This is a genomic window from Butyricimonas sp. RTP31003st1_G1_RTP31003_210430 (assembly GCF_040920905.1).
In the GTDB taxonomy this organism is placed as follows: domain Bacteria; phylum Bacteroidota; class Bacteroidia; order Bacteroidales; family Marinifilaceae; genus Butyricimonas; species Butyricimonas paravirosa.
The window spans coordinates 36,724-85,301 of the sequence record NZ_JBCOSQ010000015.1 but is presented as its reverse complement, the minus strand read 5'-3'; the positions used below and the strand labels follow the sequence as shown (position 1 = coordinate 85,301).

Here is a 48,578-nt window from a genome sequence, read left to right as displayed (position 1 = left end):
CCACTCGGGGGACACAACGACTTTCCGCCTCCATGTCCGCAACGTTGTTCCTACCTTACATTAAAAGAGGATTTCGGGCATCGGTTACCGGGTTCGTGGATTGGGGGGTGTTGGCCCGGGATGAGAAGAATTTGTTGAATAGTCAATCGTACTGGGGAATCGGTTTTAGTCTGAATCTACGAAATGATAACTTGATTCTCAAGAATGTAAGTATTCGTTTTGCTTTTTACCCCAAAGGACCACCCGATATTCATAGTATAGAGGTGAACGTGTCGAGTCGTCGGAAAAGTGGATTTTATGATTACCGTGTTTATAAACCTGATGCGATTAAATACGAGTAGATCAAAGCTTTTGATATACATTTTTTAACTAGATTCGTTTTAAATAGCGATCGAAAATTGCTTGAAAATCCCTATCTTTGTGGCAAATTAATTTTGATGGGGATGAAGAAAGTTTTTTTATTTTCTATTTTCTTACTTTGTGGCTTATTTTTTTCTCAAATACTTCCTTCGGCGTTAGGAAGTGTGTATGGAACGTTGGCATCGATAAGTAAATGGCTGATGTTTATTTGTCTTGCTTTTATCATGATTAATGTAGGGAGGGAATTCGAGCTGGATAAGGCAAAATGGCGTTCGTACACGACGGATTATTTTATTGCCATGGCGACGGCTGCCGTACCTTGGCTCTTGATAGCTTGTTATTATATCTTTTTTCTGGATACGGGATTGTCGTGGGAGAATAATTTGCTGATCAGCCGGTTTGCGGCTCCCACTTCAGCGGGAATTCTTTTTACGATGCTTGCTGCTGCCGGGCTGAAAAAGGAGTGGATCTACAAGAAAACGCAGGTGCTGGCTATATTTGATGACTTGGACACTATTTTATTGATGATCCCGTTGCAAATATTGATGATCGGTTTCAAGTGGCAATTGTTTGTTATTATTCTGGTGGTTTGTATCCTTTTGATTTTCGGATGGAAACGGTTGAGTTCGCTGAACCTGCCACAATCTTGGAGAGCTATTCTGCTTTATTCCGTGTGTATCGTGGCGACATTCGAGAGCGTGTACCTGATCTCGAAAGCTTTTATGGGACAGGATGGGGCAATTCATATTGAGGTACTGTTACCGGCATTTGTGCTGGGAATGGTGATGAAAACCGTGCATAATCATTCGAGAGAGGAAGAAAGAGCCTCTAGTTTTATCTCGTACCTGTTTATGTTTTTGGTTGGGTTGAGTACGCCTATCTTTATCGGTTTGGAGACCGGGGGAGACGGGATGCCCGGATGGGGGATGCTGATTTTCCATGTAATTGTGGTAACGATTCTTTCGAATCTTGGGAAGATGTTCCCGCTATTCTTCTATCGTGACCGGAAGATTCAAGAGCGTTTGGCCCTTTCGATCGGTATGTTCACGAGGGGGGAAGTAGGTGCAGGAATTATCGTGATAGCCATGGGGTACCAGTTAGGAGGTCCTGCGTTGATTATCTCCATTTTAAGTTTAGTATTTAATCTCGTTTTAACGGGTTTCTTCGTGGTCGCTGTGAAACGTATATCCCAGAGTGTGTACGGGGTGAAAGAATAAAGGGTTTATGATCTTCTGAATTTATTTACGAGTGCATAGATTCTCCACCAGAGGTAAGCGATGATTAACACGGATAGAGAATAGATAATCCAATCGTCCATTTTAAGGAATCGTTTGAACATGAGTGGAACAGCTTGGACGGTATTCCACGGGTTCAGCCCGTGCCAGGAGTAACGTATTTCAGCCGGGGCAGCAATCATTGATATAATACTGAAAGCGATAGCCAGTATGATAAGGGCAAGGAGCAGGGATGTCTTGTTTATTGTTTTCATGGTGAATTATTTTTTATCTTTCTTCTTGAATAGGTCCCCGATTTTCCGGAAGAAACCTTTTTTCTTGGGAGTATCGGTATCTTTTTCTGTATCTTGTTTCTTTACTTTTTCCAGTTTTTGGTTGGTCAATCTTTCCAACAGACTTATATTATCCTTGAACGTGGGGACTGCTAGTTCTTTTTGTGTATCCGAGGGTGGAACCGGGAAGGACAGACCGGACCAATAGGCGTAAGTGTTACTTTGCAGACATTCTTGCATGAACAACCCGAAGATTGGAAGTGCCATGTTGGCACCTTGTCCAAGTGCGGTAGAGTTGAAATGTACACGAGAATTATTGGCCCCGACTCTTACGCCCACGACGATACGAGGATTATAACCAATAAACCAGCCATCGGCTTGATTTTGGGTTGTCCCGGTTTTTCCGGCTAGGGGGATGTTCAACCCGTAGTTGTTGATCAGTCTTTTCCCTGTTCCTTCTTGAATAACGGCGGAAAGCATGGAGGACATGGTATGAGCCTGTTCTGCCGGAATCACCCGTTCTCTGCGTGGTGGTTCAGCCTCGTAAAGAATACGTCCGTCTCGGTCTTTTATAGAAAGCAGATAATAGGGTGTTGTCGATACGCCATTGTTTGCATAGCACAAGTAGGGGAGAATCATTTCCCGAAGAGGAATATTGGCAGCTCCTAGGGCAATGGAGGGAACTGCGGGCAGGTCACTTTGTATTCCTAGCCGATGAGCGTGTTCTATCGTGGCGTCGATTCCTGTTTGTAGGAGAACTTGGACGGCAATCGTGTTGATGGATTGACTTAGGGCTCCTTTCAGCGTGTAATAACCACCGTATTGATTGTTTGAATTTCGGGGCGTCCAGTTGTCGTATTCCGGATAACTTTTTTGTTCATTATTATAATAGGCATCGACACGGGCTCCATGTTCAATGGCAGCACTGTAAACGACCGGCTTGAACACGGAACCGACCTGGCGGGGGGCCAGCACTTGGTCATATTGGAAATACTTGAAATCAAGTCCCCCGATCCATACTTTTATTTTTCCGGATTGGGGTTCTACTGCTATCATACCGGGTTGAAGAATCTTTAGATAGTGTTTAATGGAATCAATGGAAGACATTTGCATTTCGGTTTCTCCCTGGTATGCACTATAAATAGTCATGGGCTTTTTCTCATTCATGGCGGCGAGGATGGCTTTCTCGGCAAGTCCTTGGCGTTTTAGATTTTTATATACCTCGCTTTCCCGAATGGCATTATCAAGGAGATTCTTCTCTTTGTCCCATGGTTCTTGTTTTCCCAGATGCGTGTAGAAAGCGTGTTGCAACGACTTCATGTGTTGTTGCATGGCTTTTTCCGCGTAACGTTGCATCTCCGCATCGATTGTGGTGACGAGTTTCAGCCCGTCTTTGTATAAATCGTAATTGGTGCTGTTTGCCTCGTTGAATTCGGCAATGAGCTTGACTGCATCTTGGCGGATTTGTTCACGTAAGTAGGGAGCTAGGCCGGAATAGTGGTTTAACGGTTTGAAACGGAGTCGTAACTTTTCTTTTTTCAATTCTTCTCCTTCTTCTTCGGTCAGATAATCGTACTTAACCATTTGGGCAATCACCGTGTTACGTCGTTGTAACGTGCGATCGGGATGTACCCGGGGATTGTAGTAAGAAGGTCCCTTCAAAAGTCCGATCAGTGTGGCAGCCTCCGGAACGGAGAGACGTGTTGCCGTCGTAGAAAAATACTTTTGGGCGGCACTTTCAATACCGAACGTGCCTTCGCCAAAAGATACTGTGTTTAAATATAGGGTGAGAATTTCGTCTTTCGTGTATAGTTTTTCAAGACGATGTGCCGTGATGATCTCTTTGATCTTGATCACCGGAATCATGAAACGGCTGCTATACTGGCGAGGATAGAGATTTTTGGCCAATTGCTGGCTGATCGTACTTCCCCCGCCCGAACTCTTATCGCCTAATAGTAATGTCTTGAACAATACCCTTAGCATACTGACTTTATCGAACCCGTGATGTTCGTAAAAGCGCACGTCTTCAGTGGCGATCAAGGCGTTTATGGCATTGCGGGATATACTGCCGAACATGACGTTTGTACGGTTTTCCACGTAATATTTTCCGAGTAACTCTCCATCTTCACTATACAGGGAAGATGCCTCGTTGTTACGAATTTCCCTTAGGTCCCGGTAATCCGGAATTTTCCCCCACATCCCGTAGTACACGCAACATACGAATAACCCAACGAGAATGGCGCCTAGTAAGGCACTCAATAGTATTGTCTTGAAAACACGGGCAAAGATACTTTGTTTTTTCTTCGTGGCTTTTTTTCGTGTTGTGGTCTTTTTCTTGTTCATATTATTGATTCCGGAAATGCTTGCGAATGTACGAAATTGCAATGTAATTTTCAAGAATAGAGATAAGGTCTTATAACTACTTTCGTTTGTTTATATCCAATATTGTCGAATTTAGAACGAATTGGATGGTATATTTAATTTATTTTATATATTTGTAACTGCAAGGTGATAATTACATTCATAATGTAAAAAGAGTAAGTAAATTATTTCGATAAATGAATAAAACCATGACAAAAGAAGAGTATGTAGCTTCTATAAGAGAGCTGGAAGAAATTATAGCCAAATATCGGGAGCAGGAAAAGCAACTGAAAGAGCAGTATATTGACGAGAACAAGCAATTTGAGGTGAATGAGAAGGTGAAAATTACAACTCCCGCTTTTCGGCGGGCTATCCCGGACGAGAATGGTCGAAGATACATGGACGAGGAATGTAAATACGGATTTGTAGAAGACTATGAGGTTGATAACCATGGAAATATTAAGTATGTTTTGGCCAGAATGAATGCAACGGGTAAGAAATCGCAACATCGTACCTATTACACAGATCTGGACGTGCTTGAAAAGGTGAAAGAGTAATTATGGGGGAAGCAAATTAACATGAATAACTTTAGCATGAAGTTTCTAAAGTACTGGAATTCACAATAATGCAAAAATGATGTTATTCCAAACATAAAATTAGAAAATATTCTGACTTTTCTATTTTAAAGTTTGGATTAAAGTATACCTTTGTGGCTGAGTTCATAAAAATGAAACAATTAATACATCAAAAGGAATAAAATAAAGTTATTGTCATGCTGAATATTGCATTGTTTGGCCCTCCAGGAGCCGGAAAAGGTACTCAGGCGAAAAAGATCGTTGAAAAATACAATCTAGCGCATCTGTCAACAGGGGAGATGATTCGTAAAGAGATTGCCGAAGGTTCGGATTTTGGTAAAATGGCTGCCGGGATTATTAATAAAGGCGAGTTATTATCTGACGAGTTTGTGGTTGCGTTAATCGAAAACAGCATCGAACATCACAAGAACGTGGATGGTTTCCTGTTTGACGGGTTTCCCAGAACGGTGAGACAAGCTGAAATTCTTGATGAGATGCTGGCTAAGACGGGACACCCGTTAAGTGCATTGGTGAGTATCGATGTGCCTCACGACGAGTTAATGCGCCGGATGCTGGAACGTGCTAAAATCGAGGGACGTGCCGATGATAACGAGGAAGTGATTGAAAATCGTTTCCGCGAGTACCGGGCAAAGACGTTACCTGTTGCCGATCACTATAAGATTCAGAAAAAGCATTTTTCTGTGAATGGTCATGGTTCGGTAGACGACGTGTTCGAGTCCATAACAAAGATTCTCGAAGAGGTACGGTAAAACGGATCAAGAAGAAGAGATTGAAAGGATGTTTGCGAGAACATCCTTTTTATTTTAAACTCTAAACTTTTTTAAACTTTCTTCGAGTAGCGCCATTGTAAAATTAGGAATAGTAGTCCGGGAACAAAAATGATGACGGCTGTTGCTTGTAATGCGATAGAGAGGGAATACAGGTCATGCAGCCAGCCCACTAACGGGGCCATGGCCGCAAACATAAGCCGGATAACGAAGTTACGGATAGAAAGTACGGTTGCCCGCATTTCGGAGAAAGTAATTTGGTTTATATACCCTTTTAATATAGGAGTGGCGAATCCTCTCACAATGTAGAAAAAGAACAGGCATATCAAACCAACGTAAGATATGTTGAAGGCTACCGCGATATATCCACCCACGATAAAGAATAGTATAAAAGCGTACATTCGCAGACTTCCCAGCCGTTGATCCAGTTTATCGGAATAGAGAGCAGAAATGCCGACGGTGAGATTCAGTATTGTCCAGATGATCCCGAACCAAGAAGTGGGGGTATCCAGTTCTATCAACAAGGGTTGAACGAACCAGGCCATGGTCAGCGTGGCGGCACCGATCACGCCGGAAAACATGATGTTATAGCACAGTTCCTTGTTCGTGAAAAGGGAGTATTGTATGATTTTCATGATATTGGCAAACGAATTCTTGATTCTGGTTTTGGCTGCGTGTTCGGTCAGGGCAATGGCAGCCGGAATTCCGATAAAAGCGATACCGCTCTGCACGTAGAAAGGGAATCGGAGGGAATAAACTGCTAGCAGCCCGCTGAAAATCCCGGCGAATGCTTCCGAGAAATTCCCTACCATGGTAACCCGTCCCTCGTATTTTAAATAGGCGTCTTCCTTTTTATAATATAGCATCGTATCATAAAGTAGGGCAGAGTCGGCACCGGACACTAGGCTCTGTCCGAATCCGAGCAAAATTTCCGAGAGGAAAAATGCCGTGAAAGTGTCAGAAATTGAATAGTTGGTGAATCCCAAGAAACAGAATATACAACCAGCAATCAAGCAATTCCTTCGTCCCCATACGTCGGCTAGGTAGCCTGTTGGTATTTCCAAGGACACCATGGCGATGGAATAGACGCTCTTCAGAATAAATATATCTGCCAGATCCAGGCCACATTCCTTGTAAAACAGCACGATGATAGGCATCACTAGGGTAAACCATTTGGAAACCTTGATCAAGTAAAGTGCTATTATATTTTTTTTAAACGACACGTGATTTCTGTTTTTCTATTCGAAAGACAAAAGTAATTTAAAATTAAGAATAAACGAAGTGATTAGAATCTAAAATCAAAAAGCTCCTTTTTGTTTCAGTTTTCATCAAAAAGCGTTATTTTTGTTTCCAAATTTAAAACATAAATCACTAATCAAGTAAAAAATAAGTTTGCCATGGCAATACAGAAAATTGATGACATCTACGAATTACTGAAGGGAAATACCCAAAAAAAGCGTTTGGTTGTAGCTTACGCTAACGACAGTCACTCTATCGAGGCTGTGAATAAAGCCGTTGAAATGGGTATTGTTGAAGCCACCTTATGTGGTGATGAAAATGAGATTAGGAAAGTGTGTGCCGAGCATGGTTTTGATATTTCCCGATTCAAGATTGTAAATGAACCGGTGGACACGAAAGCAGCCGCTAAAGCCGTTCAAATGGTACGTGATAAGGAAGCTGACTTCATCATGAAAGGATTGGTAAGTACTGATAAATATATGCGCGCCATCTTGAACAAGGATTGCGGTTTGTTGCCCCCGAAGGCCACGTTGTCTCACGTTGTTGTGATGGAGTGTCCGAATTACCACAAATTGTTGGTGTTCAGTGATGCTGCTATTATTCCGGCTCCGGATTTCAGCCAGAAAATGGCAATCGTGAAGTATGTAACCCAGATTGCTAACGCTCTTGGTGTTCAGCGTCCGAAAGTTGCCATGATTTCAGCCACGGAACAAGTACTTCCGAAAGTGGAGTCTACCACGGATGCTGCTATTCTTGCCAAAATGGGAGAGAGAGGTCAGTTAGGTAATATTGACATCGACGGACCGTTAGCTCTTGACGTGGCTATTGATAAGGAGGCTGCAGAGATCAAGAAAATCAAGTCTCCGGTTGCGGGAGATGCGGATTGTTTGGTATTCCCGAGCATCGAGGCCGGTAACGTGTTCTATAAAACAAACACGAAGTTGGCAAACGCTCGCCAAGGGGCTATCTTGGTAGGTGCCACCGCCCCGAGTGTGTTGTCTTCCAGAGGTGACAGCGTGGATGCAAAATTGAATTCTATTGCATTGGCGGCTCTTTTTGCAAAGTAAGATAAGTTAGATACAAGTGAAAAGCCGAAGTTGTTGTTATTAACACTTCGGCTTTTCTGAATTATTTAAACAACTAAGAACACAGGCTTATTCATTTTCTTCCGTGATGACGATTTTAATAATCTCGTCTCCTTGGCGGATGGCATCAATCACTTCCAATCCCTCGTAAACTTGGCCGAAACACGTGTGGCGTCTATCCAAATGAGCCGTGTTTCTGCGGTTGTGACAAATAAAGAATTGAGATCCCCCGGTATCCCGTCCGGCGTGAGCCATGGATAGGACCCCCCGGTCATGATACTGGTTATCCCCGTTTAACTCACATTTGATGGTGTAACCTGGTCCTCCGGTTCCGTCACCTCTAGGGCAACCGCCTTGGATCACGAAATCCGGGATGACCCGATGAAACGTTAATCCGTCATAAAAGCCTTCTCTGGCTAGTTTTACAAAATTGGCAACGGTATTCGGCGCGTCTTTTTCGAAGAAAAGAACCTTCATAACACCTTTTTCTGTGTGTATTTCTGCTCTGTACATTACGAAATTGGTTTTGAATTATTGCAAACAAATGTAGGGTATAATCCTAATGAATGCAAGCTGTCCAAGTTTATTTAACGCATTTTCTGTTATTTGCATATAGTTAAAAAAAGAGGTGTTTTCGGGAATTTAACAACCTGAAAGATCAAAAATATCAGTATGTATTTAAAAACTTCGTCGTATATTCGCGTACGATTAAAAATAGAGAGTATGACGTGTTGTAATAGCAGACGAAAACCGGAATGGTTGAAGATTAAATTACCGAAAGGACAGAGTTCCACGGAGGTTTTAAATATAGTCAGAAAACATAATCTACATACGATATGTACCAGTGGTATGTGTCCCAATCAAGGCGAATGCTGGGGAAACAGAACTGCAACGTTTATGATCGGCGGGGATGTATGTACCCGTTCGTGTAAGTTTTGTAACGTGAAAACGGGGCGTCCGGCTCCATTGGACCCGGCAGAACCGGAGAATATAGCTAACTCCGTGAAGTTGCTCGGTTTGAAACATGCCGTGATCACTTCCGTGGACCGGGATGATCTGGCTGATTTGGGAGCAGCTCACTGGGTGAAAGTGATCGAGGCGGTGAAACGAGAGAATCCCGAAACGACAATGGAAGTGCTGATTCCGGATTTTCAGGGAAGACAAGAACTCGTGCAACAGGTGATTGATGCTCGTCCGGAAGTGATTTCTCATAACTTGGAGACGGTGAGAGAATTGTCGGATGGCGTACGTAGCCGGGCAAAATATGATATTTCTTTACAAGTGATCCGTCAGGTTTCGGAATCGGGTATCGTTTCCAAATCCGGTATTATGCTGGGATTAGGGGAGACTCGTGAACAAATTCTTCAGACGATGGATGATTTGCTGGCAGTCGGGTGTAAAGTAATGACTATCGGTCAGTACTTGCAACCGTCCGAGGCGAATCTCGAAGTAAAAGAGTACGTGACACCGGAGACCTTCAAGGAATACGAGCGTATCGGGTTGGAAAAAGGGTTCCGTTACGTGGAGAGCGGTCCGTTGGTTCGCTCTAGTTACCATGCGGAAAAGCATGTGAGATAAGTTATGAAACGTATACGATTAATTGATCTAGGAGTGGCAAGCTATATGCCCGTGTGGCAACAACAGGAAGAGTTGCACAAGGGGATTATTGCTGCGAAGTTAAAGGGTGAGGACACGGAGAATTGTATGATTTTCGTGGAACATAATCACGTGTACACGTTAGGGAAGAGCGGGAACGAGGCGAACATGCTGATTAGTGCCATTCAGTTGCAGGCGGCTCATGCTGAATTCGTGAAGGTAAATCGGGGTGGGGATATTACATATCATGGTCCCGGACAATTGGTCGTGTACCCGATTATTGATATGGCTAATTTTGGCGTGGGGGTGAAGGAGTACGTGGATTTGTTAGAAGAGGTGGTTATTCGTACCGTGGGAGAGTTCGGGATTACCGGGGAACGGTTGGAAGGAGCCACGGGGGTATGGTTGGATGCACACACTTCTAGGGCACGCAAGATATGTGCGATCGGGATTAAATGTTCCCGTTACGTGACGATGCACGGTTTCGCGTTGAACGTGAATACGGATTTGAATTATTTCAATTATATCAACCCCTGCGGGTTCGTGGATAAGGGGGTGACTTCTATCTCGAAAGAGGTGGGGGCAGAGGTTCCCGTGGCGGAAGTGAAAGCGGTTGTGAAGAAGTATTTCGAGGAACTCTTCGGGATGGATTTTTACATGTTTTAATACAATTTGGCGGGAAATGTTATACACTTCCCGCCGTGTATCTATTCTTGTTTATTTTAATTTTGTAGCCGGAGTTAACGAGAGATTGGGGCGAGTTAAGCGGGAAATAGGGGCCGAGAATAGAATGACAGACAGATCCCCTACGTTGCAAACCCGTTTGGGAAGTGGCTATGCTGTGGGGGAGGGGCAAATGGATTTTAATGTAATGTGCTTATTTCTCCCGTTATTCTTTTTTGACACGTGATACTCTGTTGAATGTATGTAAGTTAGAAATAACTTGAATGTTAAGGAGCATTTTATACCTGCTTTTTATTTGAAGTTTGTCGATAATTTCATTATATTCGTAGTATGAATTAACAAATAAACAAAAATTGACAGAGCGGAATGAAGAATAATATTGAGGTCGAAATATGTACTTTTTCTTTGGAATCATGCTTGAATGCCCAGTTGGCAGGGGCATCCCGGGTGGAATTGTGTTCCGGGATGTATGACGGGGGAACAACCCCGTCCGCGGCTATGATTCGTATGGCCCGGGAAAAGTTATCTATACAACTTTACGTGATGATTCGCCCGAGGGGAGGTGATTTTCTTTATTCCGATTTAGAGTTCGAGGTGATGAAGGAGGACATTCGGTTTGCCAAAGAGTGCCGGGCGGATGGTGTCGTGTTGGGTATCTTGAATGCAGACGGTTCGGTTGACGTACAACGTACGCGGGAGCTGGTCGAATTGGCGGCTCCTTTAAAGGTAACGTTTCATAGGGCGATAGATATGACTCGAAACATGGAAGAGGCTTTGGAGGGGATCATTCAGGCCGGATGTTACCGGGTTTTAACATCGGGAGGACGCAACACTGTAAGCGAGGGAATGGAGCAAATTAAAGCCTTGGTGGAGCAGGCGAAAGGGCGTGTGCAAATTATGGCCGGAAGTGGTGTAAATGCTGCGAATGCCAACACGTTAATAGAATTAGGGGTGGATGCTATTCACTTGAGCGGGAAAAGTAGTCGGGACAGTGAAATGGAATTCCGTAACCCGAACGTGTTCATGGGCGGGGTTTCGGGACTACCGGAATACGAGCAATATTACAGTGATGTTGAGAAAATAAAAGCAGTTTTAGACAACGTGAAATTTAGAATATAAAATTCAGAGAGTGCCGTTCATTCTATGTTTTACATTCTAGATTCTAAATTCAATATATGCGAACATTTGTAGAGAAGATATTAAATGCCGAACGTGGGAGTATCGTGGTCCGTGAACCGGATTATGTGATGAGTCATGATAATTCGGCGCGGGTTAGGTTTTTGTTTGAACGAATTCATGGTACCCGAGTATACAATCCTTCCCAGTTGGTGATCGTGCTGGATGGAAAGGTGTCGGGGTTAGTCAACGAATTATCCTTGGAATATAATTCGATACGGGATTTCGTGGAAGAGCAGGGAATAGAGCATTTTTATGACTGTGACCGTGGAATCAGCCACCAGATTATCTCAGAATTGGTACGTCCGGGTATGTTGGTTGCGGGGAGCGATTCTCATACAGCCACGGCGGGAGCGTTCAACACGTTAGCTGTGGGAATTAATAAAACAGAGACGGCCGTGTTATGGAAAACGGGCAAAATGTGGTTTCAGGTGCCTGAAACGATGAAGATCGTATTGAAAAATCGTTTGTCAGAAGGAGTGTTTGCTAAAGATTTAGCTTTATGGATAAAGGGAATATTGAGCGAGTTGGACGTGAACGGGCAGGCAATTGAGTATCACGGGGAAGGGGTTTCCTCTTTGTCCATTGATGATCGAATGACAATAGCCAATATTTCCACGGAAATGGGAGTGGTCAGTTCTGCTTTTCCTCCGGATGACCGGTTGGCAGACTATTTTAACGAGCCGGCAGTACGGGGTGTTTGGGCGGACGAGGAGGCTGTTTATTCTCGGTTTATAGAGATTGATCTGGCCAACGTCTTTCCGATGGTATATGACACGAGAAACAATGTTCTTCAGGGAGTGGAGGAACTTGTCGGGTTGAAAATACAGCAAGGACTTATCGGTGCTTGTGCTTCAGGACGGTTGGAGGATTTACGGTTAGTTTCCATGATCTTGGAAGGAAAGCGTATTGCCAACGGGTTCCAATTGTTCGTGGTTCCGGCTTCTAGGAGTATATATTTACAGGCTGTTGAAGAGGGTATTATTGATAAGATTGCACAGTCCGGAGCCATCGTTCTTGGCTCCAGTTGTGGGCCTTGCTTGGGAGTGGGACACGTGGCGTCTGCCGGAAATAGCCGTTTTATCTCTACTGCCAATAGTCGGTATATCGGAAGTTCGAATCATTCCGGTGTTGAGAAATATATTGCCTCTCCGGCAACCGTGGCTATGACTGCGTTGCGAGGAGAACTGACATCAATAATACACTTCGAGGGCGCACGGTATAAATATAAAGCTCCCCGGATAGAACCAGTCGTATTGGAAGGGTACGATTATCGTAAGAGTAACGGGGTGTGGAATTACGGGGATATAGATAATATCTCAAGTAACCAGATATTTGCGGAAAAATTGATGTATCGCTTGACCCTTGAACAGGTGGAGGAGATTAAACCTTACTTGTTTGGAGGATTGGATCCGAATTTCGCTTGCGATGTGAAACCAGGAGATATCATTATCGCCGGGGAGAACTTCGGGTGTGGTCAACTGGTGAAACATGCAGCGACGGGATTGGTAGCAGTGGGGGTAAAACTGGTGATTGTAAAATCTGTGAACTGGGATTTTTACCGTATGGCTATTAATCACGGGTTACGGATTCTTGTTGATTGGGCCGTGGTGGATGCTTACACATCAGGGGAACAACTGACAATAGATGATGAAAATCATTTATTATATTTGAACAAGAGAGCGTATAAGCTCCCTTATGTTGATGCGGAGTTTCAAGAAATCCTCGAAAAAGGAGGATTAGTAAATACCTTTTCTTAAATAAGAAAAGGTTATTGATATTCATGTGTGTGTTGTTTTTTTCTGTTCCGGGGTGCCGGAACGGGGAAGAGGGCAATCCTTTCGAGGGTTGCCCTTATTCATTTTTGGGCGTAAAGCCTAAAACAGCGGGATATGGTAAATTAACCCGATGGATAAAGTTGATGTAGAGTAGTTCTCGGCTCCTAGTGTTTTGGCCTTATCCGTGAATCGATAAGAACGTCCGATGTACGATGCGAAGAAGTGGAGGTTTTCCGTGGTTGGATAGTATTCGATACCACCGAAATACCCGTAAGCCGTCCGGTATTTGCCTTTCTCCAGTTGATTGGTATGCTTGTAAACAGAGGCATTTTCGTACATTCCTTTCACGAAAATATTCCATTTGGGCTGGAAACGATAGTTTAATTTGGTGACCCAGGATTCATAACGGGCATTTTTGATGCAATCGGCATCTCCTTGAAGGCGGTAGAGGGTTGAAATAATACCCCGGTTATCCAGTTCTTCATCGGAAAGGTAGAAATCGAGGTATATGTTGAATTTTCCCAGATCTAATTCGTTACCGATGGCATAAAAATGATTGTTATATCCTTTTGCCAGACTGAGCAAGGAATATGACCAACGGGTTCTAAATTTGTCGCTGAAGAAATTACCGTTCCAGTTGGCCGTGTAAGCGAGGGGCGCACGACTTTCTTCCACGTCTTCCGGGAGTTGCCCGTAAATATCATCCATGGAAGCCGTCCGGCTGTTCACGACTTGCAAGGCTATTTCTTGGGTAGGGGTAACTTGATAAGAGAACGTGATTCCGGTCATGAAATCGAAGAGCATATAATCGATCATGTCGCTGTATTGGTAGATTTCAATCGGATCCAGATCATACTCGAAACCTCCGTATGCTGCTGCCTGTTTCCCGATGGAGGTGACGAACTGATCAGTCAGGCGTACGGAGATCATGGCATAATCGATAGAGGAGGGAAGGTTATCCAGTGCGTGGGGCGTGTTACTGCTGTTCAGGCGTTGACGCCAACGGTAAGAAAGCCAGTCATTGATGTCCCCCCGGGCTTCTAATCGAAGCTGGTTCATTTTGAAAGCTGCTTGCTCGAATGTCCCGTCTGTAAATGCACCGTTGAATGTGGCTTGCATGTGCAGTTTCAGATTAAAAATATTATTCTTTTTTTCGATGTTCGACACTCTTTCAAAAAGAGAGCGTCCGTTTGTCGTGTCATTTAGATGGGATAACAGGCCCTGGGCTGACAAGCCCTGTAATGATAGTGCTAATAGCGTGATTAGTAATAGTTTTTTTCTTTTCATTGTTATCGGATTAAAAAAAACTAAAAGCTGGAGATCGTTCGAAAACAGCCTTCCAGCTTTTAGTGGTTACTTACTGATTGTATCTTATTTCAAGGTACCTTCTTCTGCTTGTTTGATCATGTTCGCACTTGCCGTGATATATACTTCGACACGACGGTTTTTAGCACGTCCTTCTGCTGTACTATTGTCGGCTACCGGTTGATCGAATGCTAGGCCTTCCGTGGTGATTCTGTTGCGGGCAATCCCGTTTCCAACGAGGAAGTTTGCAACAGCCTCCGCACGTTCTTTGGATATTCTTTCATTTACGGCACGGGTTCCGGTGTTATCCGTGTGGCCGTAGATCGTGATGTCTGTTTCCGGAGAGTTCTTTAACGACGTGGCAAATTTCGTCAAAGCATCTCTGGAAGATGAACTTAATTGGCTAGAGTTCGTGGCGAACAATATACCGTTATCAAAAGTCACTTTAATGGCTTGTAGGTCATTAGCATCTGTAACAGTTTCAACCTGAGCCCCTTCAATGGCTTCTAACTCTTTTTTCTGTTTATCCATCTTTCTACCGATCAAAGCTCCGGTTCCTGCTCCAACGGCTCCACCCACGGCTGCCCCGATGGCAGCTCCCTTACCTTTACCAACCAAGGCTCCGATGCCGGCTCCAAGTGCGGCTCCACCACCGGCCCCGATAGCAGCGCCTTTGCCCGTGTTACTCATGGATGCACATCCTGAAAAAATAATGCTTCCGCTTAATACTAAAATAGTGAGTAGATTAGTTTTTTTCATAGTAATAGTTTTGTTTCTAAATTTAGATTGTAAATCTTTGCTCTAATATGCTACAAAAATAACACTCGTTAAAACAATTTCAAAATAAAATGAGATAAATCAAAAGAGGGAATATATTTGAATATTCCCTCTCGTAATTGTATCATTTCTTGTTTGTTAGAACATCGGTAATTGGTATATAAACCCGACTTCCAATCTTTGCGTGTTGTATCCTTTTTGAGCGGCACGATCAGTAAATTTGTAAGAACGTCCCACGAAAGTACAGAAGAAATGCAGGTTGCTGTCTTCTAACGGGTAGTATTCGATACCGGCCAAGTAACCGTAAGAAGTACGATAGTTTCCTTTTTCGATGTCACCACGTGTTTTTGACACAGAGGCCGTTTCATACATTCCCTTCACGAAAGCATTCCATTTCGGTTGGAAACGGTAGTTTACTTTTGTCACCACGGATAGGTATTCTGCATCAAGTGCATTGTGACCGTCAAGAAGAGCGGCATCTTTGTTTTCTAGCATACCGGTAATGATACCTTTTCGGTCGATTTGTTCGTCAGAATACATGAAGTCTACAAACATATTTACTTTTTTAGAGAACGTGAAATCGTTACCTAAAGCATAATAATACATTTGTTTATCTTTTGTTTCGGACATCACGGATGCTGACCAACGAGTTTTATAGATTCCATCGAACAAGTTACCATTCCAGTTTAACGTGTACAAGAGTGGGGCACGGCTTTTTTCAAATCCGGGACCGTATGTTTCATCCTGAGAACCGTTACGGCTATCCAAAATTTGGAATTGGAGTTGATGGTTGTCACAAATCTGGTAAGCGATGTTCAAACCGGTCATGAAGTTACTCATGTTCTCGATCATATCGCTATATTCGTAGATTTCGATCGGATTCAAGTCGAATTCGATACCACCATAAGCGGCGCATTGTTTTCCGGCAAAGAATGAAAACTGGTCATTTAATTTTACACCAATACCTGCGATGTCAATGGAAGTAGGCATGTTGTCGATATTGTTACCACCGTTGTTCCCACGGTTCAGACGTTGTCTCCAGCGATAGGACAACCAAGGGGTGATGTTACCTTTTGCTTCAATACGGAATTGACGCATCTTGAATGCAGCCTCGCTTAGTCCGCTTTGGTCATAGTTGAAACTGGCATCAAAAGAACCTTGCATGTTCAAATAGAAGTTGAACCAGTCCATTTTTTTCTCTATTTGGGTTACTCGTTCGAAAAGAGTCTTTTCGTTCGTGGCATTTTGTGCGAAAGCACCAGCTGCGCAACCCATAACAAGTATTAATAAAGCTAATTTTTTCATGTTCTGTGTTTTGATAAAAATATAATTTCCTAATTTCTAGTTATTATAACTAGAATTACAAATAGAATAAAGCACCGAGTCCTTTAAAACAGGACTTGGTGCTTTTATGAATTAATATTCGTTGAAATATTGTTGGATCTGTTTCCAATCGTTAGTCTTAGTCAAAGCTAACATCAAGAGGATTCTTGATTTTTGCGGGTTCAATTCTTGAGAAGCGATGAATTTGTATTGATTGTCATCTACTTCAGCGTCAAGCGTGGTCGGTCCTGTCGGCACACGGGTTGAACGTACGATAAGAATTCCCTTGTTACGTGCGTTGATTAATTCCGGGAACACGTTTTTGTGGATGTTTCCGTTACCTAATCCGGCGTGGATAATTCCCTTGTAACCGCTATTAGCCATCATTTTAACAACGTCACCTTCCATGTTTGAATAGCTGTACACGATGCCCACTTTCGGAAGAGAGTTCAGGTTCGTTACATCAAATATGGATTGACTGGTGTGTTTTTTTAACGGAGATTGATTGTAGAATACTTTGCCGTTGTAAACATAGCCAAGGGCTCCTGAATTCGGTGCTTGGAATGTTTGAACATCAATCGTATTCATTTTTAAAACACTGTGAGCTCCGAGAATAATACCATTCATGGAAACTAAAACTCCTTTACCCATGGATTCTTTTGCTCCTGCAACAACCACGGCATTGTATAAGTTTAACGGGCCGTCAGCGCTAAGAGCGGTAGAGGGACGCATGGCACCTACAAGTACAACCGGTTTGTTACTTTTCACGACAAGATTCAAGAAATAGGCGGTTTCTTCCATCGTGTCGGTTCCGTGGGTGATCACGATTCCGTCAATGTCTTTTCTTGCCAATAATTTGTTGATTGTTTTGGCAAGTGTCAACCACACGTCATCCGTCATATCCTGTGAACCGATCTTAACGATTTGCTCTCCGGTTACATTGGCTATTTTCTGAATTTCGGGTACAGCCGATAAAAGTGTACCGATGGCAACCTGTCCGGCTGTGTAATTGGTTCCGGTTGAAGAAGCTCCGGTTCCGGCGATCGTACCTCCTGTTGCCAGAATATGGATGTTAGGCAACTTTTGTGCGAACGTGGTCGCAACAGAGAATAGCACTAGGGCTACCAGCAAACTTAAATTCTTAAACATTTTCATAACCTGTAATTTAAAATTTACTTATAATTAGAGTATTTAAAAAATCTGTATAAAGAGCAGTCCAAGTCCAACGGCCACGATGGTTGCGACAAGTCCGGGCATCATGAACGAGTGGTTCAGCACGTATTTGCCGATTCGTGTTGTACCCGTTCGGTCGAAGTTAATGGCGGCTACCACGGTGGGGTAGTTCGGGATAAAGAAATACCCGTTGACGGCTGGGAACATGGCGATCAGCATGTAAGGCGATATTCCCAAGGCTATACCGAGAGGCATGAGCGCCCGGACGGTAGCGGCTTGGCTGTACAACAAGATAGACATCACGAACAGGGCTATACCGAACAACCAAGGCATTTGTCTAACGACTTCTTCGATAGAAGATTTTAATTCTGCCATGTTGCCTTGCAAGAAAGTATCTCCCATCCAAGCGATTCCGAAGATGGCTACTACCGCTTGCATACCGGCCCCGAAGACGGAACCTTGTGCGGCTTTTAACCCGTCTGTACGAGTTATTAATAATATGATAGCTGCCGCGGATAACATTAATATTTCAATGATAGATGGCATATCTAATAATACTTGTTCGCCATTGATCATGAATGAAGGACGCATGGTATCAAACGAACCGAATAGCACGATGAATACCGTGGCGATAATGAAAACAAAAACAGACAGACTTGCTCTTCTCTGGTTGGCAACGTCTTTCAGTTCGTATTTCTTGTCATTGAACACGCCTTCTTTCAAACGTTTTTGATATTCCGGGTCATCAACGAGTTCTTTCCCGACTTTCATGGAGAAGAAGGCACCGACGAGTACACCGATTAGCGTGGCGGGAATCGTGATCTTCAAAATGTCAAACAAACTAATGTCAAAACCGGCTAGTAAGCCCAGTAATGCTACCGTGGCAGCAGAAATTGGACTGGCGGTAATGGCTTGTTGGGAAGCGATCACGGCAATTCCTAGGGGACGTTCCGGGCGAATTTGGGTTTCCGTGGCAACTTCAGCGATTACCGGAAGTACGGAATAGGCAACGTGGCCGGTACCGGCGATAAACGTGAATGCGTAAGTTACTAACGGGCTTAGAATTGTGACGTGTGCCGGATTCTTTCTTAATAAGCGTTCGGCCACCTTGACCATAAGGTCCAATCCTCCGGCAGCCTGCATACATGCTGCCGCAGAAATAACCGCCACGATCATAAGCATAACATCAATAGGCGGGGCCGTGGGTTGCAGTCCGAACACGAATGTCAGAATTCCCAATCCAATACCTCCCATGACACCCAGTCCGATACCACCTAGACGCGCTCCGATGATGATTGCTGTTAAAACGAAAGCTAGTTGTAAAATCATCTCATCTATTTATTTAAAGTTTTATTTTTCAATCATTATCAAGTCTTACACGATATATCCTACGGTAATCACGAAATGAATGTTTCACTTTTCGCAAAATAAATGAAACTTGTTGTTATTAATTTAAAATCTGTATAAATGCGGATAACCGTTCATCTCCTCTTTATTTAAACTTTTATATGTAATACAAAATTTAAGCCAAAAGTGTTACTTTTGCTCTAAAATTTAACATTTATGCAAGATTTATACCTGTTTAATCCGGATAATGAAATTTCAATAGCCAATGGAACAAATGGTTACACGCCAAAGGCGAATATTTCCATTATGGCCGATGATCTGGCGTTTTTATCTGCATATTTGGCCGGAAAAGGGGATTATGTGTTGGTGACGAAGATGCCGGACTTCGACTTTATGAAAAGTCGAGAAGAAGTTTTTGGTCTGGATTGTAAACCGGTGATCTGGGAAAAAGCTCAATTACTTTCTTTTAACGAGATAAAGCCTTGGGGATGGAGTCCCCGGGTTCACAATTTATTGAAAGAGTTGAAAAGTCGTTGTAACGAGCAGTTCAGGGAGAGTGTCATGTCAACGTGGAGTGATAAACGGAGGGATTTATATAGCAGGCGAATGGCTGCCACTTGTTTGGCTGAGATGGTACGGGCTATTCCCTGTATAGGGGAGGATATTATTCCTCGTGAATGTAACACGTTGGCAGGAATCAGGTCGTTGTCGGAAAAGGAAGATATCGTGGTGAAAGCTCCTTGGTCCTCTTCCGGTAAAGGAATTCTTTTTATCCCGAAAGGACAGATGACGTGTAAAGAAGAGGAAGTTTTATCCGGTATCTTGCGTAAACAAGGGTACGTGATGGTGGAAAAAAGATTGAATCGGGTGCTGGATTTTGCCATGGAGTTTGAAATGGACCGTTTATTTCACCTGAATTTTCTTGGGTATTCTGTTTTCCAAACAAGTCGACGGGGGGAATACGAGGGGAACAAGGTGGCATCGAATTCTAGTTTGGAAGGGATGATTGCAAAATATACGGGAACGGGGTTCCTACATGAAATCCGTGAACAGTTGGAAAAGGTGGTGACGACGGTGTTTCACGGGAAATACGTGGGATACTTGGGGGTGGATATGATGATATACGAGGACGAGTCGGGAGAATTCGGTGTGCAACCTTGTGTCGAGATAAATCTGCGTTATAACATGGGAATCGTTTCAATCGCTTTGCAGCGTTATTTACAAGAGAGTGTTGAGGGTGTTTTTAATATTCACTTTTCTCCCAAGCCGGGAGAAATCATGCAATCGGTAGAGAAGAATAGAGATATGTATCCCTTGCTGATGGAGGCGGGACAAATCGTGTCCGGATATATAAATTTAACACCGGTATCTCGTGAATCACGCTTTGTGGCCGAATTGTATATAGGTAATAAATAAAAAGTTTGTAAACTTTATGAACTTTTATAGGGAAAATAAAGAAAATTTTATTCTCTTTGTTGTTGATAAAAAGGGTCAGGCACTAAATTTATAGATAAGCATATGCATACGAAAATGAAAGGTGAAGGTATCAAGGGGCTTTTTATTGAGCAAATTGTTCCGGTCATGGAAAGGCATGGCTATCATTTCATGAAGGCTAAGAATGTATTTGTTTATGAAGATCGTGAATGGAAGAACGAGTGTATTCTTCGATTCACGAATTGGGAGAATGATCAGTTGTCTTTGCGCACGGAGTACTTTGTAACTTGTAAGAAAGTCAGCCAATTATATAAGGAGGCTATATCGGAAAAGGATTGTATGCCTATTTGTGGCGTGTTGGATGTCGGGTGGGCTTACAAGTATTTGGGAATACCTTTGGATGATAAGCCTTGGTTTCAGATGAAAATAGCAAAACTTCATTCACTTGTGCAGAAATGGATCGTGGAATTCGAGAGCGTGGGGCTTTCTTTTTTCAAGGAAATGAACGATTATGAGAAGGTTGAGAAAGCCTTGGATATTTTTAATGTTTCCGGTTGGGCTCCTTTGGCCGTGTGGACCGGGGAACGTATTTTGCATGGAATCTGTTTATATTATTTGAATACATACGACAAGCGAGGAACGCTGGGGTTGTTCGATTTGTACCGGGGGAAAATCAATGAAATGGAATATTCCCCGATCCGGGAACAGTTTGAGCGTTTAGAACGATATATGAAATGTTTGCCTGACAGGCAGCCAATACCCAGAAGAAATGAAGATAAGGAAAGCCAATCTAAATGATGTCAACTTGTTGATCTCTCTTCGGTTGGATTTTCTCCGGATGAACGGGGCGAATCTTACGGTGGAGGAACAAATAGCTATCGTTGCACAGATGCGGAAGTATTTCCAAAAGCATATCCCTTTGGGTGATTTTATCGCCTGTTTGGCCGAGAAAAATGGGCAGGTGGCGAGTGCTGCATACGTGGTTATCGAGGAGAGACCGGCAAATGGTTCCTTTATAACGGGGATTGTAGGGAATTTAATAAACGTGCTGACTTATCCCGAATATCGTCATGCCGGGCTTGCGACTCGGGTGATCGGGGTGTTGATCGAGGAATGTCGTCAATTAGGAGTTTCCGCGATAGATTTGAACGCGACTGAAATGGGACGCGGGGTGTACGAACGATTGGGATTTAAGGTGATGCGTGATGTTGCGATGAGATTGAAGTTGTGAGTTGAACTTGTTGTGGATGAAATGTTTAATAATTCATGTTATGAAAAAATGGAATAACATTATTTTTTTAGTTTTATCCATGCTTGTCGTGGGATGTAGTGACAATGATGAGAATCCGGTTGGTTTCTATACATCATCCGGTGGAGATCGTATCGAGGGTTTTTCGGCTTCCGTGGGAGAGAGTTGGTTGAGAGCAGGTGGTGGCAGCGGTGTTTACAAGATTTCTTCGAGTGACGAGAGTATTGTGAAGGCTGAATTGTCTCAGGAGGTTATCACGTTGAAGGCTTATAAGGTTGGGCAGGCAAAAATCACGATCGTGGATAGCCGGGAAGAGTCTGCCACAATTGAGATTACAGTGTGTCCTCTAATCAGAACGATCGAGGTGATGGAAACTCGTGCCTTTATCCGTTATTCTGATGGTAGAGATACATCGGATGTTGAAGAGAAGGTAAAGAAAGAAATTATCGAGAACATGGATATTGCCAAAGGGTGGCAGTTTAAGATGGTGTACGATCATTGGAATGGAACGTATGAGAGAGAGGGAAAGGTAACTGTTTATCAGGATGCGTCTCAAGAGGAGGGGATCGAAGGTACTTATTCGATGGGAAACGTGGAAAACAAAATCGCCTACACGTTTAAGTATGGGGATCGGGAGCATATCCTTCAGTTTCCTGAGATTTTGGAATCCGGTATAGCGAGAGATACAGGTCCCCAGCAAATGACTTGGATTGAGAATTATTCAGCAGAATATAAAGAAAAATATCCGGATGCGAATTTTAAGGAAGTCGTGTGTATTTTGCAGGTTTCGATATGGCGAAGATAGTTTTCAAGAGTAAGGATATTTGAAATTCCGGCATTATAGATGACGATTCAATTGATGTGTTAACGAGGGGAAAATATATCTTAATACTTTCGATATTATAGCTGATTTTTAATATATTTGTTGAATAATTTAGAGTTGTGTTGATGACATTGCTATATGAAGTCGTTATTCAGAGTCGTATATTTTCGAAAGTTTCTTAACGTGGTACTTTTGCCTAGGTTTACTATGGTTTGCAAAAGGGAAAGTAGGGGAATATTAGCTATTTCAATGTATGGCGGAAACGTGCTTTGTGACAAGGATGGAAGGAATCTGTGTGTGAAATTAATTCATGATAAGAATAATAATAGTGAGATAATATTGGGAGCGAGAGCTTTTAGGTATAATATAGAATAAAAATAAGTGATATGAGAAATCGGACGATAAGTATTGTCTGTATGCTGTTATGTTTGTTGGGAATAAGCCGGGTTTCGTTTGCCCAACAGGAAGATAATTTGTTACGGCGGGAGTATCAGGTGGCGATGGAGGAACACGTGCAAAATATGATTGCAGCATTATCCATGTACAGTTCGGATATTTATTATGAGAATGAGAACGTGTTGAGGACAAGGCGGGTGAAGTTGATTCGGGTGTTCTTCCGGTCGGAGCAAGCCAAGATGTACGATTTCTTGAAGATCGGGGTGGAAACGCAGGATAATTATCTGGATGTAATGGAGTTTCTAAGGACAATTCCGGTAGTCTTGCCCCGGGTGACGTTTAACATGAGCGTGGAGGAGATTTCCCCGTACGTGCGTTTGGCGAGTGGAGAGTTTAAACTACCGGTAAAGGTTGCCATCACGTTTGTTGACTTGAACACGAATCAAGAGAGAACAATGCCGTCAAGGGTGTATAACGTGTACTACTGGCAGTCAGAAAATGGTAACTTTGCTGTATCCTCGATGGATTTGTTGCGGGAACAGCAACAGACGGTGGTCAGGAACGAGGGCAATGCAAGCGAGTGGATTGCGCAAGGAGATAAATATTACAATGCCAAGAATTACACTTCGGCTTTGACCTATTATAAGCAGGCTGCGGAAGCCGGGAATGCTAGGGCTGCGACAATGGTCGGATGGATATACAAAAAAGGACTTGGGGTGACGGAGAATGCGGTAGAGGCGGTGAAATGGTATCGAATGGCAGCAAATGGCGGTAACGCTTCCGGGCAGGTGAATCTGGGTGATGCGTATTATACGGGAGAAGGAGTGACGAAGGATTATAACGAGGCATTCAAATGGTTCATGCAGGCAGCCCAGCAAGGGAATAGTACCGGGCAGAGTTGGCTTGCTATCATGTACCGGTATGGTTTCGGTGTGACGAAGGATGAAACCGAGGCTGTTAAATGGTATCGAAAAGCTGCGGATCAGGGAAGTGATTTTGGCCAGTATTATTTGGCAGAAATGTATGAAAACGGATACGGGGTTGAAAAAAATATGACGGAGGCTAGGAGATGGTATCAGAAATCGGCAGATCAAGGGTATCAAAAAGCCAAAGATAAGTTGGCCAGTCTGGAGGTTGGTGTATCGGCTTCTGCCAGTGAAATTGGAGATTGGAAGAGTAAGGCTTACAAGTATTATAATGATAAACAGTATCGAGAGGCGATGACGTGGTTCCGAAAAGCTGCCGACGCTGGTGATGCGGGAGCGCAGTACTTTATGGGGGTGATGTATTTTTGTGGGTTGGATGTTGCGAAGGATCATAAGGAAGCCGTGAAATGGTATAAACAGTCGGCTCTTGGTGGTGATATGCACGGGCAATATTCTTTCGGTGAGATGCGTGAGAATGGTTGGGGGATAGAGAAGAATATGGCGGAGGCCAAAACGTGGTATCAGAAATCGGCTGATCAAGGATATGATCGGGCTATTGAGAAACTAAAGGAATTGTCGGGGACGACGACAAGTTCTACTTCCGGCAAGACGTACAAGGAATACGAGAAAATGGCGGATGAGTATTACGATAAAAAGAATTACACGGAGGCATTGAAATATTATAAATTGTCAGCTCCAGGTAACGATGGGGGGGTACTCAATCGTTTGGGGTATATGTATTCGGCGGGTGTTGGTGTTGATGCAAACGCATCGGAAGCGGTGAAATGGTTCCGCAAGTCGGCAGAGCAGGGATATATGATCGGGCAATATAATATGGGATTGATGTACGAGCTGGGAAGAGGTATTGGGAAGGACGTGAATGAGGCGATCCGTTGGTATCGTAAGGCTGCGGATCAAGGGTATCAAAATGCTAAGGATAAGCTGGCAACCCTTTCAGACACGGGAACAACTTTATCCAAGACGGAGATTAAATATTACGTGGATAAGGCGGATAAATATTACAAAGAGAAGAATTTTCAAGAAGCACTGAAGAATTACTTGATAGCCGCAAATGCCGGGGATGATTACGCCCAAAACTGGGTGGGATGGATGTATAAGAATGCAGAAGGGGTAGAGCAAAATTACATGGAATCATACAAGTGGAATATGAAATCGGCTGAGAGTGGAAATGGTTATGCCATGAATAGCTTGGGTATTTTGTTCGAGAACGGGCAAGGGGTGGAGGTAAATCTTCCGAAAGCGGTGGAATGGTACCGGAAAGCTGCAAATGCCGGGAATGTACATGGACAGTATAATTTGGGACGTATGTATGAAAATGGTCGAGGGGTAACGAAGAATATTATTTTGGCTAAACAGTGGTATGAAAAAGCGGCGGCACAGAATAATAGTGATGCGCAGAGTAGTTTGGGAACGATCTATTATAATGGAGAGGGCGTTACCAAGGATTACGTTAAAGCTATGGAGTGGTATCGGAAAGCGGCTGATCAAGGTAATATGTACGGGGAGTTTAACATTGGCTTGTTGTATGAATTCGGTTACGGGGTGACCAAGAATCTGGATGAAGCTGCCAAGTGGTATCGTCGGGCGGCGAATCGGGGGATGGAACGGGCGAAGACCAAATTACAGGAGTTAGGACGATAAGTACAGAATAAAAAAATTAGAATATATGGCTAGATTGAAGTGGGAATACAAGGATAAGGTGATTCGATTTTCAGCAAGTCACGAGGGGCAGGAGAGTGAATTTTATATTGATCCCCGGTTGGTGACTTATTTGACCGAAGGAAAGAAAATCTATGACTTCCAAGTGTATGTTCAAAAGGGACAGATTGATCCTTACGTGTTTGTCGGGAAGTTCAACGATATGATTGTGGAAGAAGGAGTTCCGGAAGGATATGAATTTACCGAATCAGACCAGATAACAGATCATTGCTTTTGTATCTGTCGGGCGTTGAATTTACCGGACCCTTGGTTAAGTGGAGACGGGTGGCGTAGTGAACCTTGCTATTTTGTTGCTAGGAAATTGAACGTGGAGGTTCCTCCTGTTCCCCCGGTATCACCCGTGCCTCCGAAGAATGAGGATGTTCCCCCGGTGAAAGATGATAAGCCAGAGCCTCCCAAGGCACCTGTGGAGGAGCCGAAAAAAGAGCAGGATGAAAAGCCCGAACCGCCCAAGGAACCGGAAGTAAAACCGGAAGAAAAAGATATGGTGATATGCAAACGTTGTCAGACGAGACAGCGTATCACGAATCAGTATTGTAAACATTGCGGGGAGTCGTTCGTTCCCTTGGAGCGTTGTGGAAAATGTGGACGAGAAGTGCCGAAAAATGCTATTTATTGTCCATTTTGCGGTAAAAAGCGATAATAATGATATAAAATATAAAGTTCATGATAACACTTATTCCAAATTCCGGTGTACAGTTTATCACGAAGGAAGTGAATCTTTCTGATGATAAATTGAATAAGTTCAGACCTTTTGAGTATTACGAGGAGAAAGATGAAGAGGAGGAGGACGAAGATGTTTTTCTGTTCAAACTTCCCTACTATTTATCAAGGATTTCCAGTTATATAGAGAAGGCTCCAAGCGAGTCGGGAAATACGGTTATCAATGCCGAGGCTATCAATGTAGAGACGTGGGAGGTCATGGACGAGGAGAAGATTCTGGATCGGGTGATTCACCGTATTCCGGAAGAAGAGATTATTTCTATCCCGGCCCGGAAGGCATTGGAATGCTTTGAGAATAAGTGGTTACCTGTTCCGTATTTATTAAAGACGGCTGCCGGGGATAAATTTCATGACGGGCCGACAGCTTGGGCCCGGATGTGGTTCACGAAGATCGGAACGCTGGATCATGGAAAGACGGGGGCCACGCATCACGTGGTGTTTGCTTTTGACACGACGGAAGCGGAGAGGCAACATCGCTTCATGAGCTTGAAAGCACAGAATGCCCGTACAAACCAGTTTTTTGCAGTCCCTAGGGCTGAAAGTGATTTGTACCAGTATTGGTATGGAAATGAGTGGATTGACAATTGGTTACGGCAAATTGTCCCCTTGTCCGGTTCCGAGCGGGAAAAGGTGTTCACGCATGTGGGATATTATTTCCAACTGTTAAAAGTACTGTTGGGGTCAAATGTATTTGAAGAAATAGAGATTCCCGGGCAGAAGGGAACGCAGGATATAGATGTAGATTTAGTGTTGGATATTGGAAATTCCCGAACTTGTGGGGTGATCTTTGAAACAGATCACGAGACCCCTTTCCAGTTCACGAACGCAGTACCTGTGGCAATACGGGATTTGGGGCAGCCGAATCGGTTGTATCGGGAACCCTTTGAAATGCGGGTCGCTTTTCACGAGCAAGTGTTCGGTAACCGGATAGCCCGAATGGAGGCCGGGGACCAGAATATATTTAATTGGCCCAGCTTGGTTCGGGTGGGCAAAGAAGCGTTGCGTTATTCCGTGATCTTCGGGCAGAAATCCAATTCCTATATGTCAAGTCCGAAACGTTACTTGTGGGATTCCCGGAAACGTCCGGTGAGCTGGATGGTCGTTCCGGCCAATAAAGAGGCGGATTCGGCATCGGCCTTATTCGGTGTGGCCCATCATTTGACGGCTGACGGCGTGTTGTTGGAACGTGCTAGAGAAGATTTGGAGAAAAAGGGAGAAGGGCTGTTGCCTATCGCGGCGATGGAGGCGAACTATTCGAAGAGTTCGTTGATGACTTTCGCCATGTTCGAGATTTTATTACAGACACTTTCTTATATAAATAGTCATGAGTTTCGAGGAAATTCCCGCTTGAAACCGATGTACAAAGATTTTGCCCGGAAGTTAAAACGGGTTGTATTCACTTGTCCCACGGCCATGTTGGAGGAGGAGAAGAAAATATTGCGGGAACATGCCGAAGATGCCGTTCGTCTGTTAAAAGATTATTTCCCGTCTTCATTGGTTGACGAGGTAGAGATTATCCCGTCGGCGAAAGATATTGGCGCGGATAAGACCAAACGTAAAAATTGGGGATATGATGAGGCTACTTGTAATCAGCTGGCTTTCGTGTATGGCGAGATCATGCACCGTTTTCGGGGAGATGCGGGCCTCTTCTTCAAGTATTCACAGGTTTGGCAGGATTATCTGAAAGAGAAGAATGCGGTACGGATTGCCAGTATTGATATTGGTGGTGGTACTACGGACGTGATGGTTTGCGAGTATTCCAGAGATCCGGATGCGCATATTGTGGTGCTTTCTCCTGATCCGCTTTTCTGGGAAGGGTTTAACTTGGCAGGAGATGACATCGTGAAGAGTATCGTGGAAAGGGTGGTGCTGCCCCCGATTGCGGAATATGCCCGGGAACAGGGATGCACGTCCACTTTCGAATGTATGAATTTTCTGTTCGGTCCTCACTTGGGTACACAAAACGGAACAATGCAGCAATTACAGTTGATGTTCTCCACGCAGGTGGCTTACCCGATAGCCTTGGGTATTCTGGATCACGTGCGGGAAAACAGGAATGCTTGTTTCTACACCTTCAATGATTTCTACACGGATAATAAGCATGCAAACCCGGTGAATCAAGTGATTCAATACGTGAATGACGAGTTTAGAAATCATGGGGCTACTTCATTTAACTTATTGAATGTAAAGTGGAATATTGATAATCGTTTTATAAATCAGGTGATCGGGCAGGTAATTGAAAAGTTATTAGGGGATGTGTGTAAGAAGTTGAAAGCGTACGAATGTGATTACGTGTTACTTTCCGGTTGCCCGACGACCTTACCGGTTGTGAAAGATTTGTTCTATAAGTATTTGCCTGTGCCGCCGGAACGGGTTATCCCCATGGGTAACTATCGAATTGGAGAATGGTATCCGTTCTCTAATAATGCCGGGCAGATTAAAGACCCGAAGACTTGCGTGGCCGTGGGGGCGGCAATTGCTTTAATGAGCGGGGAGTTGATGCGCTTGGATAATTTCCGGCTGGACATCGGCAAGTTAAAAGAGAAATTCGAGTCAACGGCTAAATATATCGGTATTTATGACAAGATAAAGTCTCACTTGGCATCTATTTGCTTTGATGAGAACGAAAATAATAAACAATTACGTTTCGATGGTCCCATGTTGCTCGGGTTTAAGCAATTCGAGGCGACGGAGTGGGTTGCCTCTCCCATGTATTTACTGGATTTTGCATCGTCGGAAAAGGCCCAGATGATCAAGGATAAGTTACCTTTATCTGTGAATATCGAGCGTTCGGAACGGAATCGGGAAGCGTTAAAGATCCGGGGGACTATTTACGATCGGGACGGGCATGCCGTGTCACCGGAGTATCTGATTTTGCGGTTACAGACCTTGGCAGATGAGCAGGGGTATTGGTTGGATTCAGGGATCTTCTCGATTAATGATAACGTGGACGACTTATGAATGTGACAAGAGAAAAATCCGCTTTGTTGTCCTGGGAAACGCAAGGGGACGATGCCGAGCGTCTGGCAGCTTGGTTAACGACGTTTCTGGGGGAGGACGTGTTCCGACGTCTGGAAGAGAATGAAAACTTGCACGTGTCCATGTTGGAGGAAAAGAAAGATGTCACGGGGTGGTTAACAGCAGGTTTAAAAACAATTCTGAAGTCGGAGGACTTGGAGTTGTTGGTGCAGCGTGTGGAACAGGAAATACAAGAATTGCAGAAAAGATTGATCGTTGCCGAGGAAATTCAGGTTTCCAATCAGGATATAACGGCTGATTGTGAACGACAGAAAAGGGAGATAGAGGCTTTGGAGGTGAAGTTGGAGCCTTTGCAAAGAGAGGTGAACAGCTTGAAAAAGAAAGTGGCTGCATCCGTGGGAATTGATGTTATGGTGGATGCCGTTTTCTCCGGAGAAGCCGTGGAGATTCAGACCATAAATCAGCTGTTGAAAGAGGATATAAAGAATCCTTCCGAGGCTTTGTCTGCCTTTTGCGTGGCGCTGGCAAAGACTTGGGGAATTTTAGCGCGAGCTTTGCAGAAAGAGGGTGAGGAGGAAGAGAAAATGGAAATTTTGCATACCGCCTTGACTCGTGTGTTAGAGGCCTTGACGGGACTTTATATTCCCCAGCGGCGAGCCGTGTTGGAGCAGCTGGCTAAATTGTGTAATTCGAGAGTTTCGGATTACCTGTTTATTTCACCGGAAGAGAGTAAAGAAATTGATTTAAGGATTCACAACGCCGCATCTATCGGGGGGAACCAGATACTGGAAGGGCGAACGTTTGCCGTGGTAAACCATTCTTCCTACCAGACAGTGAAATACGCGGAAATCGAGGTTTGTTAACAATATAGAAAGATATAGGATATGAAAGATATAGTTGCTAAATGCCAGATCGTTGGACGAGGAATAAGTTCTGCCCTCCGGTGGATGGAAGAGTTCGCATCCGAAGAAAAGCAGCGAGCCTCCCTTGCTAAACTGAAAAAGTTAAACCGAGAGATTAAGAAGTTGGAACGGGCAACACATTTAAAGCCGGCCGTGGCTTTGTTCGGTCCCAGTCAGGCGGGTAAGTCTTTTATGGTGGGGCTGTTGGCAAAGAGTTCCAGCGATGAAGTGATGTACGTGGCGGACGATGCGACCGGGAAAATGTATGATTTTACAGATCAGATCAATCCTCCCGGAGGAAAAGAATCTACCGGATTGGTTACTCGATTCACTGTAGAGCGACACGCGGGACAACCGGCAGATAAGCCGATTATGGTGAAATTATTCAGCCAGGTGGATTTGGTGAAGATTATCGCCGTGGGCTTTCATAAAAATATTATAGAACCCGCGACTTGCCCGAGAGAGCAATTGCTGGGAGAGGTGGAAAAGGTGTTGGCTGATTTGAGGGGAGAGATGCGGGAGACGCCTTATCCGGAGATTGACGAGGATCAGATCATGGGTATCAAGGAGTATTTATCCATGAAGTTAGGGGATAAATATATTATTCGCACGTTGGACGAGATGTCTTTCTGGGAAAGGGCGGCCGAGATATTGCCATACGTGTCTTGGGACAAACGGTATGAATTGTTGCAGTTCATATGGGGTAAGCATGACTTCTTCAATGATTTGTTTATTTTGTTGAGCCGGGGATTGAGTACGTTGAATTTTGCCAATATGGCTTATGTTGGTTTTGACGCTTTGGTTCCGCGAGAAGTTTCTATCATTGACGTGAGTCGTTACTCCGAGATCAAGGAGAGTGAAGAGGAATGGTGCCGGAAGAATGCCCGGACGGGAGTGAGAACCAAATCGCTGGAAGTTTCTGCCGGTGGTAAGTTGGCGAATATAGACCGGACGATATTGAGCGCGCTTATTTCCGAATTGGTGCTGACATTACCCACGAACGTGTTGGAAGATCATAGTCGTGATTTTCTGAAAAATGCAGATATATTGGATTTTCCGGGAGAACGCTCGGCTGATATGTTCAAAGAGAGAGATTTCGTCGTGAAGGGATTTGAGGATCAGTTGAAAGTGTTTTTACGGGGACGGGTGTCCTACCTGTTTGATTATTATAGTTTAAACTTTGGTATCAGTTCCTTGTGCTTGGTTCTGGGAGATGGTAATCATGAGGTGGCACAGTTGCCGCATTTGATTCTGGAGTGGATTCATGGAATACATGGGGAAAGTCCGGAGGCTCGTGCCCGTAAAGAGAGCGATACGAAAATGTTGACCGGACAGGATTACGCGAATCCGTTGTTTGTTATCCTTTCTAAGTTCAACACAGCATTTGATAAGGGAAATGCCATGAAAAAAGAGGGGTATTACAGTATATGGAATGGCCGTTTTGATGATAATTTCAGTCAGGCCTACACGAAGCAGATGACAGACGTGTGGACCAAAAAATGGACGGATAAGGATTCATTCAAGAATGTTTTCATTTTGAGAAACCCGATGTTCTCTAAAGCTTATTTTAAGAACCGGGGAGGGGAAACCCACGTGTGGGAAGAGGGATTGAAGGAAGAGTTTGAAGTTATGATGAGCTATATGAGGGAGTCCTTCGTGACCGACGAGAATGTACGTTCTTTGGTGGATAAGCCGGAGGCTTGTTGGGATGATATGATTCAGCCGAATCATAGTGGTATTGATTATATGATGCCCTACTTGACCCCGGTAACAGATCCCCGTATCAAGAAAAAACAAATAGAGGATGCCGTGGAACAGGTACGTAAGATCGTGCTGAATGAATTGGAGCAGTATTACGTGGGGGGAAATATTGAAGTGGAGTTGAGTAAGGCGAAAAAGAATGCTTTACAGACTAATCTACTGATTGGCAAGATGATCTCCGAGCAGCGGACAGGGAAATTTATTACCGCTTTGTCTTGTCCGGATTATGTGGCGAGAAGAGTGTACCAGGAGTTCGTGAACGGGCAGTTTGCGGTGCAGAAAGAGGTGAGTCAAGTAAACGTATCGGATAACCAAGTATTGGTAGATTTACTGGATAGCTACGGTATTCAAGTTGTCCCCGGGAAAACTCGTTACGAGGAAATTATTTCACAGTTAAAGACGGTTACGGATATTGATGATGAAAAGATGTTGCTGGAGGTGATCGGGGAGGCTGGCATTGATGAGGCTGATTTACATGCTTTGGCTTTCTACGATCGGACAAAAGAGAATGATCCGGTGTACCAGTTTGTAAATCGTTTGGTAGGAGAGTGGTTGAGGCATATCGATAGTATGGACAGTTCTCGTTTGAAGGAGGAGTTTTGTATTGTGAACCCGGTGGCCTTTGTACAGGTTGTGGGGGTGCTGAAAGATAATTATGAACGGGTAGGGTTGAAAGAGCGTTTAGTGGATGCTCTTCGGAGCCAAGTGGAGAGTTATGATGTATCTCGGAATCAGAATTTCGAGTTGGTAACTCGTATCGCCTCTTCCGTTATAAATCAATTCGTGTTCTCTTTGGGATGGATATGGGTACCTGTATCTGAACGTCCGGTTCAGAAATCATCCGGTACACCGATATTTACCCCGGGGGAGGAAGGAATGGATATTGCCCAGAGCTGGCGAACCGGTTTAGTGGAATCGTTCGTGGCCAATGTTTACTTCAAGAGTAAAGTAGATAATAAATCGAATTTGAAGTCGATGTCTAAACTAGGTGAGATTATTCATTCGATACAGGAAGATTAAGGGTATGAAAAGTCGTGAGTTGTTTAAGATAAAATTAGAGAATTATCGTCCTCTACTGTGGTATGGTGATACGGTTTTCGGCCGATACGCGTCAATTAAGAATTTGCTAGGTTCTCAATTCGGGCGAGAGTTTGCAAACGTGCTGGCAGAACCTTCCGTGATGGATGGTGAAAATGGAGTTCGATACGGGGTTTGGTATGCTGAGAACGTGGAGGAATACCGATCTTTTGATAAACTCGGGCCGGAGGAACAAGAGCAGGCAGCCAATCAACTCTCCGGGATGCTGGAAAAAGTGACAGCATTCGCGGATCAGTTATTGCAAAGCGGGGAGACTTCCCACAAGCAGATGGGTGAGATTCTGCATCTGGCATTCCGGGTCCCGGGATATGAATCTATTTATTGGGGTAACGGGCAAGTGATCTTGGTTTTATGGGGATTTGTTTCTGATGAGTTAAGCAAGAAAAGTTTTAGCTTGCGGGATGCATTGAGTCGATTCCGTCCCCAAGTGACACCCCCGGAACCTCCGACGAAGGTGACGCCTCCGCCTGTGCCGGAAACCGGAACTACTGGTATCACGGGAGACGTGAAAGAACCTGTTGTTACTCCACCGCCTATTCCCGAAAAGAATAAGGAGATAAACAAAAACGTGGAGGAACATGAAAAGGATATAAAGATAACGGATGAAACAACCACGGTTACGAAGGATGTAAAAGTAAAGAAAGCGTCTCGCTGGAGACTTTGGTGGGGAAAATGGTGGAAACGTTTATTGTGGATTTTACTAGCCTTATTACTCCTGTTATTATTGTTTTTCCTGTTGAATAACTCTCGTTGCGGAGGTTCAACAGGCCGGGATGAGACCACTCATATTTTAACGAATCCGGTACCGGGACGTGACCAAGATCGTTCGGGCGACCGAGATCGGCAGAATCCGGTGCCGCCTGTCCGAAGGGAACAGATTCCGGAGACGCCCCTCCCTATTAATAGAGACGATGTACGTCCCATGCCGGGAGATACATTGCAGCGTCCTATTGTGGGTAATCGCCTGAATGTTATTATTAACCGGGACAATACGATAGAAGAGTTCTTGGAAGATTTCAATGCAAGGTATGCGGATCAAGCTCAAGTCGTGTATTGCGACACGCTGGCTAACTTGTTGCAAGTACAATTCGCCACGGATGACATTGTTGTCTGGAAAGAAAGACTGCAAAAGTTGACGGGAGTCCGGATGGTTTTCACGGAAGGCGTCTTTGGTGCGGAAGTGATACCGGATGAGCCGGGTTTTAAGGATGCGGATGAGTCTTATTATTTTAAACTCATCCGGGCTTTTCAAGGATGGGATGTGACGATGGGAAGGGAGGATGTTGTTGTCGCGGTCATTGACAACGCTTTCGATTTGGAACACGAAGAGTTGAAAGGTCAATGTGTCAATCCTTGGAATATCATGACTAATTCGCCGGATGTGAACACGTATGGGGGAACGCAGCGTCATGGGACCCACGTGGCCTCGTTGGTTGTTGGAGCCATAAATGGCGTGGGGGTTTCCGGAATAGCCCCGGGATGTAAAGTGATGCCGATACAGGTGGGAGTTGAGGACGGGAGTATGCCGACGTCAGCCATCATCAAAGGTTTCTTGTACGCCTTAAAACAAGGGGTACAGGTTATAAGTATTTCCATCGGGAGTAATCCTCGGGAGGGAACGGATCAACTGCCGTGGGATGTACAGGAACAGATCGGGCAAACTACTTTCGTTGAAGAGGGAATGTTCTGGAATGAATTATATGTCTATGCAGAGGAATGTGGCGTGTTGGTGGTGGAATGTGCGGGAAATGAAAACATATTGACCGTCGTTGACCCGATGAAACGTTCCGATAAAGTTTTATATGTAGGAGCAGTCGGAGTAAATGCCGAGCCAGCTTGGTTCTCGAATTTTGGGAAATATGTATCCATTTGTGCCCCGGGTATGAGTATCTATAATGCCATCCCGGATAATAAGTATGACTTTTTACAAGGAACGAGTATGTCAACTCCCATTGTTGCCGGAGCGGCAGCTTTGCTGTTTTCACTTGGGGATGATGTCAAGTTTACGGACGTTAAGGAGGCTTTAGTGAAGACAGCCATACCTTTGCCGGGGAACGGGGTGCGTAAACAAATCGGAAACTTGTTGCAAGTAGATAAAGCGATGGCCTATCTTCAGAAGAATAATCCCTTGCTCGCGGATCCATGTACTCGTAAAATAGACAGTTTAGAACGGGAGATCGAGCGTTTGAAAAAACAATTAAATCAACACTGATGTTACTACTGAGGACAACCGGATTGGAGCATGTTGTTCCTATTGTTAGGGACAATCTGGAATTGATTGCTTTGTATCGTCAAATAAAGAGTAACCTGGGAAGAAATGAGGAATATCGTATTTTCGCGGAACCCAGTATTGACCGTTTTAAGAAACAAATTAGCTGGTACACGGAATACGAGGAAGAGTTTTCTCCTTTGCGGGTTGTTTTTGTGTCCTGTTCTCCACAAGTTCAGGACGAAATAAAATCCGCTCTAAAAGAGAAGATTGATGCCGTGTTGGCCCATTTTAATCCAGATCATGGGGTGAAGAATCCCGATTATGTGGCATTTTATCAATTGCTGTTGCAATGTATCGAGATCCCTTCGCTGGAAGATTGCGTGTACATGAGTCGCTTGGCGGACGGTACGTTACATTTCGTGCTAACGGAATGGGGGTTCTTGAGCAACACGTCAAATGCAGAAATGGGGATTATCCAGAAGATAAGACCCTTGAGAAATGTCATGATCGATTGCATTTATACGGATGGAACTCCGGCAAGCCAAGTTTTACTGCATTTCAAGCAAGGAGAACGTACTTGGAAAGCGATGACTGACGGGAATGGAAAATGTAATTTTTCTTTGCCTGTCGGGACTTCTTTCGAGGCTTATGACGTGCGGGAAGAAGGGAAACAACGTTTCTTGAAAGGGTTTAACGTGTTGGATCATGCGAAATACCAGTTGGTTTTGGAGGCAGAGGATAAGCCAATGCCACCTCCGGTACCCCCGGTTCCGCCCAAACAAGGAACCCCGCCTCCGGTACCCCCGTTGGGTGTGAAACAACCAGCAGAGGCCCCGCTTCCGCATAACCGGAAGACGGTGCATATAATTAATCATTTGAACGAGGTGCTGACAGGAGTTCCCGTGCATGTTTGGGGAGAAGGAATCAATCTCCGGACAACAACGGATGAGAATGGTAATTTCTATCTGCATGATGTCTGGGGAACTAAAAAAGTGAAAATGAAGATCGGTGATGCTCCCGGGAAATTAAAGATCGTGCCGGATGCAGACTATTATCAAATGACAGTTTATCCCAAGAAAAAGAGACCTTGGTGGCTTTGGTTGTTGGGTATATTGTTATTACTTCTGTTATTATGGCTGTTGCGAGATTGCAGTTGTTCGTGTCAGCGACCGGCAGACGTCCCTGTTTTACCGGATTCTACTGTTACGCACCGGGAGACTGTTCCGGCTCCACCGGATTCATTGGCGGAACCTCCCCGAGATACCGTGTTGCGGGGTGAAAGAGGTTCTTTGAGAATAAATTTGCAGTGGGGTAGCACGGATGATTTGGATTTGCTCGTGATTAATCCCTGTTCGGATACGATCTATTACAAGCGTAAACGACAGGTTTGTGGCGGTTGTACAGGAACTTTGGATGTAGATGCAAATGCAAAACCGGAAATGGCTATCGCGAATCCTCAGGAAAATATATTCTTTGACGAGTTGCCCCGGGGAGAAATTCAAGTGGGGGTGCAGATGTATAATAAACGGGTATCGAACACTTGTCCGTTTAGAATAACAATTCAAGCTCATAATTTTGAGCAAGTGATAGATACTGTACTTGTTTTTGATAGATTAAGGGAAAATATGATTATTTTTACCAAGAAATTTGATTGATGTATATAGATAAATGTGTAGTGTTATGAAATGTTCTCGATGTGGTCATGATAATGATTCTGATGCGTTATATTGCGTGGAATGCGGTTTGGTGTTGAATGGAGCCCACTCGTGCAAGGCTTGTCATAATTGGTTGAATCCGGGATATAAATATTGCATCTATTGTGGGAAGAAACAAGGGGCTAAAGTGGCAAAAGTAGCCGGAATATCTACCTTAGTCGTTGTTCTGTTGGCGGTGGCTTTTGCCGTGTGGTATTTCTATCCTATTAATACCCCGGAAACTCCCGTTGCCAATAATGACCAGATCATAGAGCTTATCCAGAAAAATTTAGGCGAGGTGTCTGCCGGACATGTAGATTTATCGCAACCACCCACCCAATTGAACACAGTTTTAAGTGACTTTGCCGCACCTGATTCTGTCTGCGTGGAGGACCGGTTTATCGGTCAGCGTTCTACTCCCAAGGAGTTTTTGAATCATTTATGGTTAACGGGGGAAGTATATCAGGTCATTTCCGTGACCAAGAATGATGCGAAGAAAATAACCGAATTAGTGGTAACAAAATGATATGACTATGATAAAGAGAGTTTTACTATTCACGTGCGTCTGTACGCTGGCCGTTTTGAGTACTTCTGCCCAGACTTTCAGGAATAAGTTATTCCCATCGAACGAGATTAGTGGTGAGGAATTTAAAAAGCAGGCCATAAACAAGATACAATCATTACAGAATTATCTGGAAGTCTTGGTGAAGAACGATCAGAATACTTCTAAAACAGCCAAGAACGCGGCAGTCGAAAATGCCGTACGTCTATTTTCAGATGAAAACCGTATCGTAGAGGTAAATTCAACATCCCGGCCTAAGCCCCGGAAACTAAAAGTTCGTCAGTATTTGGTGAAACTTGCTTTCTTGTCCGAGAAAGTGTACGATAAAGTGACGATCCGTTTTTATGATGTTTTTTTCATTTCTAATTTCAAGAAACGTCCGGATGGGAAGTACGAAGCTGTGGTTTCTATGAGCCAAAAGTTTACGGGAGAAGGTGATCGTCCCTATTCCGATGTCGTGCAAAAGAACATACAGATCATACTTGTTCCTATTCAAAAGCCGGAAGGCACGTATTACGAAGTAAAACTGGGGGATATTTCGATCACGGATAATAATATATAATACCTTGAAAATACTGAATTTATATAAATACATCTTTCTCGTTATTTGTGGTTTACAGAGCGTTACTCTGGAGGCTCAAGGTCTTGACGATGACAGGGCGATAAATAACGTGTTGACGATGCGTGTTAAAATGCTGGACGAGTTTTTCCAGCGTTTTAACGGGAAATACACGGTACATGCGTTTCAGCAGGAGAATTTAGATTCCGTTTTGTTGGAAAAGATGGCTATGGTAATGAAGGATCGGGAAATGATGATTCAATTCCTGGTAAATCAACGAAACGAGAAATTGGTGGAAAGTCCGGTTGTAAAGGAATTCGTGAAACAGGTCGTGAAGGATTCCACCTTGATGTCTTTTTATGATCCGGATTGGTATGCCGTGATTACTTGCAAAATTAAGATAAAGGGAAAGGAAGAACGCGTGAATTTGACGTTAAAAGTTCAACAGGGGGAACAGGGCGATAGCCGATGGGTTATCGTGGGATGTAGCCCTTTTAACGAGAAGGCTTTCACGCCGAAAGTGGATTCTCTTTTCTTTATCGGCCCGGCTAATAATGAATTGAACTTCATGGAACTTTCAAGTAATATGGTAGCAGACACTTCGTTGGTGACCTATTGGGCGAAGGAGATTCAGCCGGATTACCTGACTCTTTTCTCTTGGTTGACGTACAGCGGGACGGCAGAACTACAAAAAATCGAATCTATAAAGTACTATTGTTTGCAGGTGAAAAATTATATGTTCACGATCGAATTTTTCAACCGGGCCGAGTATAATTCCGGCTGGCTGATCTCTTCCGTGCAGAAAATGAATAGCGAACAGAAAGTTGCCTTCCGAAAGGAGTCTCTTTTCGTGAAAGGAGAAGTTCTCCAGTGGAAATTGTTTCAAAGATAATCTTGTATAATCTCGCTTGATTTCGCTAAAGTTACATGAATTTTTCGTATATTTGTATGTTTTGAGCCGGGATGAAATTCCGGCTGTGAATGAACAGTTTAGCAAATATAAGAAATAAGAAAAAACAATTAAATATATCATATGAGTGAAGAATTAGAGCAGAACATGAGTGAAGAAATAGAGCAAACGAATAACGAGTATTCGGCTGATAGTATTCAAGTGTTGGAGGGGTTGGAGGCCGTTCGTATGCGTCCGTCCATGTATATTGGAGATGTTAATACGAAAGGATTGCATCATTTGGTGTACGAGGTGGTCGATAACTCGATTGACGAGGCGTTGGCTGGCTATTGTAAAAATATCGATGTAACGATTAACGAGGATAACTCGATCAGCGTGTCTGACGATGGACGTGGAATTCCGACGGGAATGAACCAGAAAGAGAATCGCTCGGCACTGGAAGTCGTGATGACGATTCTGCATGCCGGTGGTAAATTTGATAAAGGTTCTTACAAGGTTTCCGGAGGACTTCACGGGGTGGGTGTATCCTGTGTGAACGCGCTTTCCACGAAATTGGTCGCAACCATTTATCGTGAAGGTAAAATCTGGCGCCAAGAGTACAGTAAAGGATTCCCGTTAGCAGATGTGCAAGTGATTGGCGAGACGGATCGGACGGGTACGACGATCTATTTCAAGCCGGATGATTCTATATTTTATGTAACAGAATATAAATATGATATTTTAGCTGCCCGTTTGCGGGAGTTGGCTTACCTAAACCGGGGTATCCGTTTGTCGTTAACCGATAAACGGACGATTGATCCGGACACGAACGAGTTTAAGTCAGAAGTTTTCTACTCGGAAAAAGGATTGAGTGAATTCGTGGAATACTTGGATGAAACCCGGGAGAAATTAATTGACGAAACCATTCATATCACGACCGAAAAGAATGGAATTCCGATCGAGGTGGCCATGCATTACAACACGGAGTTCAAGGAAAATGTTTACTCTTACGTGAATAATATCAACACGATCGAGGGGGGAACACACCTTGCCGGATTCCGTCGGGGAGTGATGCAAACCTTGAAGACGTATGCTGATAATTCCGGGATGTTAAGCAAGTTGAAGTTTGATATTAGCGGGGAGGATTTCCGTGAAGGTCTGACAGCTATTATTTCCGTGAAGGTGGCAGAACCTCAATTCGAGGGACAGACCAAGACCAAGTTAGGTAATACTGAGGTCGGGTCGGCCGTGGCTCAAGCAGTAAGTGTCGCATTAGCAAATTATCTGGAGGAACATCCGAAAGATGCCCGTGCTATCGTGGACAAGGTAATCCTTGCCGCACAAGCTCGTCACGCGGCCCGTAAAGCCCGTGAACTTGTGCAACGGAAGACGGTGCTTTCCGGTTCCGGTTTGCCCGGTAAATTGGCGGATTGTTCGGATAATAACCCGGAGAACTGCGAGATATTCCTTGTTGAGGGAGACTCGGCAGGGGGTACGGCTAAACAAGGGCGTGACCGTAAATTCCAGGCAATCCTTCCATTGAGAGGTAAAATCCTGAACGTGGAGAAGGCGTTGGCTCATCGCGTGTGGGAAAGTGAGGAGATCAAGATGATCTTCCAAGCTTTGGGTATCACGATTGGTACGGCGGAAGATAGTAAAGCGGTTAATTTGGAAAAAATACGTTACCACAAGATCGTGATCATGGCCGATGCCGACGTTGACGGGGCGCACATTGCCACGTTGATCATGACATTATTTTTCCGTTACATGAGATCGGTAATTGAAAACGGTTACTTGTATATCGCAACCCCGCCTCTTTACTCCGTGAAGAAAGGAAAGGATCAACGCTATTGCTGGACGGAAGAACAGCGTTTGCAATTGATCCAGGAAATGGGAGCGGGTAAAGAGAGCAGTTTGCATATCCAGCGTTACAAAGGTCTTGGTGAAATGACAGCAGAACAGTTGTGGGACACGACGATGTCTCCCGATGGCAGAACGTTGCGTCAGGTGACGATCGAGAATGCTGCCGAGGCAGACCGTATTTTCTCTATGCTTATGGGGGACGATGTGCCGCCTCGTAGGCAGTTTATCGAACAGAACGCTACATACGCTAACATTGACGCTTAAGCGTCAATGTAGTTCCAAGTTGCAGGTTAATGGGTTACAGGTTTGTACTATTAATCTGCAACTTGTTTTATGAAATGAATAACTTGCAACCTGTAACTTTTAATCTATGAAAATTTGTGTGTTTTGTGCATCATCGGAGAGTGTCGATAACGTGTATTTTGAGGCCGCGGCTGATTTGGGGAAAGAGATCGTGATGCGGGGATGGGGGTTGCTGTATGGCGGGACAAATTGCGGGTTGATGCGTGAGGTGTCGGATGCCGTGAAAAATAGTGGGGGAGAGGTGACCGGGATCATTCCGCAATGCATCGTGGACCGGGGTGTTTCGGCAGAAGGTATTTCCGAATTAATCGTGGCTCCCGATATGAAAGAACGAAAGAGCATGATGCGTGAAAAAGCAGATGCTTTTATCGCTTTACCCGGGGGATGGGGAACGCTGGAGGAGATCACGGAAGTGATTACCTTGAAACAGCTTGGAATACATAATAAACCAATTATTTTCCTTAATACGAACGATTTTTACGAGTATTTTTTCCTTTTTATCAGTAATATTCGCAAGGAAGGATTCGTGTCGAAGGCCTATGATGGGCTGTATGTCGTCGTAAATACGGTGGAAGAGGCTGTGGAGTATATCGAGAATTATCAGGCTAAAGATTTTTCAAGTAAATATTAAAAAAAACTTGTTTTTTTAATATTTATATTCTATATTTACAAAGCTAATATAGCGTATGAGTTGACTATTGTAGTGATACAAAAGTTTGGTTAGTTTAGTTTAGAATGTAAAGGGTGGCTTTTGTCACCCTTTATTTATTGGGATAAAATAGGTGATCTGTTAATTAATGTTTTGTGTGGCAAGTGTGAATGGGTCCTATTTCGTTAGTTATTCTTCTGTTTCTCAGTATACTCTCACTAGTGTTTCGTGCATAACTCCTCGATAAGTTACCGATAAGTTGCCGATAACTTACCGAGGCGGGGACGGTAACTTCTAGTTGATTTGTACCCGAAATCTAATGATGCTAGGCGTGAGACTATATTGAAACGCTCCCAAGAAAGAAAGGAAAGGAATCGCTTGAAAGCACCAAAGACAGAACGGAAAATATTATTCATGAACAGAAAAGGAGTAACCCAAAAGTTGAATTTGTGAAATGGCTACGGCTTCTAACCCTCGTTACACGGGAGGGAAACCGCCTGGTAATCAGCTCTCCCCCTGTGTAAGGGGGAGCTGGAGGGGGTAGTATTACTCCATCAAACCTCGACCGACTTTTCTGATTTCATTCTTTTCTTTCAGAAGAGCCACGGTTTTGTCGAGAACACCATTAATAAACCCGCTACTTTTCGGGGAACAATAGTTCTTGGAAATCTCGATATACTCGTCCAGAGTCACCTTCACGGGGATTGAGGGGAAATATTTCAGTTCGCAGATTGCCGCATCCATGATTAGTTTATCCATGTCGGAAATTCGGTCGAGTTCCCAGTTGGTAGTGAACTGATCCACTAATTCCAAGTTTTCTTTCATGTCGAGAATGGACTTCCGGAACAGGGTTTTCGCAAAACTCAAGTCTTCTTCCTCGTTATATAAGGAGATAAAGAAAACGGTGTCTTCTGAATAGCTTTCTTTCATATTCTTCACCGTTTTGTACACGATGCTCAACACGAGTTCGAAATCGTCATTCCAGAAAATATTCTTTTCTTCCATGGCTTGGTCGAAATCTTCATCTTCTGCGATTAATTCCGAGATCATGTCAAGCACGAGTTTCTTGTGATCCTCGTAAGTCACGCTGGGTTTGGACATGTAAAGCTTGAAAAAATCCATTTCCATCATGCGGTCATGCAGCAAGGCGACCACATCTTGACACTCGTTCAAGGAAACCAGATTCGTGGAAACATAGGTCTTGAATTTTCGGTTATTGGCAATTTGATTGATTACCGGGTTGTCAATAAAGCGGGTGTTCGGGTTTAACTCTCTTTGTGATGCAAGTTTCCGATTACGGGCAGCATCTATTTTTAAAAATGCACGACGTTGGATTTCCGTGATTAAGAGGAAAACGTGGTAGTATAAATCCGTACTTTTGGTTATACTTTTGAACAAATCTCTTTCCACTTCCGTAATTGTCACTCCCTCTTTCTTCGTGTAAGAATATAAAAGCTGTAAAACTTTAATTCTAATTAATCTTCTACTTGTCATTTTATAAAGAACTATATGTTTAAACCGGTGCGCAAAAGTACTAATTAAATTGAAAACGGAAAATTGAAAATGGAAAATTATTAGTACTTTCGCATGATTTATGCAATAAAGGTTGTAGGAATGATAAAGAACATCCATATAGGAAATTACGCTTTGATCGATAAAACGAATATCGAGCTAGAGAAGGGATTTACGATTATTACCGGGGAAACAGGTGCGGGAAAATCCATTTTGTTGGGTGCGATCGGGCTGACGTTGGGACAGCGGGCTGATGTTGCAGCCATTATGGATAAGAACAGAAAATGCGTGGTCGAGATCACGTATGATGTCGTGGGGTACGATTTACAGCCATGGTTTGCTGATAACGACTTGGATTATGACGACGAGGTGGTTGTGAGACGAGAATTGACGGCAGACGGCAAATCGAGGGCGTTTATTAATGATACTCCCGTTAATAACAAATTATTGAAAGAGTTCGGGAGTTTCTTGATCGACGTGCATTCGCAGCATCAGTCCTTACTTATCGGGCAACCGGAATATCAATTGGAAATACTGGATGCTTTTTGCGGTAATCAAGCGTTGTTGAAAGATTACCGGGTAAAATATACCCACCGACAGGGATTGTTGTCAGAACTGACTTCACTAAAACAGCGGGCAAAAGAGGCCGAGCAAGAGGAAGATTATTTGAAATTCCAGTTTAACCAGCTGGATGAAGCCCGTCTGCGAGAAGGAGAACAGCAGGAGTTGGAGGAAGAGCTGGCCGTGTTGAATAACGCGGAGAATATTAAATCTGCCTTTTCCGAATCGACGTATGTATTAACGGAATCGGATAATCCCGTTATTCAGGCCTTGAAAGGGGTGAAGAATCGGATGGCGACATTGGAGGGGATCGTGAAAGAGGCTGCCGATTACGAGCAACGTCTGAGTTCGGTGATTCTCGAACTGGAAGATATAGCCGATGAATCGGAACGAATGGCGGAACGGGTGGAATACAACCCGGCAAGAGTCGACGTGATCAACGAGCGGTTGAACGTGATGTATGATTTGCTACACAAGCACCGGTTGGAAAAAGTCGAGGAACTGATCGCTTTAAAGGAGGAGTTAGGGAAGAAGTTGAAAGGAATACAATCCTTTGCGGAACAGATCGAAATATTGGAAAAACAAATTAAGTCCGTGGAGACGGAAATGGATTCGTTGGCGGGTAAGCTACATAAAGCCCGTGTGGCGTCGGAGGAGAAATTGAGAGAAGAGATGCGGGGATTGCTGGTAAGCATGGGGATTAAACATGCCGTGTTTAAGGTTATGATCACCCCGTTGGATCATTTTACGACGACGGGAAAAGATGACGTGAGTTTCTTGTTTTCGGCGAACAAGAATCAGGAGCCGGGAGAACTGGTAAAAGTGGCGTCCGGGGGAGAAATTTCCCGGTTGATGTTGTCGCTGAAGTATATCCTGTCCCGCACGAAACAGTTGCCGGTCATTATCTTTGACGAGATTGACACGGGGGTTTCCGGGGAAATCGCTCACCGGATGGCTGAGATGATGAAAGAGATGGCTCGCCGGATGCAGGTGATCAGTATTTCCCATCTGCCCCAGATTGCCGCGGCGGGAGATCACCACTTTAAGGTATATAAAGAAGACGATCAGGTGGGAACAATTTCCCGTATCCGTCGTTTAACAGATGAAGAGCGGGTGGCGGAAATAGCCGGAATGATCAGCGGGAGTGTTGTCAGTGATGCAGCGTTGGAGAATGCCCGGTTGCTACTCGGTCAATTTTAACAGTAGAAAGAATTTTTTAATTTAATACAGTTTTATGAGTTACAATTTATTGAAAGGAAAAAAGGGGATAATATTCGGTGCGTTGAATGAGATGTCCATCGCGTGGAAAGTGGCGGAGAAATGTTTGGAAGAGGGGGCCGAGATCGTGTTGACGAACACTGAATTATCTATTCGGATGGGACAGATCAAGGATTTCGCGGAGAAGAATAATGTTCCATTGATTCCTGCAGATGCAACTAGTGAGGAAGATTTGGAGCGTTTATTTAAAGAAGCGATGGAATTGTTGGGTGGGAAGATTGATTTTATATTACACTCGGTAGCCATGTCGTTGAACGTGAGAAAAAAACGTCCTTACGATAATCTGGATTACGATTTTTTACAAAAAACATTGGATATTTCGGCTATTTCTTTCCATAAGGTTCTCCAGACGGCAAAGAAATTGGACGCGATTAATGAATGGGGGTCTGTTGTGGCGCTTTCATACGTGGCTGCACAGCGTACCATGTTCGAATATAATGACATGGCGGATGCCAAAGCGATGTTGGAGTCTATCGCTCGTAGTTTCGGGTATATTTACGGACGGGAAAAGCGGGTTCGTGTCAATACGATTTCACAATCCCCGACGGTAACCACGGCTGGTAGCGGTATTAAAGGTTTTGACTCTCTGATTGATTTTGCAGAACGGATGTCCCCGTTGGGAAATGCCTCGGCAGACGAGTGTGCGAATTATTGTATTACCTTGTTCTCTGACTTGACCCGTAAAGTGACCATGCAGAATTTGTTCCACGATGGTGGGTTCTCCAGCATGGGTATGAGCTACCGGGCTATGCACCAGTATAACAAGAGTTTTGAAAACGGCGAAACGAAATAATTTCGGATTTACGATTTATGATTTCAGGTGTAGGCGTGGTAAAGAAAATCATAAATCGTAAGTCATAAATCGTAAATATAGTAAAGATGTTTTTATTTTTTGACACGGAAACGACGGGACTTCCGCAGCGTTGGAATGCTCCCGTGACGGACGTTGATAATTGGCCCCGGTTGGTGCAGCTTGCGTGGATTATGTGTGACGATAAGGGGAATATTATCGAGGAACGTAGCGATATTATTAAACCGGAAGGTTTTTCTATTCCGGTGGAGGCATCCCGTGTACACGGGATTACCACGATAAAAGCTCAAGAGGAAGGGCAAGATTTGTTATCCACCTTGGAGCTGTTTTCGGATAAGATAGATGTGGCCTATGCCTTGATCGGGCATAATATCAGTTTTGACGAATGTATTGTGGGAGCTGAATTCGAGCGGAAACGGATGATGACTTCTTTATTTCTGAAACCGAAATACTGTACGATGAAAATGTCCACGAATTATTGTAAATTGCCGGGTGGAAAACAGGGATTCAAATCTCCGAAGTTATCCGAGTTACACCAGGTTCTGTTCGGGGAGGGATTCGAGAATGCTCATGATGCTTTGGCGGACGTGCGGGCAACTGTTCGTTGTTTCTGGAAATTGAAAGAGTTAAAAGTGATTTAATATGGCGAAGAAACCGGAGTATAATTACAAGTCATTACAAACCGAATACGGGAAAATGCCACCACAGGCCGTGGATCTGGAGGAGGCTATCTTGGGATCTCTGATGTTGGAGAAAGATGCGTTTATTACCGTGAGTGACTTCTTGAAACCGGAATGTTTTTATAAGGAGGCACATCAAAAGATATACAGGGGAATTCAAAACCTTTCCTTGAATAACGAACCGGTGGATATTCTTACCGTGAGCGAGGAGATGAAACGTTTGGGGGAACTGGAAGAGATCGGGGGATATTACTATTTGGCTCAACTGACTTCGAAGGTGGCATCCGCGGCTCATATCGAGTTCCACGCCCGTATTGTGGTACAGAAATATATCCAGCGGGAATTGATCCGGGTATGTACCGATATACAGAACAAGGCATACGACGAGGCAACAGACGTGGCCGACTTGGTGGATATGGCCCAAAAGCAGGTGTTCGAAATTGCCGAGGGAAATATAAAAAAAGAGACAACGGCTATTAATGCTTTGATTGATGAAGCGATCAAAGGAATAGAGATTGCCGGTAAACGTGCAGATGGATTGAGTGGGGTTCCTTCCGGGTTCAACGCTTTGGATGAAGTGACTTCCGGTTGGCAGCCTTCCGACCTCGTGATTATTGCCGCCCGTCCCTCTATGGGTAAAACGGCATTCGTGTTGTCCATGACCCGGAATATGGCGGTGAACCATAACCAGCCCATTGCTTTATTCTCTTTGGAGATGTCTTCGGTGCAGTTAGTGAACCGTCTGATTGCTAGCGAGACCGAGTTGGGTTCCGAGAAAATACGTAATGGTAAGTTAAGCGAGGAAGAGTGGCAACAGTTACACTCGAAAATTAAGGCCTTGATCAAGGCCCCGATATACGTGGATGATACCCCAGCCCTCTCTATATTCGAGTTGAGGGCCAAGTGTCGCCGTCTGCAACAAAGATACGGAATCAAGGTGTTGATTATCGACTATTTGCAGTTGATGACTGCCGGGGCGGATATGCGGGGAAACCGGGAACAGGAGGTAAGTATGATTTCGCGGCAGTTGAAAATTATTGCCAAGGAATTAAATATACCGGTGATCGCCTTGTCCCAGTTGAATCGTGGTGTTGAGCAACGTACGGGAGATGCCAAGAAACCGATGTTGTCTGACTTGCGTGAATCCGGGGCCATCGAGCAGGATGCCGATATGGTGCTTTTCATTCACCGTCCGGAACGTTACGGGATCATGGAGGACAGTATGGGAAACAGCTTGAAAGGAATTGCCGATATTATTATAGCCAAACATCGTAACGGTGCGGTAGGGGAGATTCAGTTGCGGTTCCGTAACGAGTTGGCACAATTCTGTGATTTGGAAGAAGTTTCTCCGTTTGCATCGGGAGGTTCTACCGTGAAGACGGTTACTTTCGGCTCCCGGATGAACGAGGATGCGGCTCCACAAATGCCACAATTGGATTCCGATTTCCAGGAGGGAGGCAAGAGTTTCGAGAATCCGGCGAATAGTAGTAAAGCACCGTTTTAATAATTGAAAATGGAGAATTGAAAATGAAAAATAAACTCCCTCCCCCCTTCGGGGTACTCCCTCTATAAACAGAGGGAGAGTTGAAATACTTCCTGTCTTTGGGAAGAGTTACCAGCTCCTCCTCTGTTTATAGAGGAGGTGGCAGCGAAGCTGACGGAGGAGTTTAATCTAAAATTTAAAATCTAAAATTAATCTATGCGTGATAAATTACTGTTTTTGCTAAAATACTATCTCTTTTGGATTGTATTTTCATGGGTGGCCAAGGTGGTGTTCTTGATATATCAATACAAGGAGACGGTCACTCTTACCGGACATGATTATATGATGATCTTTGCCAAAGGGTTCCGCATGGATCTTTCGTTTGGCGGATACGTGATTTTGTTGTCCTGTGTTCTG

At 44.1% G+C, this 48,578-nt stretch carries 38 protein-coding genes and 2 pseudogenes; 30 read left to right on the top strand and 10 right to left on the bottom strand.

What is annotated here, in order from left to right:
- Positions 1 to 341: pseudogene (locus AB5542_RS06765) on the top strand (hypothetical protein); the annotation flags it as partial.
- 102 nt (positions 342 to 443) lie between these two features.
- Positions 444 to 1,577: a cation:proton antiporter gene (locus tag AB5542_RS06760; RefSeq protein ID WP_087420648.1), complete on the top strand. Its 1,134-nt coding sequence runs from the start codon at positions 444 to 446 to the stop codon at positions 1,575 to 1,577.
- 5 nt (positions 1,578 to 1,582) lie between these two features.
- Here AB5542_RS06760 and AB5542_RS06755 read toward each other — a convergent pair whose 3' ends face one another.
- On the bottom strand, positions 1,583 to 1,849 hold the full coding sequence (locus AB5542_RS06755; RefSeq protein WP_087420326.1) for a hypothetical protein: 267 nt from the start codon (positions 1,847 to 1,849) through the stop codon (positions 1,583 to 1,585).
- Positions 1,850 to 1,855: 6 nt separating this feature from the next.
- Complete coding sequence (locus tag AB5542_RS06750) at positions 1,856 to 4,210, bottom strand: transglycosylase domain-containing protein (protein ID WP_279037281.1); 2,355 nt, start codon at positions 4,208 to 4,210, stop codon at positions 1,856 to 1,858.
- 227 nt (positions 4,211 to 4,437) lie between these two features.
- Here AB5542_RS06750 and AB5542_RS06745 point away from each other — a divergent pair, with 227 nt between their 5' ends.
- Both AB5542_RS06745 and AB5542_RS06740 read left to right on the top strand, forming a co-directional pair.
- Positions 4,438 to 4,785 carry a hypothetical protein gene (locus AB5542_RS06745; RefSeq protein WP_140402560.1) on the top strand — a complete coding sequence of 116 codons (348 nt, stop codon included), beginning with the start codon at positions 4,438 to 4,440 and terminating at the stop codon, positions 4,783 to 4,785.
- 215 nt (positions 4,786 to 5,000) lie between these two features.
- Positions 5,001 to 5,573 (top strand): adenylate kinase, encoded by a 573-nt coding sequence (locus AB5542_RS06740; RefSeq protein ID WP_087420324.1) that lies wholly within the window; start codon positions 5,001 to 5,003, stop codon positions 5,571 to 5,573.
- A gap of 71 nt (positions 5,574 to 5,644) precedes the next feature.
- On the opposite strand, the gene AB5542_RS06735 is transcribed toward AB5542_RS06740, so the two are convergent.
- On the bottom strand, positions 5,645 to 6,748 hold the full coding sequence (locus tag AB5542_RS06735) for an MFS transporter (protein WP_087420646.1): 1,104 nt from the start codon (positions 6,746 to 6,748) through the stop codon (positions 5,645 to 5,647).
- A gap of 240 nt (positions 6,749 to 6,988) precedes the next feature.
- Here AB5542_RS06735 and AB5542_RS06730 point away from each other — a divergent pair, with 240 nt between their 5' ends.
- Positions 6,989 to 7,897 carry a bifunctional enoyl-CoA hydratase/phosphate acetyltransferase gene (locus AB5542_RS06730; protein WP_087420323.1) on the top strand — a complete coding sequence of 303 codons (909 nt, stop codon included), beginning with the start codon at positions 6,989 to 6,991 and terminating at the stop codon, positions 7,895 to 7,897.
- Between the two features lie 87 nt (positions 7,898 to 7,984).
- On the opposite strand, the gene AB5542_RS06725 is transcribed toward AB5542_RS06730, so the two are convergent.
- A complete protein-coding gene (locus AB5542_RS06725) occupies positions 7,985 to 8,428 on the bottom strand; it encodes a peptidylprolyl isomerase (protein WP_027200235.1) in 444 nt (147 codons plus the stop codon).
- A gap of 210 nt (positions 8,429 to 8,638) precedes the next feature.
- On the opposite strand from AB5542_RS06725, the gene lipA reads away from it, so the two are divergent.
- From lipA to AB5542_RS06705, 4 genes are all read left to right on the top strand, one after another.
- Positions 8,639 to 9,493: a lipoyl synthase gene (lipA, locus tag AB5542_RS06720; RefSeq protein WP_279037278.1), complete on the top strand. Its 855-nt coding sequence runs from the start codon at positions 8,639 to 8,641 to the stop codon at positions 9,491 to 9,493.
- Positions 9,494 to 9,496: 3 nt separating this feature from the next.
- Positions 9,497 to 10,177, top strand: coding sequence for a lipoyl(octanoyl) transferase LipB (gene lipB / locus AB5542_RS06715; RefSeq protein ID WP_279037277.1), 681 nt, complete (start codon positions 9,497 to 9,499; stop codon positions 10,175 to 10,177).
- A gap of 384 nt (positions 10,178 to 10,561) precedes the next feature.
- Positions 10,562 to 11,314, top strand: coding sequence for a copper homeostasis protein CutC (locus AB5542_RS06710; RefSeq protein ID WP_189021490.1), 753 nt, complete (start codon positions 10,562 to 10,564; stop codon positions 11,312 to 11,314).
- A gap of 56 nt (positions 11,315 to 11,370) precedes the next feature.
- Positions 11,371 to 13,131, top strand: a complete 1,761-nt coding sequence (locus AB5542_RS06705; protein WP_087420319.1) for an aconitase family protein — start codon at positions 11,371 to 11,373, stop codon at positions 13,129 to 13,131.
- Between the two features lie 117 nt (positions 13,132 to 13,248).
- Here AB5542_RS06705 and AB5542_RS06700 read toward each other — a convergent pair whose 3' ends face one another.
- The 5 genes from AB5542_RS06700 to AB5542_RS06680 form a co-directional block, all read right to left on the bottom strand.
- Positions 13,249 to 14,436 carry a porin gene (locus AB5542_RS06700; protein ID WP_087420318.1) on the bottom strand — a complete coding sequence of 396 codons (1,188 nt, stop codon included), beginning with the start codon at positions 14,434 to 14,436 and terminating at the stop codon, positions 13,249 to 13,251.
- 84 nt (positions 14,437 to 14,520) lie between these two features.
- Entirely contained in the window at positions 14,521 to 15,213 is a 693-nt protein-coding gene (locus AB5542_RS06695; RefSeq protein ID WP_087420317.1) for an OmpA family protein, read from the bottom strand.
- A gap of 156 nt (positions 15,214 to 15,369) precedes the next feature.
- On the bottom strand, positions 15,370 to 16,536 hold the full coding sequence (locus AB5542_RS06690) for a porin (RefSeq protein WP_087420316.1): 1,167 nt from the start codon (positions 16,534 to 16,536) through the stop codon (positions 15,370 to 15,372).
- A 111-nt stretch (positions 16,537 to 16,647) separates the two neighbouring features.
- On the bottom strand, positions 16,648 to 17,709 hold the full coding sequence (gene ansB / locus AB5542_RS06685; RefSeq protein ID WP_087420315.1) for an L-asparaginase 2: 1,062 nt from the start codon (positions 17,707 to 17,709) through the stop codon (positions 16,648 to 16,650).
- 36 nt (positions 17,710 to 17,745) lie between these two features.
- Positions 17,746 to 19,056 (bottom strand): anaerobic C4-dicarboxylate transporter family protein, encoded by a 1,311-nt coding sequence (locus AB5542_RS06680; RefSeq protein ID WP_279037272.1) that lies wholly within the window; start codon positions 19,054 to 19,056, stop codon positions 17,746 to 17,748.
- Between the two features lie 234 nt (positions 19,057 to 19,290).
- On the opposite strand from AB5542_RS06680, the gene AB5542_RS06675 reads away from it, so the two are divergent.
- The 16 genes from AB5542_RS06675 to AB5542_RS06600 all read left to right on the top strand — a co-directional run bounded on the left by AB5542_RS06675 (position 19,291) and on the right by AB5542_RS06600 (position 41,818).
- Positions 19,291 to 20,490 carry a hypothetical protein gene (locus AB5542_RS06675; RefSeq protein ID WP_279037270.1) on the top strand — a complete coding sequence of 400 codons (1,200 nt, stop codon included), beginning with the start codon at positions 19,291 to 19,293 and terminating at the stop codon, positions 20,488 to 20,490.
- A 102-nt stretch (positions 20,491 to 20,592) separates the two neighbouring features.
- Positions 20,593 to 21,306, top strand: a complete 714-nt coding sequence (locus tag AB5542_RS06670; protein WP_087420312.1) for a hypothetical protein — start codon at positions 20,593 to 20,595, stop codon at positions 21,304 to 21,306.
- Positions 21,278 to 21,739: a GNAT family N-acetyltransferase gene (locus tag AB5542_RS06665; RefSeq protein ID WP_118302239.1), complete on the top strand. Its 462-nt coding sequence runs from the start codon at positions 21,278 to 21,280 to the stop codon at positions 21,737 to 21,739. Before AB5542_RS06670 ends, AB5542_RS06665 begins: the two co-directional genes overlap by 29 nt.
- Positions 21,740 to 21,779: 40 nt before the next feature.
- Entirely contained in the window at positions 21,780 to 22,562 is a 783-nt protein-coding gene (locus AB5542_RS06660) for a hypothetical protein (RefSeq protein ID WP_279037268.1), read from the top strand.
- Between the two features lie 404 nt (positions 22,563 to 22,966).
- Positions 22,967 to 25,564: a tetratricopeptide repeat protein gene (locus AB5542_RS06655; protein WP_279037266.1), complete on the top strand. Its 2,598-nt coding sequence runs from the start codon at positions 22,967 to 22,969 to the stop codon at positions 25,562 to 25,564.
- Positions 25,565 to 25,589: 25 nt separating this feature from the next.
- Positions 25,590 to 26,285 carry a zinc ribbon domain-containing protein gene (locus AB5542_RS06650; RefSeq protein WP_279037264.1) on the top strand — a complete coding sequence of 232 codons (696 nt, stop codon included), beginning with the start codon at positions 25,590 to 25,592 and terminating at the stop codon, positions 26,283 to 26,285.
- Positions 26,286 to 26,308: 23 nt separating this feature from the next.
- A complete protein-coding gene (locus tag AB5542_RS06645) occupies positions 26,309 to 29,326 on the top strand; it encodes a virulence factor SrfB (protein WP_270542082.1) in 3,018 nt (1,005 codons plus the stop codon).
- Positions 29,323 to 30,207, top strand: a complete 885-nt coding sequence (locus AB5542_RS06640; RefSeq protein ID WP_279037262.1) for a hypothetical protein — start codon at positions 29,323 to 29,325, stop codon at positions 30,205 to 30,207. The genes AB5542_RS06645 and AB5542_RS06640 overlap by 4 nt, the downstream gene beginning before the upstream one ends.
- A 21-nt stretch (positions 30,208 to 30,228) precedes the next feature.
- Entirely contained in the window at positions 30,229 to 33,027 is a 2,799-nt protein-coding gene (locus tag AB5542_RS06635) for a virulence factor SrfC family protein (protein ID WP_279037261.1), read from the top strand.
- Between the two features lie 4 nt (positions 33,028 to 33,031).
- Positions 33,032 to 35,317, top strand: coding sequence for a S8 family peptidase (locus tag AB5542_RS06630; RefSeq protein ID WP_279037258.1), 2,286 nt, complete (start codon positions 33,032 to 33,034; stop codon positions 35,315 to 35,317).
- Positions 35,317 to 36,972: a hypothetical protein gene (locus AB5542_RS06625; RefSeq protein WP_279037256.1), complete on the top strand. Its 1,656-nt coding sequence runs from the start codon at positions 35,317 to 35,319 to the stop codon at positions 36,970 to 36,972. The genes AB5542_RS06630 and AB5542_RS06625 overlap by 1 nt, the downstream gene beginning before the upstream one ends.
- A 25-nt stretch (positions 36,973 to 36,997) precedes the next feature.
- Positions 36,998 to 37,537 (top strand): zinc ribbon domain-containing protein, encoded by a 540-nt coding sequence (locus tag AB5542_RS06620; protein ID WP_279037254.1) that lies wholly within the window; start codon positions 36,998 to 37,000, stop codon positions 37,535 to 37,537.
- A gap of 7 nt (positions 37,538 to 37,544) precedes the next feature.
- On the top strand, positions 37,545 to 38,135 hold the full coding sequence (locus AB5542_RS06615; protein WP_087420300.1) for a hypothetical protein: 591 nt from the start codon (positions 37,545 to 37,547) through the stop codon (positions 38,133 to 38,135).
- A gap of 4 nt (positions 38,136 to 38,139) precedes the next feature.
- On the top strand, positions 38,140 to 39,024 hold the full coding sequence (locus tag AB5542_RS06610; RefSeq protein WP_279037251.1) for a hypothetical protein: 885 nt from the start codon (positions 38,140 to 38,142) through the stop codon (positions 39,022 to 39,024).
- Between the two features lie 165 nt (positions 39,025 to 39,189).
- Entirely contained in the window at positions 39,190 to 41,148 is a 1,959-nt protein-coding gene (gene gyrB / locus AB5542_RS06605; RefSeq protein ID WP_124316993.1) for a DNA topoisomerase (ATP-hydrolyzing) subunit B, read from the top strand.
- Positions 41,149 to 41,254: 106 nt separating this feature from the next.
- Positions 41,255 to 41,818, top strand: coding sequence for a TIGR00730 family Rossman fold protein (locus AB5542_RS06600; RefSeq protein ID WP_279037249.1), 564 nt, complete (start codon positions 41,255 to 41,257; stop codon positions 41,816 to 41,818).
- Positions 41,819 to 42,382: 564 nt separating this feature from the next.
- On the opposite strand, the gene AB5542_RS06595 is transcribed toward AB5542_RS06600, so the two are convergent.
- A complete protein-coding gene (locus AB5542_RS06595) occupies positions 42,383 to 43,330 on the bottom strand; it encodes a transcription antitermination protein NusB (protein ID WP_168044154.1) in 948 nt (315 codons plus the stop codon).
- Positions 43,331 to 43,450: 120 nt separating this feature from the next.
- On the opposite strand from AB5542_RS06595, the gene recN reads away from it, so the two are divergent.
- The 5 genes and pseudogenes from recN to AB5542_RS06570 all read left to right on the top strand — a co-directional run.
- A complete protein-coding gene (gene recN / locus AB5542_RS06590; RefSeq protein ID WP_279037245.1) occupies positions 43,451 to 45,109 on the top strand; it encodes a DNA repair protein RecN in 1,659 nt (552 codons plus the stop codon).
- Positions 45,110 to 45,143: 34 nt separating this feature from the next.
- Positions 45,144 to 45,980, top strand: coding sequence for an enoyl-ACP reductase (locus AB5542_RS06585; RefSeq protein WP_087420297.1), 837 nt, complete (start codon positions 45,144 to 45,146; stop codon positions 45,978 to 45,980).
- An 86-nt stretch (positions 45,981 to 46,066) separates the two neighbouring features.
- A complete protein-coding gene (locus tag AB5542_RS06580) occupies positions 46,067 to 46,639 on the top strand; it encodes a 3'-5' exonuclease (protein WP_087420296.1) in 573 nt (190 codons plus the stop codon).
- Position 46,640: 1 nt separating this feature from the next.
- A complete protein-coding gene (gene dnaB, locus AB5542_RS06575; protein ID WP_027200254.1) occupies positions 46,641 to 48,182 on the top strand; it encodes a replicative DNA helicase in 1,542 nt (513 codons plus the stop codon).
- A 195-nt stretch (positions 48,183 to 48,377) separates the two neighbouring features.
- Positions 48,378 to 48,578 (top strand): annotated as a pseudogene (locus tag AB5542_RS06570) (LTA synthase family protein); the annotation flags it as partial.

What these genes read in the sequence shown, in the direction of transcription:
- AB5542_RS06760 (WP_087420648.1), top strand. Translation starts at nt 444, where the DNA reads ATGAAGAAAGTTTTTTTATTTTCTATTTTCTTACTTTGTGGCTTATTT.
- AB5542_RS06755 (WP_087420326.1), bottom strand. Translation starts at nt 1,849, where the DNA reads ATGAAAACAATAAACAAGACATCCCTGCTCCTTGCCCTTATCATACTG.
- AB5542_RS06750 (WP_279037281.1), bottom strand. Translation starts at nt 4,210, where the DNA reads ATGAACAAGAAAAAGACCACAACACGAAAAAAAGCCACGAAGAAAAAA.
- AB5542_RS06745 (WP_140402560.1), top strand. Translation starts at nt 4,438, where the DNA reads ATGACAAAAGAAGAGTATGTAGCTTCTATAAGAGAGCTGGAAGAAATT.
- AB5542_RS06740 (WP_087420324.1), top strand. Translation starts at nt 5,001, where the DNA reads ATGCTGAATATTGCATTGTTTGGCCCTCCAGGAGCCGGAAAAGGTACT.
- AB5542_RS06735 (WP_087420646.1), bottom strand. Translation starts at nt 6,748, where the DNA reads ATGCCTATCATCGTGCTGTTTTACAAGGAATGTGGCCTGGATCTGGCA.
- AB5542_RS06730 (WP_087420323.1), top strand. Translation starts at nt 6,989, where the DNA reads ATGGCAATACAGAAAATTGATGACATCTACGAATTACTGAAGGGAAAT.
- AB5542_RS06725 (WP_027200235.1), bottom strand. Translation starts at nt 8,428, where the DNA reads ATGTACAGAGCAGAAATACACACAGAAAAAGGTGTTATGAAGGTTCTT.
- lipA (WP_279037278.1), top strand. Translation starts at nt 8,639, where the DNA reads ATGACGTGTTGTAATAGCAGACGAAAACCGGAATGGTTGAAGATTAAA.
- lipB (WP_279037277.1), top strand. Translation starts at nt 9,497, where the DNA reads ATGAAACGTATACGATTAATTGATCTAGGAGTGGCAAGCTATATGCCC.
- AB5542_RS06710 (WP_189021490.1), top strand. Translation starts at nt 10,562, where the DNA reads ATGAAGAATAATATTGAGGTCGAAATATGTACTTTTTCTTTGGAATCA.
- AB5542_RS06705 (WP_087420319.1), top strand. Translation starts at nt 11,371, where the DNA reads ATGCGAACATTTGTAGAGAAGATATTAAATGCCGAACGTGGGAGTATC.
- AB5542_RS06700 (WP_087420318.1), bottom strand. Translation starts at nt 14,436, where the DNA reads ATGAAAAGAAAAAAACTATTACTAATCACGCTATTAGCACTATCATTA.
- AB5542_RS06695 (WP_087420317.1), bottom strand. Translation starts at nt 15,213, where the DNA reads ATGAAAAAAACTAATCTACTCACTATTTTAGTATTAAGCGGAAGCATT.
- AB5542_RS06690 (WP_087420316.1), bottom strand. Translation starts at nt 16,536, where the DNA reads ATGAAAAAATTAGCTTTATTAATACTTGTTATGGGTTGCGCAGCTGGT.
- ansB (WP_087420315.1), bottom strand. Translation starts at nt 17,709, where the DNA reads ATGAAAATGTTTAAGAATTTAAGTTTGCTGGTAGCCCTAGTGCTATTC.
- AB5542_RS06680 (WP_279037272.1), bottom strand. Translation starts at nt 19,056, where the DNA reads ATGATTTTACAACTAGCTTTCGTTTTAACAGCAATCATCATCGGAGCG.
- AB5542_RS06675 (WP_279037270.1), top strand. Translation starts at nt 19,291, where the DNA reads ATGCAAGATTTATACCTGTTTAATCCGGATAATGAAATTTCAATAGCC.
- AB5542_RS06670 (WP_087420312.1), top strand. Translation starts at nt 20,593, where the DNA reads ATGCATACGAAAATGAAAGGTGAAGGTATCAAGGGGCTTTTTATTGAG.
- AB5542_RS06665 (WP_118302239.1), top strand. Translation starts at nt 21,278, where the DNA reads ATGAAGATAAGGAAAGCCAATCTAAATGATGTCAACTTGTTGATCTCT.
- AB5542_RS06660 (WP_279037268.1), top strand. Translation starts at nt 21,780, where the DNA reads ATGAAAAAATGGAATAACATTATTTTTTTAGTTTTATCCATGCTTGTC.
- AB5542_RS06655 (WP_279037266.1), top strand. Translation starts at nt 22,967, where the DNA reads ATGAGAAATCGGACGATAAGTATTGTCTGTATGCTGTTATGTTTGTTG.
- AB5542_RS06650 (WP_279037264.1), top strand. Translation starts at nt 25,590, where the DNA reads ATGGCTAGATTGAAGTGGGAATACAAGGATAAGGTGATTCGATTTTCA.
- AB5542_RS06645 (WP_270542082.1), top strand. Translation starts at nt 26,309, where the DNA reads ATGATAACACTTATTCCAAATTCCGGTGTACAGTTTATCACGAAGGAA.
- AB5542_RS06640 (WP_279037262.1), top strand. Translation starts at nt 29,323, where the DNA reads ATGAATGTGACAAGAGAAAAATCCGCTTTGTTGTCCTGGGAAACGCAA.
- AB5542_RS06635 (WP_279037261.1), top strand. Translation starts at nt 30,229, where the DNA reads ATGAAAGATATAGTTGCTAAATGCCAGATCGTTGGACGAGGAATAAGT.
- AB5542_RS06630 (WP_279037258.1), top strand. Translation starts at nt 33,032, where the DNA reads ATGAAAAGTCGTGAGTTGTTTAAGATAAAATTAGAGAATTATCGTCCT.
- AB5542_RS06625 (WP_279037256.1), top strand. Translation starts at nt 35,317, where the DNA reads ATGTTACTACTGAGGACAACCGGATTGGAGCATGTTGTTCCTATTGTT.
- AB5542_RS06620 (WP_279037254.1), top strand. Translation starts at nt 36,998, where the DNA reads ATGAAATGTTCTCGATGTGGTCATGATAATGATTCTGATGCGTTATAT.
- AB5542_RS06615 (WP_087420300.1), top strand. Translation starts at nt 37,545, where the DNA reads ATGATAAAGAGAGTTTTACTATTCACGTGCGTCTGTACGCTGGCCGTT.
- gyrB (WP_124316993.1), top strand. Translation starts at nt 39,190, where the DNA reads ATGAGTGAAGAAATAGAGCAAACGAATAACGAGTATTCGGCTGATAGT.
- AB5542_RS06600 (WP_279037249.1), top strand. Translation starts at nt 41,255, where the DNA reads ATGAAAATTTGTGTGTTTTGTGCATCATCGGAGAGTGTCGATAACGTG.
- AB5542_RS06595 (WP_168044154.1), bottom strand. Translation starts at nt 43,330, where the DNA reads ATGACAAGTAGAAGATTAATTAGAATTAAAGTTTTACAGCTTTTATAT.
- recN (WP_279037245.1), top strand. Translation starts at nt 43,451, where the DNA reads ATGATAAAGAACATCCATATAGGAAATTACGCTTTGATCGATAAAACG.
- AB5542_RS06585 (WP_087420297.1), top strand. Translation starts at nt 45,144, where the DNA reads ATGAGTTACAATTTATTGAAAGGAAAAAAGGGGATAATATTCGGTGCG.
- AB5542_RS06580 (WP_087420296.1), top strand. Translation starts at nt 46,067, where the DNA reads ATGTTTTTATTTTTTGACACGGAAACGACGGGACTTCCGCAGCGTTGG.
- dnaB (WP_027200254.1), top strand. Translation starts at nt 46,641, where the DNA reads ATGGCGAAGAAACCGGAGTATAATTACAAGTCATTACAAACCGAATAC.